Source organism: Amycolatopsis sp. NPDC051128, assembly GCF_040682715.1.
Taxonomy (GTDB): Bacteria; Actinomycetota; Actinomycetes; order Mycobacteriales; family Pseudonocardiaceae; genus Amycolatopsis.
This window is the reverse complement of the sequence record NZ_JBFBBN010000040.1, coordinates 55,075-99,670: the sequence shown is the minus strand read 5'-3', so window position 1 is coordinate 99,670 and position 44,596 is coordinate 55,075. Positions and strand designations below refer to the sequence as shown.

Below are 44,596 nucleotides of genomic sequence, written 5' to 3'. Positions count from 1 at the left end.
CGCTTCGTGTTCGGTGAAGCGATGAGTCCTGGACGTCGGCCACCAAGACGCGGCGGTGCAGGGTGACGGATATGCAGATGCCCGCCGTCCCAGCTCGTCCGAGCGCGGCCCGCGTGCGCGCCCTGGCCCGGAGTCACTATGTTGATGGCCCGTGACCATGCTGGTGATGACGGGGACCGGGACCGGGGTCGGCAAGACGATCACCACGGCGGCGATCGCGGCCGTGGCGGTGGCCGGGGGGCAGCGGGTGGCCGTGCTGAAGCCGGCCCAGACCGGGGTGCGCCCCGACGAGCCCGGCGACCTCCAGGACGTCGTCCGCCTCGCCGGGCCCGACGTCACCACCCGTGAGCTGCGCCGCTACCCGGACCCGTTGTCGCCGGAGGCCGCGGCCCGCCGCAGCGGCCTTCCGGCGCTCGACCCCGGGGAAATCGCCCAGGCGGCGGCAGACCTGGACACCGGGCACGACCTCACCCTGATCGAAGGCGCGGGCGGGCTGCTGGTGCGCTTCGACGGCGCCGGCGCCAGCCTCGCCGACGTCGCCTGGTCGCTCGGCTCGCTGGTGATCATCGTGGCCGAGGCGGGCCTCGGCACGCTCAACACGACCGCGCTCACCGCCGAGGTCGCCTTGAAACGCGGGCTCACGGTCGCCGGGGTGATCATCGGCGCCTGGCCGGCCGAGCCGGACCTCGCGGCGCTGTCCAACCTCGAAGACCTGCCGGTCGCGGCGGGCGCGCCGCTGCTCGGCGTGCTGCCCGCCGGGCTCGGCACGGCGTCCCGCGAGGAGTTCCTGGCCGCGGCGCGGGCGGGGCTCTCGCCGTGGTTCGGCGGCGAATTCGACCCCGAGCATTTCGCCGGGTGCGCTTCCGCGGAGAAGTGACCTGCGTCGCTGTCGCCCCGAGGTGCCTTCGTGCACGATGAGGGACGCTTCCCCCACGACCAAGGAGACACCTTGACCGCAGCCCCGGACACCGATGTGCTCGCCTTCGCGCGCGAGCAGGTCCTCGAAAACGGCGTCGGCCTCGGTGAACAGCAGGTCCTCGACGTGCTCCGGCTGCCGGACGACCGGCAGCCCGACCTCCTCGCCCTGGCGCACGAGGTGCGGATGCGCTGGTGCGGGCCCGAGGTCGAGGTCGAGGGCATCATCAGCCTCAAGACCGGCGGCTGCCCGGAGGACTGCCACTTCTGCTCCCAGTCCGGCCGCTTCCCGACTCCGGTGCGGTCGGCGTGGCTCGACATCCCGAACCTGGTCAAGGCCGCCCGGCAGACCGCCGAGACCGGCGCGACGGAGTTCTGCATCGTCGCCGCCGTCCGCGGCCCGGACCAGCGGCTCCTCACGCAGGTCCGCGAAGGTGTTCGCGCCATCCGCGAGGACGGCAACGACATCCAGATCGCGTGTTCCCTCGGCATGCTGACGCAGGAGCAGGTCGACGAGCTGGTCGACATGGGCGTGCACCGCTACAACCACAACCTCGAGACGGCGCGCTCGCACTTCCCGTCGGTCGTCACGACGCACACCTGGGAAGAGCGCTGGGACACGCTGCGAATGGTCGCCGAGGCGGGCATGGAGGTCTGCTGCGGCGGCATCATCGGCATGGGGGAGACGGTCGAGCAGCGCGCGGAGTTCGCGGTGCAGCTGGCCGAGCTGAACCCGCACGAGGTGCCGATGAACTTCCTCATCCCGCAGCCGGGCACGCCGTACGAGCACTACGAGATCGTCGAAGGCCGCGACGCCCTGCGGACGGTCGCCGCGTTCCGGCTCGCGATGCCGCGCACGATGCTGCGCTTCGCCGGCGGCCGCGAGCTGACCCTCGGCGACCTCGGCGCGGAGCAGGGCATGCTGGGCGGGATCAACGCGATCATCGTCGGCAACTACCTGACCAACCTGGGCCGCCCGGCTTCGGCGGACCTGGAGATGCTGGACGAGCTCAAGATGCCCATCAAGGCCCTCAGTGACAGCCTCTGACGCTTCGGTTTCCGCGTCGTACTGCGTCCACTGTGGACAGGCGTCGCCGGGTGGCGCGGACCACCCGGCGTGCCACAACGCGCGGACGGCGCTGGAACCACCGCGGTACTGCGCGTTCTGCGCGCGCCGGCTGGTGGTCCAGGTCAGCCCGCTCGGCTGGACGGCCCGCTGCAGCCGCCACGGCGAGACGGCGAGCGGCTGACGGTTCACCGCCGCGGCGAAGTCCCTCGGCTTGGGGTCGCAGCCGCCCCTCGCCAGGACCGCCGATCCGGCCGGGCTTCCGCGCTCGACACGACCGTCGGCTGACGGCGTTCGCCGACCGACCGGTTACCCTCGGTCGCAACGTGTCCCAGGAGGGAGTCCGGGTGAGTGAGTCGTCGGGGCCCGCGCACCGGCCGTCGGCCGTGGCCGGGCCGTGGTCGGTGCCCGTGCTGTTCCGGGAACGGCGGCCCCGGGTGGTCGTCAAGGCCGACCTGCTGCCCGCCGTGAGCGTGCTCGGCACCCTCAGCCTGCTGAGCTTCCCGCTCGCCTTCGCGTGGTCGCGGCTCGCGCCACCGGAGCGGGTGCGCGTCATCGCCGCCGACGGCACCCAGGGCGCCCTGGAGCTGGAGAGCTGGCACCGCTTCGACGACCTGGCGATCTTCGGCTTCCTCACCCTCGGGCTCGGGATCGTCGTCGGCGTCGTCGTCTGGCTGCTGCGCGAACGGCGCGGACCGGTCGTGTTCCTCGCCGCGGTGCTCGGCGTCGCGCTCGCGAGCACGCTGGCCATGCTGCTCGGCGTCGGCTGGGCGAACAGCCACTACGCCATCTCCAGCCCACCCGCGCTCGGTTCGGTGATCGAGCTGGCGCCGCGCCTGGAGTCGTGGTGGGTGCTGCTCACCGGCCCGCTGGGCGTGTCGGTCGCCTACAGCCTGCTGGCCACCTGGAGCGGGCGCGACGACCTGGGCCGCCGCCTCGGCTAAGCGACTTCCCCTAGGCTGGTGACCTCGACCACAGGGGTCGGCTACAGGGGGGTTTCACGAGTGACCGAGGACATCGAGGTCTCGCGGCACAACGCCGTCCGCTTTCCCGGCATCAGCCCGCGCGCCTACGAGCACCCGGTGGACCGCGGCGCGCTCGCCACCCTGCGCGCGGTGCCCGGCTTCGCCCAGGTCGTCAAGGCCGTTTCGGGGTTCTACAACGAGCGCGGCGAGCGGCTGATGGCCCTCGCGTCGTCGATCCGCGTCGGTCCCAAGCAGTACCCGGAGCTCGACCGGCTCCGCCACGAATGCGCCGAGACGCTGGACCTGCCGGCGGTGCCGAACCTGTTCGTCTACCAGGATCCGCGGATCCAGGCGGAGGCGGTCGGCATGGACGAGCCGTTCCTCCGGGTCAGCACCGGGCTCGTCGAGCTGATGAGCCTCGATTCGCTGCGGTTCGTGCTCGGGCACGAGATGGGGCACGTGCTGTCCGGGCACGCGGTCTACCGCACGATCATGGTGCGCCTGATCGGCCTGCAGCTGGCGATGTCGTGGACGCCGGTCAGCGCGCTCGGCATCCGCGCGATCGTCGCGGCGCTGCGCGAGTGGATCCGCAAGGCCGAGCTGTCGTGCGACCGGGCCGGGCTGTTGTGCAGCCAGGACCCGACTGCGGCGCTGCGCGCCCAGATCCAGGTCGCGGGCGGGATCGACCCGGCGCGCATCGACGTCCCGTCGTTCCTGCAGCAGGCCGCCGAGTACGAATCGGTCGAGGACGTCCGCGACAGCTTGCTCAAGCTCAAGTTCGTCGAGACCGAGTCGCACCCGTTCGCGGTGGTCCGCGCGGCGCAGCTGCAGCGGTGGGCGGCGTCGGAGGAGTACCGCGCGATCCTGGCGGGCGACTACCCCCGCCGCGACGACGACGCGCCGACGTCGGACTGGAAGGACGACCTGAAGTCGGCGGCCAAGTCGTACAAGGACTCGTGGAACACGTCGGCGGACCCGCTGACGAAGGTGTTCAGCGACGTCGGCGAAGCGGTCTCCGGCGCGGCGGGCAAGGTGTGGAACAAGTTCGGCGGCAACGGCAACGGGGAACGCGCCTGAGCCGCGTCAGTTCAGGCTGGCCGGGCGGCTCAGATCGGTGAGCTCGCCCGGCGGCAGCGGCACCGCCCCGAGCTTGTCCAGGAACCCCGCTTCCCGCGTCAGCAGGCGGCAGGCGATGCGGAGCCGGCGCAGCGGGTTGCGTTCCTCCAGCAGCCGCTGGCGGTCTTCCAGGGGCAGCAGGCAGTCCGCGGCCAGTGCGTACGCCAGTTCGCCGATGTCGGTCGCGGCGTCCGGGGTGTTCCAGTCGTCGCTGCGCCACGCCGTCTCGCAGTACCGCTGGTGTGCCGAGCGCGCGACCGTCGCCAGGCGCTCCACCATGTCGCCCGACGGGGCGACCGGGTCGTCGTCGACCCACTCCACCGACGCGATCAGGTACGGCGCGGACACACAGTCGAGGTCGCGCAGCCGGAAGCGGCGCAGGGCCTGCGTCACGACGTCGAAACGGCCGTCCGGCAGGCGTTTCGCCTCGCGCAGCACCGTGCTGCAGCCGATCTCGTACAATTGGTCCAGACCACGGACCTCGCGGGTCAGTGACGAGCGCAGCGCGACCACGCCGAATTCGCGGCCTGGCACGGTGCCGCTGACCAGATCCGCCGTCAGCTGCCGGTACCGCGGTTCGAAGATGTGCAGCGGGAGCCGGGTGCCGGGCAGCAGCACGGTCTGGAGCGGGAACAACGGCAGGATCGTCGTTGTCGCGTCACTTTCCGATTCCGGCTCGGTCACGCGTCAACGGTAAGGGGAGAACGGCCTTTCCGCAGCACGGTGATACTGGGGCCCCGCCACCCGAACCCCCGGAAACAGCGGTGATCACCGGTTCGGCGGCCGGAACACGGCGAACGGATCGGTGATCTGCATGCCCTTGCCGGCGAACGAGAACAACGCCGCGGGACGGCCGCCCGCGCGGCCCGGCGGCGCCGTGCGTCCCGTCGGGACCAGCAGGCCGCGCCGGGACAGCACCCGCTGCAGGTTCGTCGCCGACACCTTGTAGCCCAGCGCGGCCGAGTACAGCCCGCGCAGCGCCGAGACCGTGAACTCCTCCGGCGCGAGGGCGAACCCGAGGTTCGTGTAGCAGAGCTTCGACCGCAGCCGGTCGCGGGCGCGCAGCACGATCGCCTCGTGGTCGAACGCCGTGCGCGGCAGCTTCGCGACGTCGTGCCACTCGGTGTCCTCGGGCACCTCGGGGTCGACGTCGGAGGGGACCAGGCCGAGGAACGCCGTCGCGACGACGCGCGGCCCCGGCACCCGGTGCGGGTCGCTGAACACCGCGAGCTGCTCGACGTGCTTGAGCTGCCGGACGTCCACCTTCTCGGCGAGCTGGCGCCGGATCGACGTCTCGACGTCCTCGTCCGGGCGTAGCCGGCCGCCGGGCAAGGACCAGCGGCCGAGGTGCGGGTCGAGCGCGCGCCGCCACAACAGCACCCGGAGTGTGTCCGAGCGCACTTGCAGGACCGCTCCCAAAACCTCGTGGGCCAGGGGGGTCTGGGTGTTAAGATGACTTCGCACGGTTTTCGATTATAAGGCGAAAACCGGAGACAGGTCCAGGAGGGCCCGATGACCAGCACGTTGGTTCCGGAAGGTCTCACCCCGTTCGGCGGGGTCGAGGCGAACGCGGCCTGGGCGGAGGAGGTGCGGCGCCTGGCGAAGCAACGCGACGCGGTGCTGCTCGCGCACAACTACCAGGTCCCGGAGATCCAGGACATCGCCGACCACACCGGCGACTCGCTCGCGCTCAGCCGCATCGCGGCGAGCAGCGACGCGTCCACCATCGTCTTCTGCGGCGTGCACTTCATGGCCGAGACCGCGAAGATCCTCGCGCCGGAGAAGACCGTCCTGATCCCGGACGCGCGGGCCGGCTGCTCGCTCGCCGACTCCATCACCGGCGAGCAGCTGCGTGCCTGGAAGGCCGAGCACCCGGGCGCGGTGGTCGTCTCCTACGTCAACACCACGGCCGAGGTGAAGGCCGAGACCGACATCTGCTGCACATCGTCGAACGCGGTCGACGTCGTCGCCTCCATCCCCGCTGACCAGGAAGTTCTCTTCCTGCCGGACCAGTTCCTGGGCGCGCACGTCAAGCGCGTCACCGGCCGGGAGAACATCCACATCTGGGCCGGGGAGTGCCACGTCCACGCCGGGATCAACGGCGCCGAGCTGGCCGAGCGCGCGGCCGAGAACCCGGACGCCGACCTGTTCATCCACCCCGAGTGCGGCTGTGCGACGTCGGCGCTCTACCTGGCGGGCGAAGGCGCCGTGGCGCCGGAGCGGGTCAAGATCCTCTCGACCGGCGACATGGTCCACGAGGCCCGCGACACCAAGGCCAAGACCGTCCTGGTGGCCACCGAGATCGGCATGATCCACCAGCTGCGCAAGGCCGCGCCGGACATCGACTTCCGCGCGGTGAACGACCGCGCGTCCTGCCGGTACATGAAGATGATCACGCCCGCCGCCCTGCTGCGGTGCCTGCGCGAGGGTCTCGACGAGGTCCACGTCGACGTCGAAACGGCCGCCCGTGCCCGCGCCTCGGTGCGGCGGATGATCGAGATCGGGCAGCCTGGCGGCGGCGAATGACCGCGCCGGTTAATGACCCACAGGCGAAAACCCCGGTTTGGGAAGCCCGCGCGGACCTGGTCGTGATCGGCAGCGGCGTCGCGGGCCTGACCGCGGCGCTGCGGGCGCAGGCCCTCGGGCTGCACGTCCTGGTGGTCACCAAGGCGGCCGTCGCGGACGGCAACACCCGCTGGGCCCAGGGCGGCGTCGCCGTGGTCCTGGAAAACGAGCACGACCTCGACGACTCGGTGGCCAAGCACGCGGAGGACACCATCACCGCGGGCGCCGGGCTGTGCGACGAGGTCGCGGCGCGATCGATCCTCGACGGCGGGCCCGCCGCGGTCGCCCGGCTCCGCGCGGACGGGGCGACGTTCGACTCTTCCGGGGACGGTGTGCTCGCGCGGACCCGCGAGGGCGGGCACAGCGCGTTCCGCGTCATCCACGCGGGCGGCGACGCGACCGGCGCCGAGGTCGAGCGCGCCCTGGTCGCGCAGGCCGGGCAGGCACGGGTGCCGGTGCTGGAGCACCACCTCGCCGTCGACGCGCTGCGCACGCCCGGCGGCCGCGTCGCCGGAGTCACGGTGCTCGACCGCCACGGCGTGCCCGGCGTCGTCCGGGCCTCGGCCGTGCTGCTGGCCAGCGGCGGGATCGGGCAGCTCTACCAGGCGACGTCGAACCCGGAGATCGCCACCGGCGACGGGCTCGCGCTCGCGCTGCGCGCCGGGGCGACCGTCGCGGACATCGAGTTCGTCCAGTTCCACCCGACCGTGCTCTACACGCCGGGGGCGCGCGGCCGCTGCCCGCTGGTCACCGAGGCGGTGCGCGGCGAGGGCGCGACCCTGGTCGACGGCGCCGGCCTGCCGGTGATGCGCGGCGTGCACCCGCTCGGCGACCTCGCCCCGCGTGACGTCGTCTCGGCGGCGATCACCCGCCGGATGGCGACGGCGCCGGGTGGCGTCGACGACCACGTCTTCCTCGACGCGACCGGGATCGCCGGGTTCGCCCAGCGGTTCCCGACGGTGTTCGCCGCCTGCGGGGTGCTGGGCCTCGACCCCGCGTCGGACCCGATCCCGGTGACCCCGGCGGCGCACTTCTCCTGCGGTGGCGTGGTGACCACTGTGGACGGACGCTCGTCGGTGCCGGGACTGTACGCCGCCGGCGAGGTCGCGCGGACCGGCCTGCACGGCGCGAACCGGCTGGCCTCCAACAGCTTGCTCGAAGGGCTGGTCGTCGGGCAGCGCGTCGCGGAGGCCGTCGCGGCGGATCTGGCGGCGGGGCTGCTGGCCGACCCGGCACGCGGGAGGCTGCCGTCGTGGACCACCGCGCGCGCCGCCGAGCGTGACTCGCTGCAGCGGGTGATGAGCCGGTACGCGGCGATCGGCCGCGACGCCGACGGGCTCGCGGCGGCCGGTTCGGCGCTCGACCTGTCCGTCGAGGACAGTACTTTGTGGACACACGCGGCGGTGGAGGACGCGGCGCTGACCGTGGTGGCGCAGGCGTTGCTCGCCGCGGCCGTCCGGCGCACCGAGTCGCGCGGGTGCCACGTGCGGACCGACTTCCCGTCGCCGTCCGAAAGCTGGCGGCGCAGCCAGCACATCCGGCTCAGCCCGTCCGGTCAGCCGGTGCTGGCCGACCCGATCCCCCTGGAGGGCGTGGCATGACGTTCCCGATCTCCGAGCCGGTCCGCCGCCTGATCGCGGCTTCGGGCCTCGACGTCGACGACGTCACGCGCGTGGTCACGACGGCGCTGGGCGAGGACCTGCGGTACGGGCCCGACGCGACGACGGCGTCGACCGTGCCTGCTTCCGCCGTCGCGGTCGCCGAGCTGACCCCGCGCGTCGGCGGCGTGGTCGCCGGGCTGCCGGTGGCGCTCGCGGTGTTCGACATGGTGCTGGGCCAGGAATACGAAGTCCTGGCCGGGCGCGAGGACGGCGACCGGCTCGTCGCGGGGGAGCCCGCGCTGGTGCTGCGCGGCCCGGTCCGCGGGCTGCTCACCGCCGAGCGCACGGCGCTGAACCTGCTCTGCCACCTCTCCGGCGTCGCCACCGCGACCGCCGCCTGGGTGTCCGAAGTGGACGGTACCGGCTGCGCGATCCGGGACTCCCGCAAGACGTTGCCGGGCCTGCGGCTGCTCCAGAAGTACGCCGTCCGCTGCGGCGGCGGGACCAACCACCGGCTCGGGCTGGGCGACGCGGTGCTGATCAAGGACAACCACGTCGTCGCCGCGGGTTCGGTCACCGCGGCGCTGGCCGCGGCCCGGGCGCACGCGCCGGAACTGCCCTGCGAAGTGGAGGTCGACTCGCTGGCGCAGCTGGAGGAGGCGCTGGCCGCCGCGGCCGACGAGGTGCTGCTGGACAACTTCACGCCGGAGGAGTGCCGCCGCGCGGTCGCGCGCCGCGACGAGGTTTCCCCGAAGACGCGGCTGGAATCCTCTGGTGGGCTCACCCTCGACCGTGGTAGGGCCTACGCCGAGTCCGGTGTGGACTATCTGTCGGTCGGCGGGCTGACTCACTCTTCGCCCGCGCTGGATCTCGGCATGGACCTTCGCTGAACGGCCGTTCCCGGCTAGACTGACGGTGGCGGAAGTCCTTTTCCGCCACCGGCTTTCGGGTTTCGGCGTTCGGGAGGATCGGGTGCGGTTTCCGGCGGCGCTCGCGGTCGCGGGCCTGGTGGCGCTCGGCCTGCCTGTGTCCGCTGCCGCCGCCCCGCAGGCGCAGTGCGCGAACCCGTCCGGCACCTACAGCGGCGCCGTCCCGTGGGGGCAGCGGCTGGTCGACCCGGCGCGGCTCTGGCCGCTGACCAGGGGCGACGGCCAGCTGGTGGCCGTGCTCGGCACCGGCGTCGACGGGCGGAACAGCCAGTTCGCGCCCGGGCAGCTCGAAGGCGGCGCCGGCACCGAGCGGACCGACTGCGACGGCCGCGGCACGATCGCGGCCGGGATTGTCGGCGCGCAACCGGATCCGTCGACGACGTTCGCCGGCGTCGCGCCCGGCGCGCACCTGCTGCCGATCCGCTACCTGAACGGCTCGTCGTCCGACGGCGGCGATCCCGGCGCGCTGGCCGGGGCGATCGACACGGCGGTGAACCGGCACGCGGGCGTCATCCTCGTCGCCGTCCCCGCGGCGTTCGACAGCCCGGCGCTGTCCGAAGCGGTGACGCGGGCGCGTTCGGCGGGCGCGGTCGTCGTCTCGGCGGCGTCGGCGACCCAGCAGGGCGCGCGGACGTATCCGACGGCGACGTCCGGCGTCCTGGCCGTCGGCTCGGTGAACCCCGCGGGCGAGCCGGTGCAGACCGAAGCGGGGGACCACGTCGGCGTCGCCGCTCCGGGTGCGGAGCTGGTCAGCACGTCGGCCGGGGCGAACGGCGCGGTCGCGCACCGCTGGCCGGTCACCGACCCCGGGCTCGCGGCGGCGTACGTCGCCGGGGTCGCGGCGCTGGTCCGCGCGTACCACCCGGGGCTGACCGGCGACCAGGTCGTCACCCGGCTGACGCTCACCGCGCACCGCCCGCCCTCCGGCGGCCACGACCCGCGGCTGGGCTGGGGAGTCCTGGACGCCTACGCGGCGGTGTCCTCGACCCTGCCGGCGGACGTCTCGCCACCGGGCGCCGTTCCTGCCGCGGTCCCGGTGCCCGCGGTGGTCCCGGCGGCGGCCCCGGCCCGCCGTCCGTCCGACGTCACGGCCGGCACGATCGCCCTGGCCGGCGTCGCCCTGGCGGCGGCCGCCGGCGTGACGGTCGCCGCGGTCCGCCGGGCCCGCCGCCGTCACTGGCGCCCCTCCCGCTTCACCGCCTAAGCCGTGATGCCCCTTCAATCACGTGAGTTACGCGCCCAATCACGCGAGTTACGGGCCTGATCACGCGAGTTCGGCGTACCGGAACGGCGAACTCGCGTACCTGGACGGACGACTCGCGTACCCAGACGGACGACTCGCGTACCTGGAGGGTCGGTTCACGTGATCAGAGCCGTGACTCGCGTGATCAGAGCCGTGACTCGCGTGATTGGAGCCGGATCTCGTGTGATTGAACGCGGATCTCGCGTGATTGGCGGGGACGCGGTCAGGCGGGGAGGGGGCGGGTGGAGCCGATGATCGCCACCGCCTGGCCTGACCGGGCCACGTGGACCGTGAAGTCCGCGCCCTCCCGGGTGAAGCGGGTGATCTGTTCGCGGGAGGTGCTGCGGTCGTGGGGCTGCCAGCCCTGGCCGGTCAGGGCCGGCAGGATCTCGGTCAGGCGGCGGTCCGGCTCGTCCGGGTGCTCCAGGCGGACGCCGTACTGGTGGCACCGCAGGTGGCCGGGCCGGGTGGGGTCGCAGTCGAGCTCGCCGTTCACCGTCCGGTCCGCCGGCACGCCGAACGCCGCCGCGACGGTGTCGATCACGTCCGTCAGCTCGCCCGCCAGGCGATCCAGCTCGGGGCTCATCGCAGCACACCCCCGTCCGTGAGCACGCGGTAGATGTTCGTCCAGGACTCCGAACCCGGCTTCAGCACGTCATTGTGCGACGACAAGCCCCACTGGAGATCCCCGGAAGCGTCCCGGCCGGTCGGCAGCTCGGCGACGCCCGGGAAGGTGTCCGGGTCCGCGCCGTGCCCGATGCCGGTCCACTCCAGGCCCCACGCGTTGCCCTGCGCGACGACGATCGGGTCGAGCGGCGCCGTCATCGAGAACCGCTGGACGCCGGCCTGGCTGGCCGGCAGGTCGGCCGGCGACCACACGCCGTGGCCCATGCCGGCCGACTCGACGTGCAGGACGCGGTCGACGTCGAGGCCGTGCGCCTCGGCGAGCCCGACCGTCGCGCCGCCGTAGCTGTGCCCGACCGCGGTGAGCGTGACGTCCGGGCCCGCGTGGCTCGCGATCTCGCCGCGCAGGTCGTCGGCGAAGGTCTTCAGGTCCGGCGCCATCGCCCGCGCGTAGCTCGCGTCCGGCCCCTGCGCCACCGGGTTCTGCGGGAAGACGCCGTCGGCCCAGACGACCATCGCGGTGCGCCCGGCCGGGTCCGCGGCGACTAGGCTGCGCCCGAGACCGGCGTAGGCGTCGAAGTTCGCCATCTGCGTGTTGACGCCGGGCACGAACAGCCCGACGTTCCGCGTCCCCGGCTCGATGTGCCCGACCAGCTCGGCGATCCGGCCGTTGCCCGCCGGGTCGAACCGCAGGATCTGCCGGTCGTTCGCGAGGATGTCTTCGTACAGCTTGATCCGCGCGTGCGATCGCGCGATCTCGTCGGCGTCGGTCAACGCAGCCAGCCGTAAACGCTCGGCGGTCAGCGCGTCGGCGACCTTCACGCGGTTGTCCGCGATCGCGTGCGCCCACGCGCCGGTGTCGGCCGCGCCGCCGACACCGGCCGGGTTTCCCGCGCGGGGCAAGGGATCCTCGGGCAGCAACGCCCGGTACATCGCGGCAACCTGCGCGTCGGCCCGGCGATAGCCCGCCGCCGACGCGGTCAGACCGTTTTGGATCGTCCGCAGCCGGGACACGTGCGACTCGAGCTTCGCACCCAGCTCCGTCATGGTCTTCTCGAACGTCTTCGCCGCGGCGGCGGACTCACTCACCTGGCCGAAAGCCGCGGCCGGCACCTTCTCGCCCGCCACCGCGGACCGCGCGGCGCCCAACGCATCGGCCCGGGAGCCGGATTCCCCGGCCACCGCGTCGAGGCGGGCCGGGGCCACGCGATATCCGGCAGCCGTCACGGCCCGCCTCCGTTCCTCGAGTTGATCAGTAGGCGTCCGGCTCTTCGCCGATCACCGGGGGCGCGACCGGCGCCGACTGGCCCCAGACGTTCTCCGTCTCCACCAGCCATGCCGGGATCCGCCGCCCCGAGCCCATGTCGCCACCGCCGCCCATGCCCATCGGCATCATGGGCATCATCGGCATCGCGCCCTTGGCCGCCGCCGCGCCCGCGGCTCCGGCCGCACCGCCGGCGAGCCCGCTCAGCGCGTTGCCCGCGCCGCCGTCGCCGGCCAGGCCGGAGTGCGCCGCCGGGACCTCGCCGGGACCGGTCAGGCCGCCGCCTATCGGGACACCGCCACCGCCACCGCCGAGCGAAGGGGCGTCACCGCCGCCGATCGGGATGCCGCCCCCGGCCCCGCCTTCGACGCCGGCGCCGCCACCGCCGAGCTTCGTGCCCGGCGGCTCTTCCTTCTTCTCCTTGGGGTCCTTGCCGGTGGCCCACGACGGCACCTTCGGCATGATCGAGCCGAACCGGCCGAACGCGGCGGCCGAGGCCGCGGCGAGCCCGGCGGTGAACATGTCGCCGAACAGCGGGTTCGACGTCGGCACGGTCGTCCCCGGCTGCTGCGTCGAGCCGCCACCGGGAAGCGGGTGCCCGTCGACCGGGGTGACGACCACGCCGGGCTCGGTCAGGCCGTTGCCGACCAGCCCGGGCGAGCCCGAGCTTCCCGCGCCGCCGCCACCGCCGGCGGGCGGGGCCGGCGGCGGCTGGACGGCGTTGGGCGACGCCGGGATCGACTCTTCCGCGGTGGTGTACTCGCCCGCCAGCTCGGTCATCACCACGATCGCCCGCCCGTGCGCGGACCCGGCGGCGTTCGCGGCGGACTGCTGCGCCTCGACGTTCGCGATGGCCTGCTGACGCTGCTGCGCCGCGGCCTGGACGACGGCGGGCGAAGCGTCCGGCGGCAGCAGCGGCGGGTTCACCGCGAGCGCGACGTCGGCGGGGGAGACGTCCGGCACCGAGACGGGCGGCGGCATCTCCTTCTTGGCCTTCACCAGCGCGTCGGCGGCGTCGCCGAGCAGCACGTTCATCGCCTCGGCGGTCTGCGCCACCTTCGAGATGCCGTTCGCCAGGTCGATGATCATCCGCTGGTACATGTCGGCCGCGCCGCCGGTCCACTCGTCCTTGAACTCGATCAGCTCCGCGTTCAGGTCGTGGGCCTGGTCGTGCAGGTGCAGCGCGGCGGACTTCCACTTGTCGGCGGCGTGCCGCGCGCTGTTCGGGTCGCCCGCCTGAAGCATCGCGTACAGCTGCGGGTGGCTGTACGCGGCGAAGTTCGTGTGCGCGGTGTTGGTCATCCCTTGCGGCTCCCGTTCGTGTCACCGGGCCCCAGCAGGCCGAGCACCGGGTCGAGCAGGCCGGTGAGGGCCCCCGAGCTGTGCAGGTCACCGGCCACCGACTGGTCGGCGTTCTGGTAGCCGTCGGCGACCGTGGTGGTGACGTCCTGCGCGAACCCGATCGCGCCGCGGACCTGGTCGAGCAGGCCCTGCATCTCCGAGACGGCGGCGCGGTGGGCGTCCGCCAGCGACCCGGCCTCGCCGAACTCGCCGAACAACAGCGGCTCCTCGCCGAGGGTGAGCAGGAAGTCGTTCGGTTTCGACATCGCGTGGATCTGGGTCTCCAGCTCCCGCACGAAGTCCTTCAGCGATTCCAGGTGGACGTAGTACGACTGGTCGTGCATCGGGTCCCGGCTCTCTGGTCGCGAGGCGGACGGGGGAAAGCCGGTCGGCCGGTGCGAGCGGGGGGTTCCCGCACCGGCCGACCGACGTCTTGACGCGGATCAGCCCGCGAACAGCCCCTGGTTGCGGTTTTCCAGCGACTGCTGGAGGTCGTGGGCCTCGCCGACCTTGCCGCCGAACTGCGCGATGATCGCGACGATGTCCGCGGTGGCCTGGCGGAGCCGAGTCTCGGCCTGGCGGGCCGCGTCACCGGCGGAGCTGCCGGAGGCGTACCAGGTCGCGGTGATGGGCTGCAGGTTCTGGTGCAGCTGCTCCAGCTGCGAGGTGAGCGCCTTGGCCTTCGCGGCCAGGGATGCCGAGCTGTGCTGCAGCGCGGCGAAGTTGATTTCGACGACGTCGGCCATGGTGGGCGTCCTCTCGGGTCAGGGGTTGAGGCGGGGGAGCACGCCCGAGCCCTCGAGGGTGTTGCCGACCCCCTGGAAGCTCTGGTGGACGTCGGCGTCGCCGCGGCCGTAGTTCGCGTGGCTGGTGTGCACGAGCTGCGACATGGTGTCGAGCTCCTTGACCGCCGCGGTCATCTTCTCCTGGAGCCGCCGCTGGAGGTCCCAGAACGCCACGGCCTGGTCACCCTTGTAGTTGCGCAGCGCCTCGGTCAGCTCGGACTCCAAGCTGGCCATCGTGGACTTGGCGTTCGTCGCGGTTTCCTCGAAACCCTGGACGGCGCGCGTCATGGCAGCGGAATCTGCCTGGAATCCCGGACTGGACATCGACGGGCCACCTCCTTCCTGAAGCGAAATTCCCCTGGCGCGGTGGTCCGCGCGTGTGAAAGTCACGCTAGGAAAGAGGCCTGTTCGGTCAAACGGCACAACTGCCGGTCGCACTGACGGCACTATTACCCACAGTGGATCGGTAGGGACCGCCCCACCTCCGGACGGGGGCGTGCTCCAGTGCCGGCGCACGGCTCCCGCGCCAGGCTGTATGCCATGGCAGACAAGGGAAATCCGCTGGTCGCGCTCCGCGCGTGGCACCGCCCGCTGGTGGTGCTCGCCGGGGTGATGGGGCTGCTGTGCGCGGCGTCGCTGCTCGGGCTCGTCCTCGATGATCGCACGCTCGTCAACGCGCCGATCTGGCTCAAGCCGTTCAAGTTCTCGGTTTCGGTCGGCACCTACGCGCTGACGCTGGCCTGGCTGCTGACGCTCGTGCGCCGCGGCCGCCGGGCGGGCTGGTGGTTCGGGACGGCCTTCGCCGCCGGCATCGGCGTCGACGTCGCGCTGATCGTGGCGCAGATGATCTTCCGCGGCCACACCCTGCACTTCAACAAGGCGACGCCGGCGGACGTCGCGATCAACAACGTCGTCGCCGGTGGCGCGTACGCGGCGTGGCTGATGACTGCCGCGGTGGTGGTTTTGCTGCTGTTCCAGCGCCTGCCGGACCGCGCGCTGAACTCGGCGTTGCGCTGGGGCACGACGCTGGCGCTCGCCGGGATGGCCGTCGCGATGCTGATGTTCTCACCGAGCCCGGCGCAGCAGGCGGTGCGCGACGCGGGTGGCAAGCCGCCGACGTTCGGCGCGCACTCCGTCGGCGTCGAGGATGGCGGTCCCGGGCTGCCGGTGCTCGGCTGGAGCACCGTCGGCGGGGACCTGCGGATCCCGCACTTCGCCGGCATCCACGGCCTGCAGGTGCTCCCGCTGGTCGCGTTCGGGCTCCTCCTGCTCGCCCGCCGGTACCCGGTGCTCGGCTCCGACGTCGTCCGCCGCCGGCTGGTCCGGACCACGGGCGCGGGCTACGCCGGGCTGATCGTGCTGCTCACCTGGCAGGCCCAGCGTGGTCAGCCGCTCGTGCACCCGGACTTCTGGACGCTGACGGCCGCCGCCGCGCTGGTCGCGGCGGTCGTGGTCGCGGGCACCCTGTCCGTGCGGCCGGTGGCTTCTGCCGAAATTCTGAGATCCGCCCGGTAGACCGGGAGGCCCCGGGCGAAAGGCGGTCGAGAGATGGTCTACCCGCAGGCACTGCTGGAAGAGCTGGAACGCGCCCCGGGCGTGCCCGCCTTCGAGCACGGTTCGCGGCGCACCACCCGCGGCGAGCTGGCGGAACTGATCGGCCGGTTCGTCGCCGGCCTGCGGGCGGCCGGGCTGGGGCCGGGCGACGGCGTCGCGGTCGCCACCGGCGTCACGCCGGAAGGGTTCGCCGCGATCATCGCCGCGCAGGTGCTCGGCTGCCGGGTCGTCGGGGTGCGGCCGGGGCTGCCGGTGCCGCAGCTGCGGCACGTCGTCGGCGACGTCGCCGCGCTGGTCGTCGACGAGGCGTCCGAATCACCGGAGCTGCTCGGCACGGTCGCCGGCTCGCCGATCCTGCGGATCGGGCCGGAACTGCTGGCCAGGTACGAAGAACCGGTCCCGTGCGGACGCCCCGGCGACATCGCGACGGTCGTGTTCACCAGCGGCAGCACCGGCGTCCCGAAGGGCGTCGCCTTCAGCTACCGCGCCCTGACCGAGGGCCGGGTGTGGCGGCCGCCGGTCCCCGGCTCGGCCCACGAGCGGCTCGGCGCGGGGTTCGGGCGGTTCCTGCTGTTCGGCACGCTCGCCAGCGCGGTGATGCTCGAAGAACTGGCGCTGTGCCTGTTCGCGGGCGGCACCGCGGTGATCCCGGAAGAACTGCCGGACTTCCCGTGGGTGCTGCCGAAGCTGCGGATCACCGCGGCGCTGATGACGGTGCCCCGGCTGCACCAGGTCCTGGACGTGCTGCGCACCGAGGACGTCGACCTGAGCGGGCTGCGGACGCTGATCGTGGCCGGCTCGCCGGTCCCGCCGCACAAGCTGGCCGAGGCGTTCGAGCGGATCGGGCCGGCGATGCACCACGCGTACGGGCAGACCGAGACCGGGATGCTGACGGTGTGCGGCGCGGGCGAGGGCATCGGATCCGTCGGAAAGGCCTGCGACACGGTCGAAATCGAGGTCCGTGACCCCTCGGGCGCGCCGCTGCCGGCCGGCTCGGAAGGCGAGATCTGGGTCCGCACGCCGTCGGCGCTGGCCGGGTACTGGCGCGACGAATCCACTACGGCGGCTGTCCTGCGCGACGGCTGGGTGCGCACGCAGGACCTCGGGCACCTCGACGACGCCGGGTACCTGCACCTGTCCGGGCGCGCGCGTGACGTCGTGATCGTCAACGCGATCATCCACTACACCGGCCCGATCGAGCGGGCCATCGCGGCCTGCGCGGACGTCGACCAGGCGTACGTCGTGGCGGTGCCGGACGAGCGGACGGGCGAGGCGGCGCACGCCTTCGTCGTCCCGGTGCCGGGACGCGAACCGGACCTCGCCGCGGTGCGCAAGGCGGTGGCGGCGGAGCTGGGGGAGACGGCGGTGCCGGCGCGGTTCAGCTTCGTGGGCGCGGTCCCCGTCGCCCCTTCGGGAAAGCCGGACAAGGCGGCGCTGCGGAAGTCCATTGTGGACCAGGAGCGGGGTCGTGAGTGAGCTGACCCTGTTTCTCACTCACGACCCCGGCACCGCGGTTCAGACGCCGGTGGTGGTGCGGATCCAGCTGCGGCTCGACGCGATGCTCGCGTAGTTCTGCGTGCCCTGCGGGTTCGAACCGGAGTTGCTCCCCGTCGAGCACACCCCGACCTGGACGCCGTTGTAGAGCTGCGGACCGCCCGAGTCGCCGTGCCACGCGGAGCCGTCGACACCCCGGCTGGCGATCGCCGTGCCGCCGTAGGCGTCCGAGCTGAGGCCCGTCACGCGCACGTTGGCGGTCTTGAGGGTGCTCGACGGCGGGCTGGTGCCCTGCGTGCGGCCCCAGCCGTAGATCTGGTTGGTCGACCCGGTGGGCGGGTTGCCGGTGCCGAGCTTCATGTACGTCGTGTTCACCGCCGTCGTCAGGTGCAGCAGCGCGATGTCGCCGTTGGGCGACGCCTTCTGCTGGTCGACGTTGGCGTTCGTGCCCTGCTGCAGCGTCACGTTGCCGACCTTGACGTGCATGCCCGGCGAGTTCAGGCAGTGCCGGGCGGTGAGCACCCACTGCGGGGCGATGATCGTCCCCGAGCACTCGAAGCCGCCGTATGTGGTCACGTTGTTCCAGTAGATCTGGGCGCCCCACGGCGCGGACGAGACGGTGGTCCCGCCGATGATGTCCTGCTGAGCGTCCGCGACTCCCGCTGAGACCATGCTCAGCGCCGCGGCGACGCCCACCGCGGCCACAGCCCTCGACATTCGCATGAAAATGCCCTTCGGCCAAGGTGATCCGGATATCCGTCCCAAACGGGACGACGAGCCCACGCTAGGAGCCGTGAAGGATTTTCGGAACCTACCGAAGTCGGTAACCCTCAGCTGCAGACCTGGGCGGCGCGCGGGTCGTGGTCGTAGCGGAGCCCGGTCCGGCCGACGGCGTGGACGAGGTTGTGCCAGAACCGCTCGACGGTCAGTGGTGCTCGGACCGATTCGAGCATTTCCCGGTTGTGCGGGCACGCCAAGGTGCGGCGGATCGCGTCGAGGCTCCCGACCGTGAAGTCGCCCTGCGCGATCAGCTCGGCCGACGAACCCCGGGCGAATTGGGCCGCTTCCCAGACGGCGCCCGCGTACTTGGTGTGGCCGGTCCGGCGGCCTGGGTACGGAGTGGAGTGCGCGGCGACCGGGTTGGCCAGGCCGATCGGGTCGTGGACCCACATGTCGAGGGGCAGGAGCATGCCTGGGCCACCGATGTTGAAGAACGTGGCGATGGTGTGGCCGTTGGTTGTGGGGTAGCGGTGCCAGTCGCCTTGTTTGTTCTGGTGGAGGATCGCGGGTTCCCGGTCGGTGGCGAGCATGGCGTTGATCGGGTCGGCGATGGCGGTGAATTCGTCGAAGTCCTCGGCGAGGATCGGGTGTTCGTGGTGGCTGGCGGCGACGTAGGCGGCTCGTTCGTCGGCGATGATCACGGTGTCGTCGACGGGCTTGCCCGAGGTCGCGAAGTCGGTGCGCAGCCACCCCGCGGCGACGATCGCCCAGACGCCGAGGGCGATGACGGGTATCGCGGTGGCCCGGGTCAGCCGGATCGCCAGGACCGGCAGCATGAGGCTGAACAGGGCGGGCAACAGCATCCGGCCGTGCATGAAGTCACCGCCGACGCGGATCACATAGAGCGCCAACGCGATCCCGCCGAGCAGGGGCACGGCCACGACGATCGCCACCGCCCGGTCGATGCGAGTCCGCCACAGGCACAACCCGCCGAGGATGGCGCACAGGACGAGGGGTATCCACAGGAAGTAGGGGCCGGTGAAGTCGGCCAGGTAGTCCCACCCGCGGTCCCACAGGGCGTCCGAAGCTTCCTTGACCAGCGCGGTGTTGGGGGTGAGCAGGCCGTAGTAGCCCATGCGGAAGATCTGGTAGGCGACCGGCAGGCCCGTCGCGGCGGCGACCCACAGCAGAGCCCGCCGCCAGCCTCGCCATTCCAGTACCAGTAGGCCGATGCCGGCGAACACGCTGAACAGCGCCAGGTCCGGCCGGACGAGCACGCCCAAGCCGATCACCAGCGCAGTGACCGCCACCGGGCAGGCAGGCGTGCGCCGCGCGTGCCGCACGAGCAGCCACCAGGTCGTGCCCAGCCACAGGGTGACCAGGCCGGTCTCGAGGCCGGAGGTGGCGAAATCCCGGAACGGGGACAGGGCGACGAGCACGAGCGCGCCGGCGGGAGCTATGAGCGTGGGACGTGGTGAGCTGACGAGTCGCCGGGTGCCGTCAAGGGCGAGCAGCAGTCCGCCGGTGGCGCAGAGCAGACCCAGGACGACCGCGAGCCATTCGAGGCGCAGGCCGGGGATCCAGCCGAACGCGACCAGCAGATAGGTCCACAGCGTGCTGGTGTTGGACTCGACCCGTTCGCCGACGTTGAACACCGGTCCGTTGCCCGCAAGGATCTGGCGGACCGTCCGCAGGACGATCAGCCCGTCGTCGCTCATCCAGCGCCGGTTCCAGGCGAGCACGGCGAATACCGCCACGGTGAGTCCCAGCGGGAACCAGGTTCCGAGCAACGCGCGGCGCCCGGACGTGGGCTGTTCGACGGGCTGGGTGGGTGATGTGTCGGTGACGACCGTGCTCATCTGCGGAGGCTCCTCGTGCCGACGGGGAGCGGAGTCCCTGGCATGTCGTGGGATTCGCGGCTCCGGGATGATCATGCGCCGCTCGGCAGAGCTTACCAACGGGCGAAACGGGCCCGGCCGAGAGTCCCGGCCGGGCCCGTTTCGCCGTTGTGATCAGAGGACTGTGATCGCCCTCGGGGCTGGGACTTCGTTGTTGTAGTCGAAGTTGTCGTGCCACTTGATGCTGTCCCCGACGAATTTGGTGCCGTCGGAGGTGGCGGCGTAGACGTCGCCGGTGGTGCCGCGGGTGAAGGTGGCGATGTCGTCTTTGCCGTCGCCGGTGAAGTCGCCGACCGCGGGGATTTCGCTGCCCGCCGCGAAGTGGTCGTGCCACTTGGTGCTGGTGCCGACGAACTTGGTCCCGTCGGAGGTGGCGACGAAGACGTCGGAGGTGCTGCCGCGGGTGAAGACGGCGAGGTCGTCTTTGCCGTCCCCGTTGAAGTCCCCGATCGCCGGGGTCTCGCTGTTGAAGGCGAAGTTGTCGTGCCACTTCACACCGCTGCCAGCGAACTTGGTGCCGTCGGACAGCGCGACGTAGACGTCGCCGGCAGTGCCGCGGGTGAAGACGGAGATGTCGTCCTTGCCGTCCCCGTTGAAGTCCCCGACGTAGGGCAGCTCGGTGTTGTACCCGAAGTCGCCGTGCCACACCGCGCTCGCCCCGAACTTGGTGCCGTCGGAAAGTGCGACGTAGACGTCGCCGGTCGTGCCCAGGGTGAAGGTGGCGATGTCGTCTTTGCCGTCGCCGTTGAAGTCCCCGACCGCGGGGATCTCGTTGTTGGCGGCGAAGTAGTCGTCCCACAGCACGCCGTTGCCGGCGAACTTCGTCCCGTCGGACAGGGCCACGTAGACGTCGGCGGCGCTGCCGCGGCTGAAGGTCGCCACGTCGGCTTTGCCGTCGCCGTTGAAGTCGCCGGACAGCGGGATTTCAGTGCCGATGGAGAACCGGTCGTGCCACAGCGCGCTGTCGCCGGTGAACTTCGTCCCGTCCGAGTTCGCGACGTAGACGTCGCCGGCGGTGCCGCGGGTGAAGGTCGCGATGTCGGCTTTGCCGTCGCCGGTGAAGTCGGTCAGCGAACGGGCGCCGGTGGTGGCGGTGAACTGCGGGCTGGCGGCGCCGGTCGAGGCGATCACGAGGTACGACCACGTCTTGCGGGAGGTGGCCGAATGGACGAATGTGCTCGCCTTCGTGGTGCCGATCAGCTGTGTCGCGCTGTTGGTCGCCGGGCCGGCGGAGCTGGCGTAGATGGAGTAGGTCGCGTCGTCGGAAGCGGCCAGCGGGGTCCAGGACAGCGTGACGCCGTGGCCGACCGCTTTCGCCGTGCCGATGATCGCCTGGCCGCGGATCCAGTTGCTCAGGTCGTCGACCCTGGCGCCGGTCGTGCCTTGCCGGGTTTCGGTCTCGGCGAGGCAGCCGTGCTGCCACGACGTGCTGGACACGGCCGCGATGCTCAGGTTGCCTGCGCTGTCGGTGCGCATGATCGGCGCCCCGGCGTCGCCTTTACAGGCGTCGGCGCCGTCCGCGCCGGTCAGCGACAGGGTCGTCGCGGTGTTCGCGGTCGTGGTGAACTGGGCGCGGCGGACCTTGTCCGGTACCCATTCGTCGCCGGTGCGGCCCCAGCCGATGAGGTTCACGGTTTCCGCGGAGCCCGGCACGCCCGGCGCGGCGGCCAGTGGCAGCGGGGTTGTGCCCGTGGCGATGGTGTCGATCCTGGCCAGGGCGACGTCGCGGTCGGTACGGACGTAGAGTTGAGTGACCTTCGCGACCGTCCCGGTGGTGGTCGTCAGGTCCGGGCGGCCGAGGATGACGGTGGTCGCTTTCGCTGGGACACCGCCTTGTGGGTTTTCGGGGAAGCAGCTCGCCGCGGTGAGCACGAGCGTGGGTTCGACGAGCGCGCCGCTGCAGGCCCGCCCGTCCATGGAGATCTTCGCGGCGAAGCCGTAGTTTGTGACGGTTCCCCCGGAAACGGCCGCCGCAGGTACGACAGCTATAAGGCTGCCGGTGAGGAGGACCGCGGCTAGGGTGGGAACGCGATGAGGACGTAAGAACATTGTGTGGTTCCCCGCTCGTTGATCGGTCGCCTGGTGATGATGCTACGGATTTCGTGCCGCACGATACAATCGCCGACACTTTCCGCATCGGTGCCGCACGCTGCTCAAACCGAGCAGCAAGGCCGGAACTGCGGATTCCGGGCTTCCTGTTGATTGTGACGTGATTGCCGCTATTTCTCCACAATGCCGAATATCATGGCGCGGACTTCGCCATGAATTCAGCGCGACGGGATCACTGGCCAGACTTTGGGTCAGGAGGAAGTGATGAGTTCGATCAGGATCGTGGGGTCCGCGCCGGGGTCGGCGCCGACCCCGGCCTGCGTCGTGCCGTAGCCCGGCATGTCGACGCTCGAGCGGACCCCAGCCATCGTCGTCAGATTCGACAGGCCGTGTACAGGATGTGACCGTCGCCGCTGATTCAACAGCTGCGCCTCGTCGTCCGGACAACGGCCGGGCTGGTGGGCGGGCTCAGGGAGTGGCGACGAGGGTGACCAGGGTGCTGCCCTTGTCTCCAGGGATGGGCGTCCACTCGTTCTTCGAGATGTCGATCTCGGTGCTCTGGCCCGCAAGCGTCGCCTTCACGGTGTGGTCGTCGCCCTTGACGAAGGTCACCTCGGGGATCTCCATGGTCAGCCTGCCGGACTGGCCGGCCGGGACCTTGAAGCAGGCAATCGGCTTGAGGTTGCGGCGCACCCGGATGAACCCGTCGTTGCCGGGCGTCGACGGGCAGTCGGCCAGCAGCATGTGGCCGTCACCGGTGATCAGTTTGAAGCCCTGCTCGGCCAGGATCTTGTCCGCGCCGGGGTAGCTGTAGTCCTCGACGAGCGGCGGTTGTTCGTCGGCGGCCTGCGTGGCCTGCGTGGTCTGTGCGGTCCCGGCGACCGCCGAGCCGGTCGCCAGAAGGGTCGCGATGAGTACACCGGTGGCAGCAGCCAGCACGAGGAACGGCTTGGCCATTCGAATCTCCCCTTTGTGAAACCCCCAGGGCAGGCTGACGGCCTGCGGATCGCACAATAAACGTCGGGGTCGTCGCCGTCAACGAGTGATCGCCCGGACCAAGGGGCAGACCGGTGAATGGGAACGTGCCATAGGCGACACCTCTTCCGTGCCGCACGTGTTTGCCGCTACGGTGCGAACAGTCTTTCTTGGCATGCGGCTTACATCAGTTGAGCTTCTAGGGGGAATTGGCCAATGAGGGTCTGGGGGAAGCGGCGACTTTCGCGCGCGCTCGGAACACCCGTCGCAGCAACACTTGCCGTGGCTCTGGTCGCTGGGCTGGCCCCGGGGCTGGCAGCGTCGCCGGCGGCGGCCGCACCGGCGGCAGCGGCCGCGGACCAGCCCAGCGAGCGCGCCCGGGCGGTGCAGCTGTGGAAGACCGGCGGAGCGGGCGTGGAGGCAGCGGCCGAGGCCGCGCTCACCGGGACCGATGAGGACGTTCACCGGTTCCTCACCACCGACTTGGCCGCCGTACAGGACAACGATCTCTGGAACGAGATCGGCCGGTTTATGTTGCTGGGCGGCGCGAACACGCGCACCGCGGCGACTGCGACGCTGGACGGCAACACCGACGCCAAACGGCAGTTCCTCGCCAGTGGCTGGCAGGCGCCGTGGAAGGAAGACATCCGCGGCAAGGTCGGCCAGGTGATGGCCGCGGCCCCGGTCGGCAGCAACGTCCGGACCGAGGGCAGTAAGGCGCTCGACAGCGACAACGTCGACACCATGCTGAAGTTCCTCAGCACCGGCAAGGACGAGGCGCAGGACGCCGACGACACCATCCAGGTCGGCAGGCTGATGTCCGCCGCCGGCCGGGGCACCCGGGTGTGGGAGGCCGCCCAGCGCGCGCTCGACGGCACCATCGAGGACATCCACGAGTTCCTCCGGCAGGGCTACCAGGTCGCGGTCCAGCGCGACCAGGAGGTGTTGTCGGTCAAGTCGCTGGCCGAGCTGGCCAAGCAGGCCGGTGACCAAGCCGCGCTGCAGATGCAGGCCGCCAAGGACGCCGCCGATGCCGCCGTCGCGGCCGCCGCCAAGGCCAAGGAGGCGGCGGAGCGTGCCAAACGGGAAACCGATGCGGCACAAGGCGATGCCGACCGCGCCGCGCAGGCGGCCGAACGGGCCGCCGCGGGCGCGCGCCGGGCCGCGGAGGCCGCGCAGGCCGCGATCAGCGCGGCCGCCACGGCCAACGAGGCGGCCCGCATCGCGGCCAACGCGGCGAGCAAGGCCGCGGCCGCGGCAGTCGCCGCCGGGCAGGCCGCCGCGCGGGCCCGGGACGCCGCTGTCCAGGCGGGCCTGGATCACGGCAAGGCGGATGCCGCGCGGGACGCGGCCCGCACCGCGCGCCAGGTCGCAGAAGCGGCGGATACGGCTGCGAAGGCCTCCGAGGCGGCCGGCAACGCCGCGACCGCCGCCGGGAACGCGGCGACGGCGGCCGGCAGCGCCGGTGCGAACGCCGATGCCGCCGCTTTCGCCGCCGGGCAGGCGTACCAGGCCGCGCTCGCGGCCGGTGCGAACGTGGCCGAGGCCAAGGCTGCCGCGGACCGCGCTCGTCGGGCCGCCGCCGAGGCCAACAGGGCCTCGGCCGCGGCGAGGAACATCGCCGCCGGGGCGGCCCAGGCCGCCCGCGAAGCCCATGACGCCGCCACATCCGCCGCCGCACACGCGAGGGCCGCCGCCGACGCCGCCGACGAGGCCGCGAACGCCGCGTGGCAGGCCGACCAGGCCGCGGGCGAGGCGGAGGCCGCCGCCAAAGCGGCCGACCAGTCGGCCAAGGAGGCTCAGGACGCGGTCGACACGGCGACCAGGATTGCCGACACCGCGCGCAACGCCGACGCCGAACGGCTCGCCCAGGAGAAGGCGGCCGCGATCGCCGAGGCCCAGGACGCCAAGTCCGAGGAGGACGAGGCCAAGGCCAAGGCCGAGTGGAAGGCAGGCCAGGCGGTCGACTTGGACGCCGAGGCGCAGCGGCTGCTGACCGAGGCCCGCGACCCGGCCACCCCGTCGGCCAAGGTGATCGAGAACGGCCGCAAGGCCGCCGCCCGGCTGGGCAAGTCCGGTGGCCCGTGGACCCGTGCCGCCGCCGAGGCGGCACTGTCCGGTGGCGAACCGGACGTCGAGATCTTCGTCGCGACCGGCCAGCGGCTCGCGGCCGCGAACGACGACCGGGCCAGCGTCGGCGCCATCGCGGACACCACCGCGAAGATCCCGCAGCGGCAGGCCGCGATCACCGCACTGGGTGGTGACGACGCGCTCGTCAAGGAGTTCCTGCGCACCCGCGCCTACCCAGGCCAGTTCGACGACCTGCTGGGCGAGGTCCGCCAGATCATGCTGGCGGCCAAGGAGGGCTCGAACGTCCGCACCCAGGCCAGCCGGGCCATCGACACCAACCAGGTGGACGCGTTGCGCGCGTTCCTGGACACCGGCCAGTACGTGGCCCGTGACGAGGACAACCGTAACGAGTTCCGCGCGGTGATGGCCTGCGGCGACAAGTGTCCCGAGGTCAACGCGGTCGCGCAGGCCGCGCTGGAGGGCCCGGCGTCCAGGTTCCGGCGCATCCTCGACGTGGAGATCCCGCGGGCCCGTCAGCGTGACGCGGACACCGCGGTGCATGTCGCGGAGATCGACGGCTACCTGTGGAACGCCAAGCAGTCGGCGGCGACTGCCCGGTCCAACGCGGCCACGGCGCACGAGTTCGCCGCACGGGCCCGGTCCGCGGCCGACGAGGCGCAGCGGTACGCCGACGAGGCCGGGAGGCAAGCCACCAAGGCCGGCGAGTTCGCCCAGCAGGCCGAGGACTCGGCGGACGCGGCGCAGCGGTCGGCCGACCAGGCGGCCGAGTCGGCCCGTCAGGCCGCGGCCGCCGCGGCGCAGGCCAACCAGGCCGCCAACTCGGCCGCGAAGTCGGTCGCGCAGGCGCAGGTCTCGGCCAGCAAGGCCAACGACTACGCCGCGGACGCGGCCGCGTCCGCGGAGAAGGCCAGGTCCGAGGCGCTGGCCGCGAACAAGTCGGCGGGCGAGGCGGCTGACGAGGCAGCCAAGGCGCAGAAGATCGCCGCGGACAAGAAGCTGGCCGAGGACCAGCAGAAACGCACCGCGGACGAGCAGCGCAGGCAGGACCAGGCCAACAACCCGAACGTCGGCCAGCCGGGCTCGGCGACCGACGACGACAACGAGGTTCTCTCCGGCAGCGACGAGGACGTGCTGCGGCTCGAGGGCGGCCAGGCGGCGGTCGACGAGTACCGCAAGGCGATGAGCGACGCCGACAAGGGGGTCCTGGACTGGATCCTGGAGAACGGCGGCAAGGTCATCCTCGACATCGTCGGCTGGGAGGACGCCCGCAAGTGCTTCACCGAGGGTGACATCGGCGGCTGCATCTTCACGGCGCTCAACGCGATCGGCCCGATCCGCGCGCTGAAGGTCGCGTTCAAGCTGCCTGAGGCGTTCTCCGCCGGTGTCAAGCTGGTCACCGGGTTCCACCGGTTCCGCGAGGCGGTCGCGGCCGGGCGCGCAGTGGTCGACAGGCTCGGCGGCAAGCTGCGGGACGTCTACCAGTGGCTGAAGAACCCGTGTGGCCCCAACAGTTTCACACCGGACACGCCAGTGCTGCTGGCCGACGGCTCGGTCAAGGCGATCAAGGCCATCCGCCTCGGCGACGTGGTACTGGCGACCAACCCGGTGACCGGGCAGACCGCGGGCCGGCCGGTGACCCAGCTCATCCCCGGTTCGGGTGAGAAGAACCTGGTCGACGTCACGGTCACCGGCGGCGGCACGGTTACGGCCACCGAAGGCCACCCGTTCTGGGTGGACGGCAACGTGTGGCGTGAGGCCAAGGACCTCGGGGTCGGCGACAAGCTGCGGCAACCCGACGGCCATTGGGTCACGGTCACCGCGACCCACCACTGGACCGCGCAGCAGGACGTCAACAACCTCACTGTCGACGACATCCACACGTTCTACGTGCTGGTCGGCGGTATCCCGGTGCTGGTGCACAACTCCGGCGCCAAGGTCTGTGCCATCGGCGCGGCAGGTGAGGCGAAGATCGCCGCGATCACGGGGCTGCCCAAGAACACAAAGACAATCACGATCAACACACGGCGCCGGATCCCGGACTTCCTGACCCTCGACCGGGCCGGCATGGCGACTTACCTCGGCGAGTCCAAGAACGTCGCCTACCAGTACCTGTCGACGCAGCTGAAGGACTACCTGGCCGAGGCCGCGAGGAGCGGGGTCAAACTGCAGCTGTTCGTTCGTCAGCGAGTGAACGGCAAGCCGGGTACCGTTCTGTCCGGTCCGCTGGAAAAACTGGTCAACCAGGGCGATATCATCCTGCACGAAGTCATCTGACGCGGGGAGGCAAGTCGGTGTGTCCGTCTCGGGATGAGGTCGCCCGGGCGATCCTGGACTACTACGAGCTGCCCGCGGATCCTCCGGCGCCGTTCGAGGGCTTTCCCGGCGCCGCGGGGCTGTCCCACAGCGAGGTGGTCGACCGCATCGCCGCCGACCCGGGGTTCCAGGCCGAGCGGATCGCCGAGCTCAAGAACGACCCGGCCCTGCCGCAGTACCGTGAGGAGGCGAGCGGCCTGCTCGCCTCCCTCGCGGAGGCCGGGTTGCCCGTCCTGGTGGTCGAGCACCTGCACGAGCTGCAGGTCAACGGGGAGAAGCTCGACTACAAGGCCCAGGTGCCGCTGCTGGTGGAGTGGCTGGACCGAACGGACTACTTCCCGCTGATGGGTGAGCTGGTGCGGACGTTGTCCTTCGCCTTCGCCAAGAAGCAGGCCCGGCCGGTGTTCCTCAGACTGTTCCGCGATCTGCCCGAGCTGCGCACTGCGGCTGGGCATGAGGTCACCGAGTACGACCGGGAAAATCTGCGTTGGACGATCGGCCTGGGCCTGGCCAAATTCGCCGAGCCCGCGGTCGCCGATGAGTACCTGGATCTCATTACGGACCCGAAGTACGGCTTCGCCCGGATGGAACTGGTCAGCGCGTTGCCGAAGCTGAAGGACGACCGTGCGGCGGAGGTGGCCATGGGCCTGTTGGACGATCCTTCGGTCGCGCACATGGCCGTCCGGGCCCTGGCCAAACTGAACCACACCGAGGCGAAGCCCCGGATCCAGGCCCTGCTGGACGATCCTCCGTCCACTTGGGACGACAATGACGTCTACAACGTCAGGACCGAGGCCCGCAAGGCGCTCAAGAAGCTAGGCTGAACTCCCGCCACGTGATCCAGAAGCCGCGTTCCTCGGTGCGGACCGCTCCGCGGCAGCGCCGAGCTGCCTGACCCGCCGCCCTCTTCGCGGCAGCCTCGAGCATGAAACCCCGAATACGGAGACGACGGCGGCCTTGTCATGTCCGACCTGACCGACGGGGTCATGAAGATGACCATCGAGAAGGGGCCGTTGTCGCCGAGCCGACTCAGCCATGTTCGCCCAGGTTATGAGGCACTTCGGCCCGGAGTATGTCCGAGTGTTCCGTGGGAAGTGGGAGTTTTCGCGCCTGTAGGAGAACGCCATGCCGAGTGAAGAGTCCGAACTACGTGCCATGGTCGTCGCGGGTACTCGTTTCCTCGACTTCCTCGAACACCTGAAGAGATGCGCCCGGAGGAAAGCTCTCACCCGGCCGGTTCCTGCTGATCCTGCAGGAGGAAGCCGGGATCTCCTTCACCAAGACCCAGGACATCCTCGAGTACTTCGACCCCGACTTGAATCCGATCGCGGAGCGTGAGGTGATCAACGAACGGTGGAGCGCGCTGCTGGCCGGCTGGGAGCTGGACGGGCGGTGACCCGGGAAGCCGGTTACTGCGGCGCCGGTTCGGCATGCGTCGCTTCAGGCGGGAGCGAGTGGTGCAGCGTGGTGCTGTTGAAGCTCTGGAGCGGCGTTCCGCTCGAATAGACACTGGTGACCGTGGTCGCTTTGGCAGGGACGCCGCCTTGCGGGTTCTCGGGGAAGCAGCTGGCGGCGGTCAGGACCAGTGCGGGCTCGACGAGCGCGCCGCTGCAGGCGCGGCCGTCAGCGGAGATCTGCCATCGTTTTCGTGGCCGCGAGGGAGCATCTGTGTCGAGTAAAGGATCCGAGCTGCGCGCACTCGTGGCGAGGAAGACTCCGTTTCTGGAACTCCTTGACCACCTGAAGGTGATAAAGCGACATCTTTGTCGCCGCTGCGCGGCGTGGTCGGCGCCCGGGTTGTTGGTTGTTCGCTACCTCCGGCCCAGGACTCGATTCCGCGCGGAAGGCTAGAGTTGCCGCGGGCCGATGCCACGAGGGGGAACCATGTCAGCACCACAGCACGATCCTGAACTCTTCGACGAGCTGATGCGCGCGGAAATCCGCCGTCAGCCGATCAGTCGCTACGCGATCGCGACCCTCGTGACGGGCTTGCTCGGCGGGCTGATCGCTCCGGTGTTCGCCGCCGTCGCCGTGGTGCGGATCAGGAAGCACCGGCAGCGGGGATGGATCCTGGTGATCGCCGGCCTGGTGGCCTTCGCCGGGTGGATGGGCGTCATCGGGTACAAGATCGGCACCGGGACGGCGTGGTGGCAGCAGCAAGCACGTCAGGAACAGCTACCCGAAGGGATGGCCCACGGGCTCGACCTCGCCGCGGGCGAGTGCTTCTGGTCCCCGGCGGCTTCGGGTAACACCGACGTGCTGCGGGCGTCGTGCACCACGTCGCACAACGCCGAGGCGTTCGAGGTGCTCCCGCTGGGCGGGGGCCCGGTGCCCGACATCATCGAGGTGTACCAACGCACGCTGGCCCGGTGCGAGGCCGACGCCCGCCGGATCCCCGGTGTTCGCGTCCAGGTCGTGACGCCGACGGAGCCGAGCTGGAACGAAGGCAAGCACCGTGCGGTCTGCTACTACCGCTTCGCCGAAGAGAGGACCGAGCCCGCGCGGTGAATTCTCTGGTGACAGATCGCCGTCGACCTCGACGAGCTTTTGAACAGTTTCGGGCGGCTGCCACCCATCGGTCAGGTCATATGTCGCAAGCGGACCTCCGGCGCCGAGCAACCTCGAGCGGGAGCCGGGGGACGCCGCTCGCGTCAGCGCGATGCCGAGAGGACGGCAGCCTTGTCGTGATGGCGGACATTGTCGAAGAGGTGGAGATCTCGCACGCTGTTCTCAGCGACGGGCAGCCGGTCCACGCGGCCGGCGAGGCGATCATCGCGGACTCGGCCGAAACCGGGTATTTCGGCATCGAGATCTCCAGTCGTGGCGGGCATTTCGTCGGTGACAACCAGGAACTCCGGGAGCCGATCCGGCGGCTGGGGATCCCTTTCTGATGGTCGTCGAAGACGTCGCGGATCTGGACCCGTTGTCGTTGCGGGAACGCTTCGGCTGGTGGGAGGCCGGCGGCCGGTTGCCCGACGGCGCTGGGGAGAGCGCGTGGCTGGGCGTGGTGCAGGCGCTGACCATGTCATTGGCACGGGAGCTCCGGTATCCGGAAGAGGCCGTGGAGGATCTGTCCACCGCCGAATTCGACCGGTTTCTCCGGCTGGCCGACGAAGTGCTCTCGTTCCTCGGCGAACGGGAGCTGATGGGCGGGCACGAAGTGCTGACTCGCCGGCTCGGCCTGACCTTCGCGCTGGCCGCGTCCGCCCTGCAGTTGCCGGAGTCCCCGCTCGCCGCCGACCGGGTCGTGCGGCAGGTGATCGCCGTGGTCACCCCGGAACGGCTGGCGGAGGCAGAACGGCTGAGCCCTGGCTGGACGAGGCTGGACCGGGCCGAGATCCTGCGTCTGCGCCACCTGAAACACCTCATCCGGCTCGCGCTCGACCTGCGTGGGCACCTCACCGATCGGGACGCCGCGGCCATCGTGTCGAGTTGGCACTCGATCTTGTCCCTGCTGCCTTGAGCGGTCCGCCGGACTGTTCGCATCTGCCGGCATCCGTTTTCCGGAAAGGCGGAAACAAGAGGCACGTTCGGTGGGCCCGGAGCTCGCCGCGTACCGTGATGCTCCGATCGGGTTGCGGATCTGGAGTCCTCATAGTGAGCTATGTGTTCGACGTCGACGGCGAGGTCGTCTGGAGCCCGGCGCTCCGGATCGGCCAGTTGTTCATGAGCATGGCCGGGACGCTGGCGGACAACGCCGGTGTCGACCTCCCGGCGGCCGGGTTCACGATGATGGCGAGTGACTACTACTACGTGGATCCGCCGGCGCTGGCCGGGTTCGTCCGGACGCTGCTTGCGGGTTCGGTGGTCACCCACTCGGTGTACAAGGAACTGGCCCGCGGGTTCGTCGTGGCCTGCCTGGTGCTCCTCGAACGGGCGGGCGTTTCGATGGAGCCGTCGGACGAGGCCCAGCGGGACCTGTTCGACGCCCGGGCCGCGCTCGCGGCGTCGATGTCGATGTAGTGATCGACTCGTTCATGTCGCCGGACCGGTCGCCGCGACCCGGTTGACGTCGTCGGTGCTTTCGGTGCGGTGGGCTGGCTGCAAGCTTCGCGTGAACGATGCCATTATCGCCGCGACGGAAGGGGAGCGGTGTCGGGCGTCTACTACTGGGTCGTTGACTACCTGGCCGGGGCACCTTCGACCTCGGCGACCTGACCGCGGCCCAGCGGCAGGAGGTGCTGGACCTGATCCGAGGACCCCTGGTGCCGGCCGTGGCGGCGCGGTTCCCGGGTCCGGACGGTGAGACGGTCCGCAAGTTCGTCGGTGAGCTCAGGAACATCGCGGAGTCCTGGGCCTAATTAGGACTCCGCAGGTTTCGTCCACGCCACCTGAACGAGACCCGTCCCGTGCCGTCGTGAGACCAGGGTTCCCCGGCCCGGCGGCTGCGGGGACGGCTTCACGTCCGCCAGCAGCGCCCCTTCGTCCTTGGTCCCCGACATGACCAACCCCGGCGACCCGAGCTCCCGCAGCCGCTGCAGCACCGGCTCGAACAACGCCCGCCCGGCACCACCGGACCCGCGGACGATGATCACGTGCAGGCCGATGTCCCGCGCCTGAGGCAGGAACTCCAGCAGCGGCTGCAGCGGGTTGCGGCCGACCGTCGCCACCAGTTCGTAGTCGTCGACCAGGACGAACAGCTCTGGCCCGCGCCACCACGAGCGGTTGCGCAACTGCTCCGGCGTCACCGACGGTCCCGGCAGGCGATTTCGCATGGCGGTAGCGCATTCGCCGATCAAATCCGTCAGCTTGCCCTCCGCCCCGGCGTAGCCCAGCAGGTGCGGCTCCGGCACCGCGCCGAGCAGGCCGCGGCGGTAGTCCGCGACGATGATCGCCGCTTCTTCCGGCGTGTACGCCGATGTAATGCCATGGGCCAGCGCACGCAGCAGCGATGACTTGCCGGACTCGACGTCGCCGAAGGCCACGAAGTGCGGGTCGGCCGCGAAGTCCAGGTGCACCGGGCGCAACGTCGATTCGGCGATCCCCAAAGTCACCTGACGAGAAGGCGCCGCGGGCAACCCATCCAGGGGCACCTCGGGCGGCAGCAGCCGGACCTGCGGTGCGCGCGGTCCCTTCCACGCCTCCGAGATCCGGCGGGTCAGGTCGACGCCGCCCGCGCCGATCGTCTCCGGGCGCTGGTCGCCGTCGACGCGCGGGAGCGCCGCCAGGAAATGGAGCTTCTCCGCGGTGATGCCGCGGCCGGGCCGGTCGGCGGGGACGTTCACCGCGACCTTGCGGTCGATCGACGAGTCCATCGGGTCGCCCAGCCGCAGCTCGAACCTCGTCCCGATGGCGTCGCGCAGCTGCGCGCGGACGCCGATCCACTGGTTCAGCGAGACGATCACGTGGATGCCGAAGCCGAGCCCGCGCGCGGCCAGCCCGGTGATCTGCTCCTCCAGCTGCTCATATTCCTGGCGGATCGTGGTCCAGTTGTCGACGAACAGGAACACGTCGCCGAACTCGCGTTCATCGGTGCTTTCCCGCAACGAGGAACGCCGGGCACGGAACGAGGCCATCGACTCGATCCCATGCGCGGCGAAGAACTCCTCGCGCTGTTCGAGCAGCGTCGTCAGCTCGGCGACGACCCGGCGGCAGCGCTGGGCGTCGCGGCGGGTGGCGTAGCCCGACACGTGCGGCAGCCCGGCGATCGGGGCCAGCGCGCCGCCGCCCATGTCCAGCACGAACAGCTGGACTTCCGCCGGGGTGTGCGTCAACGCGAGCATCCCCGCGATGTCCTTCATCAGCGTCGACTTGCCGCTCTGCGGGGCCCCGACGATCAGCGCGTGCCCGCCCGCGCCGGAGAAGTCGGCCCACAGCAGGTCACGCCGTTGCTCGAACGGCTTGTCCACCAGCGCCACCGGGATCGTGAGCTTGCCGTTGCCGCCCCAGCCGAGCGGGCACAGGCCGCGCGCGGCGTCCTCGCCGAGCGGCGGCAGCAGCTGGTCCAGCGTCGGCGGTTCGGCCAGCGGCGGCAGCCAGATCTGGTGTGCGGCCGGGCCCTGGCCCTCCAGGCGCGACAGCATCGCGCCGATGATCGTCTCGCCGGTGCCCTCGGCCGAAGGAGCTTCCGAAACTTCGGTGGTCACCGGGATCTCCACTGGCGCCAGGGAAAACGGCAGCACGCCGAGCTTCTGCCCGTCTTCGCGCACGACCGTGCTGCGCGGCGGCAGCTCGCCGGAGACGTAGGCCGCCTTGAGCCGGATCAGTGTTTCGGTGTCGGACTTCAGGTACGCCGACCCCGGCACCGGCGGCAGGTGGTAGGCGTCGGCGACCCCCAGCACGGCCCGGCTCTCCGCGGCGGAGAACGTCCGCAGCCCGATCCGGTACGACAGGTGGGAATCCAGCCCGCGCAGCCGGCCCTCCTCCAGCCGCTGTGACGCCAGCAGCAGGTGGATCCCGAGCGACCGCCCGAGCCGGCCGATCGCGACGAACAGGTCGATGAACTCGGGACGCGAAGACAGCAGCTCGCTGAACTCGTCGATGATCACCAGCAGTGACGGCAGCGGTTCGAGTGGCACACCGTCCGCGCGGGCCTTTTCGTAGTCTCGCACCGACGCGTAGTTCCCGGCCGCGTGCAGCAGTTCCTGCCGCCGCAGCAGCTCGCCGTTGAGCGCGTCGGCCATCCGGTCGACCAGCGCGAGGTCGTCGGACAGGTTCGTGATCACCGCGCACGTGTGCGGCAGCCCGGTCATCCCGGCGAAGGTGGCGCCGCCCTTGAAGTCGATCAGCGCCAGGTTGAGCGTCTCCGACGAGTGCGTCACGGCCAGCGCCGTCACCAGCGTCCGCAGCAGCTCGCTCTTGCCGGACCCGGTCGCGCCGATGACCAGGCCGTGCGGGCCCATGCCGCCCTCGGCGGACTCCTTGAGGTCCAGCTCCACCGGACGGCCCTCCGGGTTGACGCCCAGCGGGATCCGCAGCCGGTCCCGTGCCGCGCGCGGCGCCCACGTGAGGGCGGTGTCGGTGTCGCGCGGGTCGCCGATGCCGAGCAGCCCGGCCAGCCCGAAGGTCGCCGACATCGGCTTCTCGCCGACGACCGCCGCGGACGTGTGCAACGGCGTCAGCATCCTGGCCAGCGCTTCGGCGGCGCCGCGGTCGAGGGTGTCCGGGCGGCCGAGGAACCCGAGCCGCTGCTCGGAGGCGTCGCCGACGACCATGCCGAGCGAGTCCGGCGCGGTGTGCAGGCTCAGCAGCTTCTCGGTCGAGTACGTCCGCGGGTGCTCCTGCCCGATTTCGAGCACCGTGACGCCGAGGCGGCCGTCCTCGCCGATCAGCCGGGGCTCGCCGTGGGCGTTGCCGCCGTCGACGACCACGACGAGGTGCGGGAGGTCGAGCTCGCCCGCCGCGCGGCGGCTGAACACGGGCCGTTCGCCGAGGTCCGCGCCGAGCAGCTCGGCCAGCGGGCCCGCCGCTTCGGCGGCCAGGCGCCGGGCGCCCACGGCGTCGCCGGCGCCGGCCGCGGTCGCGTGCGGCAGCCACTTCGCCCATTCCCAGTCGTGCTGCCGGTCCGGCGGCAGGCACAGCGCGATCCGGAGGTCCGTGGGGGAGTGGAAGGTGACCAGCTGGCACAGCAGCGCCCGCACCAGGCCGAGCACGTCGGGCCGCCGCCCGGCGACGGTGACCGCGGCGAACGACCGCAGCGACAACGCCACTGGCAGGCCGTCCACGGTCGAATACGTGCGGATGAAGTGCTTGAGGCTGGTGGAGGACACCGGATCCAGGTCCTCCAGTGGCACGGTCTGCGGCGCCTTCAGCGGCGTCGCCAGCCGCTGCGGCCCGGTGCCCGCGCGCACCTGCGCGAACTGCGAACCGGTGCGCCGCCGGTCCCACAGCTTCCCGGTTTCGACGTAGGCCCACAGGTCGGCGGGGTCGGGCTGGACGGCGATCATCGCCGCGCGCTGGCCGTCGGCGATGTCACGGACCTGGGCGCGCAGCCCGGAAAGGTACCGCTGGTAGTCCCGGCGTTCGTCGTTGATCTGCGCCTTCTTCGCCATCCCGCCGCGGCCCAGCGACATCACCACCATGCCGCCCATGGCGCAGACGAACAACGCCCCGAAGATCCAGGTCATCACGCCGCCGTCGCGTCCGATGTAGACGAACGACATCGCGCCCATGCCGAGCATCATCGGCAGGAACATCATCAGCTGCATCATCCCGCCGGACGAGCTCTTCGGGAGCATCGGCGGCGACTGCAGCACGATCTCGGCGGGGCGCTCGGGCGTGAGACTCATGCGGCAAGGCTCCAGCAGATCGGGGTGGGTCTGACCGGTATTTTGGCCACTCACCGCCTCGCCGCGGTGGGTACTTTTGCCGTCCGCCCGCTTCCGGGGACGAACTTACGCTCTGCCGAGCAAGCCACCCCGGAAGGAGAGCCATGGCTGGCGAGTACCGGGCTGAGCCCGAGGCGATGCGCTCCGCCGTGGGCAACGTCGGGGGCATCATCGCCCACGGCATCAACGCCGTTGCCGACCTCGAACGGCTCGTCGTGCAGCCGATGTCGTTCGCGGGCTTCGGCAGCGCGGTCGCCGCCGCGAACGCCGCACTGCACTCCGGCCAGGTCGCCGCCGTCCGCACGCTCCTGCAGCTGCTGCAGCAGATCAACGGGCTCGTCAAGGCCAGCGCCGACGCCTACCAGGCGGCGGACTCCGACGCCGCGGCCGGCTACGGCGGCGGCCACTCCGGCGGCGCGCCGTCCGCGTCGTCGATCTGGGGGAGTTCGCACGCTTCCGAGCTCGCCACCTTGGCGGTCAACGACAGCGCGGGCGCCCACGGCGAGCCGTCGTCGGTCGGGAACGTGCTGCGCTACCTCGGCGACGCGCGGCTCGGCAGGCTCGGCGACCACCCGATCACCGACGCCCGCTTCCACGGCGTCGCCGACTTCAACGACTGGCTCGCCGGTGACACAGACAACCAGGCGCGGGTCGGGCTGATCGAGGTCTACGCGGGCACCGCGCGCACCTTCTCCGACGTGCCCGGCGGCGTGCACAGCGGTGACGTCGTGGTCGTCGAGCCGCTGCTGTTCTCCGACCGCCAGCCGGTCATCGGCGTCGCCGGTGACGGCGGCCGCCTCTACAACCACGGGTTGCTCGACGCCCGCATCAGCGGGCTGGCGAAGGTCAGCGTGTACCGGCCCGCCTCCGTCGTCTGATGCTGCCTGATTCCGCCTGCTCCGCCGTGCCAATCGAAATCTGTGAGGTCAGATGCTGACTTTCCCGAACTCCAGCGCGATGGACGCGACCGCGTCCTCGGGCGGGCCGATCACCATCCTGCCGCAGATCGTCACCGGGCAGCCGGAGCAGATCGCGCGGCACGTGCTCGACCTGGTCAAGAAGGCCGAGCAGTTCCTGAGCATGTACACCGAGCTGACCAAGGCCGCCGACCAGCTCGGCAAGATCTGGTCGGGCGCGGCGAGCGAGTCCGCGCTGAAGAAGATCAACGACTCGCTCGGCCAGCTCACGAAGATCATCGACGTCGTGCAGAAGGGCGCCGAGCTGCTCGGCGTCTCCGGCACCCTGATCAAGACCGCGCAGGAGGCCTACCGCGCGGTGGTTTCCGCGGTGAACCCGACGGTCGCCGCGCTGATGTCGAACTGGTGGACCTACGGCGCGGCGGTCGCTTTGTCGACCGCGACCAGCGCGTCGCTGCGGGCCTTCATCACCGCGATCGGCGCGCTGCTCAAGGCGCTCGGCGCGGTCGACCTCGCGCAGCAGGTCACCACGCTCGCGCAGGTCATCGGCGAGATCGAGAAGCTCTTTCACCACGGCTCCGGCAGCTCGGGCGCGACGACGCCGTCGATCGGGAACACCCCGGTCACGGCGCCGCAGACCCCGCCGCCGGTGGCGAGCCCGTCGGGGCAGCAGGCGGTGGCGGGCGGGAGCGGCGGGGGGATCCCGCAGCAACCTTCGTTCACCGACTACACCCCGCCCGCGCTCGCCACTGGCGGCGGTTCCAGCGGTTCCGGCGGCGCCGCGAACCCGGCGAACAGCTGGATCCCGGTCGACCACCCGGTGACGCCGCCTTCGGTGCCCGCGCCCGCGCCCGCGCCCGCGCCCGCGCCCGCGCCCGCGCCTTCGGTGCCCGCCCCGGCGACCGGGCACGCCGACGAGGTCGTCATCCACACCAACCTCACCACGGGTGAGTCCACTGTGGAGGCTCCGGGCGGCCAGGACTTCGACATCGACATCGCCATGGACTACAACGGCAAGCACTTCAGCCAGCACGTCGGCTACGACGCGGCCGGGAACTAGCCGATGGCGGGCTCGGGGGTGGTCGACGCGTCCGGGGTGGTCAGCTCGGTGCTGTCCGGCTACCGGCGCGTCCTCGTCGAGTGCCGGCGGCGCGTCACCGGGGACCCGGGCGCGCTGGTGGCCGCGTCCCGGCGAGTCGCGACCCAGGCCTCGGCGGTTTCGGGCAAGGCGAAGGAGATCGACGAGTCCGCGAAGACCCTGCACGCGGACTGGGACGGCGACGCCTACACCGCGTTCGCCGCGGCGGCGGGCGAACTCGGCAAGGAACTCGCCGACGCGGCCGCGAAACTCGGCGACCAGGCGAACCGGCTCTCGACCGCGGCCCAGCTGGTCCGGTCGGCGCAGGCCGCCGTCGACTCGGTGCTCGCGCAGTTCGACCAGTACGCCGCCCAGCTGACCGCGCAGGCCCGCGCGGTGAGCTCCGGCTCGGTCGGCGCCTTCATCCAGGCCGCGCGGCAGCTCGGCGAGCAGAGCGTCGCAGCCGCCCGTCAGGTCGTCGACGAGTTCGCCGACGCCCTCGCCGCGCTGTTCCCGCCCGAGGGCGTCGGACGGCTCGAACACGAGCTGGGCAAGTGGGCCCGCGGTCCGCTGCACTGGCTCAACGGCGAGCCCCTCGACGGCCGGAAGCGGCCGCGGACCGTGCCGTCGTGGTTCGGCAACTCCGGCTGGAAGAAGCTCACCTGGGACGGCCTCGAAGGCACCCGGGCGCCGAAGAAGGCGGACACGCCGTTCGGGCGGCCGGAGGCCGAGGGCCTGAAGGACAAGATCGGCCGCAACACCGAGATCACGTACTACAAGTTCCAGCACGAGCAGGACGGGTTCTCCCCGGAGTACGACGGCAAGATCACGTCGAAGGGCTGGGACGCCGGCGCGTCCGGGCACGCCGAACTCGCGGCGGTGCACGGGGAGCTCGAAGGCAAGAGGGAGTGGGGCGTCGCCGAAGCCCACGCCAAGGGCACGGTGTTCGCCGGCGGCGAGGTCAGCGCGTCCGGCACCATCGGCGCGCACGGCGTCGGCGCGCACGCCAACGTGTTCGCGGGCGGGAAGGTCGAGGGCGAGGTCGCCGCGGACGTCGCGGGCATCGGCGTCGGCGCGAACGGCACCCTGCAGTACGGCCTCGGCGCGCAGCTCGACGCCCAGGCCGTCTACGACGCCGGGCACCTCAAGGTCAACTTCAAGGTGGGCGCGGCGCTCGGCCTCGGCGCGGGCGTCGGCGCGAAGATCGACATCGACCTGCCGAAGCTCGGGCACACGATCAGCGAGTACGGCGGCGCGGCGGTCGACGCGGTCAGCCACGCCGCCAGTGACGCCGCCGACGCCGTCGGATCCGCTTGGGACGACGCCGTTTCGTATGTGGGGCTGTGATGACGCTTCCCTTGGACTTCGTCATCCCGGACGGCTGGACCGCCGTCGACCCCGGCGACTCGGGCGCGGTGTTCGTCGCCGTGCACCCGGTGCCGGGGGAGGAGTTCACGCCGAACATCACCGTGAGCGTGCGGCAGCGGCCCGATCCCGCCTCGATCGACGCCATCGCCGACGAAGCCGTCGAACGGCTTTCGCGGACGCTGGCCGGGCTCGACGTGCTGAGCCGCCGTGACGTCGGCGAACCGGCCGCGCCCGGCGTCATGCAGCTGCTGCGGCTGCGCACCGGCGAAGGCGCCGAGCTGATCCAGACCCAGGTGCACCTGACGGTCCCCGGCGCCACGCCGGAAGACCGGCTGGTGCTCGAGCTCGCCTGCACGGCCGCGCCCGCGGCCGCCCGGCGGCTCGCACCCGGTTTCCAGCGGTTCGTGGGCAGCCTCCACGTCCGCCAGCACGAAGGGACACCACAGTGACCGATCCGTACGCGATGCCGGACATGGACGAACTCCTGTCGCAGGTGCGCAGGCAGACCGAAGAGGTCCAGCGGATCCAGCGCACGGTCGAGGCGATGGAGGTCAAGGCGCACTCGCGGCAGAACGAGGTCACCGTCACCCTCCGCGGCGACGGCCGGTTCACCGCGATCGACATCGACCCCCGCGCGATCCGCGAGTTCGACGCTCGCAACCTCTCGGAGATCGTCCTGGAGGCGGTGAACGCGGGGCTGCAGAAGCTCGCCGAGGCTTCGAGCGCCAAGTTCGCGCCGGTGATCGCGGCCGCGAAAGACGTGTGATGACGACCGCGTCTCTCACGGGGACGACGCGGCGGGTCACGGTGGTCACGCCGCGGGCCCGCGTCGACGTCGCCCTGCCGCAGCAGTCGACGTTCGCCGAGCTGGTGCCCCAGCTCGTCCGGCTGGCCGGCGCGTCCGGGCAGGCGTCGGCCGAGCACCCCGGCTGGGTGCTCTCCCGGCTCGGCGGCGCGCCACTCGCACTGGGCCTGAGCGTCGCGGCGGCCCAGATCCGCGACGGCGAAGTGCTGCACCTGACCCCGCGGGAGCGCCCGCGGGGTCCGCTGCTGTTCGACGACGTCGTCGACTCGATCGCCGGCGTCGCCGGCACGACCGGCGGCTGGGGGCCGTCGGTCGCCCGGCGGTCCGGGCTGGTGGCCGCGGTCGTGCTGCTGCTCGCCGGGGGCCTTTTGGTGCAGGCGGCGGCGTCCGGCAGTGTGCTCGCCCCGGTCGGGACGGGGTTGCTGGCCCTGGTGCTGCTGCTCGGCGGCGGCGCGCTGAGCCGCGCTTACGGAGACGCCGAGGCGGGCGCGGCCGGTGCTCTGGCCGGCGTCGGCGTCGCGCTGCTGGCGGGGATGTCGGTGCTGCCGCCGCACCCGTTGTTCTCCCTGTCGGCGGGTCCGCTCGCCGCCGGGTTCGCCGCGGTGACGGTGTACGGCGTGCTCGCGGCGGTGACGGTGGCCGACCGGCTGCCGTGGTTCGTGGCGATCACCGGCGCGGCCGGGTTCGGCGCGGTCACGACGGGCGTGGTGCTGCTGGCCGGGGTGTCCGCGCTGTCGGCCGCGGCGGTCGTCGCGGTGCTGGGCACGGCGCTGGCGGCGGTGGCGCCGATGCTGGCGCTGCGCCTGGCCCGGCTGCCGCTGCCGCGGGTGCCGGACGACATGGCGGCCTTCCGCGCGGACGAACAGCCGTCGCTGGGCCACGAGATGATCGGCCGGACGTCCCGGGCCCAGGCGGTGCTGACGGGGCTGCTGGTGGCACTGGGCCTGGTGGTCTTTTTCGCCTCCGCCGTGCTTTCTTCGGGCGGGCCGTGGGAAGCGGGCCTGGTGGGCCTGCTGGGCGTGGCGTGGATCCTGCGATCCCGTTCGTACGCGGGGAAAGCGCAGCGGCTGGTACTGGTCGGGTTCGGTGTTCTCGGCCTGGTGTGGGCCGGAGTGTGGCTGGTGGCCTCGGGCGACCGGACGCTGCTGTTCGCGGCGGGCTGCGTGGTCGTCCTGGCGGCGGTGGTGTGCCTGGTGTACGCGACGCGGGTGGCGCGCGGGCTGCGTTCGCCTTACTGGTCACGGCTTCTGGACGTTTCGGAGTTCCTGGTGCTGTTGTCACTGGTGCCGTTCGTGGCGATGATCGCCGGGGTGTACGAAGCCGTCCGGGGTTGACTGCGACACGCGCGCACTGTTAAGACTGTTTTGGGAGCGCTCCCAGGATGTTCGTCCGCAGTCGACATCAGGGAGATGCCATGACACCACGTCGAGACCGGTCCGAGATCGCGGGTTGGCCGCTCCTGCGCCGGCGGACAGTGCTGGCGGCGGGCGCCGCACTGCCGGTGCTGGCGGCCGGGACACCGGCCGCGGCGGCCACCGCGGTGGTCGTGGAGCCGTCGAACGTACAGCAGACGATCCTGGGCTTCGGCGGGATGAACCACACCGTCTGGATCAGCGATCTCACCGCCGCCCAGCGCGAGACGGCGTTCGGCAACGAGACCGGCCAGCTGGGATTCACCGTGCTGCGCATTCCCGTCCACGAGGACCGCAACAACTGGAGCCGCGAGGTCGCCACGGCCAAGCGGGCGAGCCAGCTCGGGGCCAAGGTCATCGCCTCGCCGTGGAACCCGCCGGCGTCGATGACTGAAAGTTTCTCCGGCGGCAAGCGGCTGCGGTACAACTCCTACGGCGCCTATGCGCAGCACCTGAACGACTTCACGCGTTCATGGCGAACAACGGCGTGAACCTCTACGGGATCTCGGTCCAGAACGAGCCGGACTACGCGCAGCAATGGACGGCGTGGACCGCGAGCGAGATCGTCCGGTTCCTGCGCGAGAACGCCGGCGTGATCAACACCAAGGTCATCGCGCCCGAGTCGTTCCAGTACCGCAAGAACATGTCCGACCCGATCCTCAACGATGCCACCGCGCTGGCGAACGTGGACATCATCGGTGCGCACCTCTACGGCACCCGGCCCGCGGACCTGCCCTACCCGCTCTTCCAGCAGAAGGGCGGCGGTAAAGAGCTGTGGATGACCGAGGTCTACCACCCCAACAGCACCGACTCGGCCGACCTGTGGCCGCAGGCGCTCGACGTGGGCGAACACATCCATCGCGCGCTGGTGGACGGCCGGTTCCAGACCTATGTGTGGTGGTACATCCGCCGCTCGTACGGTCCGATGCGCGAGGACGGGCAGATCAGCAAGCGCGGCGCCACCATGGCGCACTTCGCGAAGTGGGTCCGCCCCGGCTACTCGCGGATCACCGCGACCGCGAACCCGCAGCCGAACGTCTACGTCTCGGCGTTCAAGAGCGGCGCCAGGATCGTCGTCGTCACCGTCAACAAGAACGCCTCGGCGGTCGACCTCGCGTTCACCATCCGGGACACCGGTTCCGTGACCGCCCCGACCTGGCTGACGAGCCAAAGCGCGACCCTCGCGCGCGCTACCGACGTCACCATCTCGAACGGAGCGTTCAACGCTCAGTTGCCTGCCCGCAGCATCAGGACATTCGTCGTGAACTGAGCCGTATTCAGCTGTCCAGCGCGAGGGGGAGGGTACGGCGCACGCCGGCGCCGTGCCGGCCGTGCAGCGGAACCACCGGAAGGCCCGGCGCCGGCACCGCAGCACCCGGCCGCGCCCCGACCCGGACCGTCACCTCGGCCTTCTCGCGCCCACCCGGCGTGCGGGTCAGCGTGTACGACGTCGCCGTGAACGCCGCCTCCGGCACCGAGACGTCCAGCACCCGCGGCGACCGCGGCGTGAAGCACGTCTGGGCCGCGCCGCCCCATGCCCACGAGCGCCAGCGGTCGGGCGGAGCGTCGGGAGCGCCCTGCACGCCCAGCGCCACCCGCAGCTCCTTCGCCAGCTCGCCCGCCTCCAGCACCGTGCTCTGGTACCCGGCTTCGGCCAACGACCCCATCAGGCTCAGCGCGGCCGACGCCGTGCTCCGCAACGCCCCCAGATCACCCCCGCCGCGGGCCAGCGCCGCGATCGGCGCCAGGTCCGGCCGGTAGCGCACCGCCAGCCAGTGCACCCGCAGCACCTGCTCGCCGCGCGGGATCGCCCACGTCAGCAGCTGCGCCGAGGCCAGCGGGACGTCGGTGCGGCGGTAGGCCGCGCCCAGGATGTCCACCAGGGCCGCGGGCGAAGGCGAACCCGCGCCGGGCGTAAGGCGCACCAGGGCGCTCCACCCGCCGTCGACCTCGGCGACGCCGAAGCGGTTGCCCGCGCGGTCGACGTGCTGGCGCACCTTCACCGGCCCGGCCACGCACAGCAGCGGGTCCGGGCTGTCGCGGCGCGTGTCGTGGCGCCGCAGCCGGAACGCCGTCCAGGTCAGCGCCCAGCCCGCGAGGTGCCGCCCGGCGAACCGCACCGACGTCAGCAGCACGACCAGCCCGGCGAAAACGCTTACGCCGACGCGCACGGGCTGCGTGACGCCGTCGACCAGCCAGGCGAGCAGGACGGCGATCGCGGCGAGCTCCCACCCCGCGGCCTGCAGCGGCCGGATCGGCAGCAGCCAGGGCAGCGGCGTGGCGGCGGGCCGGGACGGTGCCGGGCGGACGGCGCCGGCGGTTTCGACGGACACGGGTTCCCCTTTCCCCGGCCTGCGACGCTACTGCCTCCCCGGATGTGGCGTGGGCGTAAAAATTACCCTCGCCACCCCCGACCCCGGTGCCTAGCATCAGGCGCTCGGGAGGACGACGCACACAGCCGGGGGCACAGGAGCGTGTGGACGCAGCGGGACCAGATCCAGGCGTACCAGTTCCTCCGCCGCAGGCTCGTCTCCGCGCTCGTCGCCGCCGACGCGAACCACCCCGTCTCGCCCAGCCGCCGCCTCGTGCTGGCCACCGTGCTGGGGCTCGTGGCCGCCCTGCTCGTCACGGCCGTCTTCGGCATCATCGGCCTGCTGAACCCCTCCGGCGGCAAGGACTGGCTGGCCGGCGGCAAGGTGATCGTAGAGGAGGGCACCGGCGCGCGGTTCGTCCTCGGCGCCGACGGCGTGCTGCACCCGGTGCTCAACTACGCGTCCGCGCGGCTGCTGGCCGGCGGCAACGGCGACGCGACGGTGTCCGTGTCGCCGGAGAACCTCGGCAAGGCGGGCCGCGGCACCCAGATCGGCATCCCCGGCGCGCCCGACTCCCTGCCCGCGTCGAGCGCTCTCGTGAACACCCCCTGGACGAGCTGCAGCCGCACCACCCAGGACGCGCCCGCGTCCGAAGAGCCGCGCACCGCCGTCCTGCTGGCCGCGCCCGCGTCCGGTGTCGAGCTGCCCCGCGACCAGGGGGTGATCGTCCGGCTGCCGGAGGGCGGGAAGTTCCTGCTGGCCGGCGGGCGGCGCTACAAGCTGAGCGACGAAGCCGCGACCGCGCTGCAGTTCGACAGCTACCCGACGATCGCGGTGTCCGCGCGCTGGATCGACACCGTCCCGGCCGGGCGCGACCTCACCGCGCTGCCGATCGACGGCGCCGGTGACCGGGGTCCCGAGGTGGGCGG

42 protein-coding genes (1 of these 42 cut by a window edge) are annotated in these 44,596 nt (G+C 71.6%); 27 read left to right on the top strand and 15 right to left on the bottom strand.

Annotated elements, in window-relative coordinates; all coding sequences use genetic code 11:
* Positions 1-151: 151 nt before the first annotated feature.
* The 5 genes from bioD (at position 152) to AB0M82_RS32640 (ending at position 4,023) form a co-directional block, all read left to right on the top strand.
* Positions 152-877 carry a dethiobiotin synthase gene (gene bioD / locus AB0M82_RS32660; RefSeq protein WP_364730217.1) on the top strand — a complete coding sequence of 242 codons (726 nt, stop codon included), beginning with the start codon at positions 152-154 and terminating at the stop codon, positions 875-877.
* A gap of 72 nt (positions 878-949) precedes the next feature.
* Positions 950-1,963, top strand: a complete 1,014-nt coding sequence (gene bioB / locus AB0M82_RS32655; RefSeq protein ID WP_364730215.1) for a biotin synthase BioB — start codon at positions 950-952, stop codon at positions 1,961-1,963.
* Positions 1,950-2,165, top strand: a complete 216-nt coding sequence (locus AB0M82_RS32650; protein ID WP_364730212.1) for a hypothetical protein — start codon at positions 1,950-1,952, stop codon at positions 2,163-2,165. Before bioB ends, AB0M82_RS32650 begins: the two co-directional genes overlap by 14 nt.
* Before the next feature lie 163 nt (positions 2,166-2,328).
* Positions 2,329-2,925 (top strand): DUF2567 domain-containing protein, encoded by a 597-nt coding sequence (locus AB0M82_RS32645; protein WP_364730209.1) that lies wholly within the window; start codon positions 2,329-2,331, stop codon positions 2,923-2,925.
* Positions 2,926-2,985: 60 nt separating this feature from the next.
* Positions 2,986-4,023: a M48 family metallopeptidase gene (locus AB0M82_RS32640; RefSeq protein WP_364730206.1), complete on the top strand. Its 1,038-nt coding sequence runs from the start codon at positions 2,986-2,988 to the stop codon at positions 4,021-4,023.
* Between the two features lie 6 nt (positions 4,024-4,029).
* On the opposite strand, the gene AB0M82_RS32635 is transcribed toward AB0M82_RS32640, so the two are convergent.
* Both AB0M82_RS32635 and AB0M82_RS32630 read right to left on the bottom strand, forming a co-directional pair.
* Positions 4,030-4,746, bottom strand: coding sequence for an LON peptidase substrate-binding domain-containing protein (locus AB0M82_RS32635; RefSeq protein ID WP_364730203.1), 717 nt, complete (start codon positions 4,744-4,746; stop codon positions 4,030-4,032).
* Between the two features lie 84 nt (positions 4,747-4,830).
* On the bottom strand, positions 4,831-5,463 hold the full coding sequence (locus AB0M82_RS32630) for an NUDIX domain-containing protein (protein WP_364730201.1): 633 nt from the start codon (positions 5,461-5,463) through the stop codon (positions 4,831-4,833).
* A 111-nt stretch (positions 5,464-5,574) separates the two neighbouring features.
* On the opposite strand from AB0M82_RS32630, the gene nadA reads away from it, so the two are divergent.
* From nadA to AB0M82_RS32610, 4 genes are all read left to right on the top strand, one after another.
* A complete protein-coding gene (gene nadA / locus AB0M82_RS32625) occupies positions 5,575-6,588 on the top strand; it encodes a quinolinate synthase NadA (protein WP_364730199.1) in 1,014 nt (337 codons plus the stop codon).
* Positions 6,585-8,228 (top strand): L-aspartate oxidase, encoded by a 1,644-nt coding sequence (locus tag AB0M82_RS32620; protein WP_364730196.1) that lies wholly within the window; start codon positions 6,585-6,587, stop codon positions 8,226-8,228. The genes nadA and AB0M82_RS32620 overlap by 4 nt, the downstream gene beginning before the upstream one ends.
* Positions 8,225-9,118, top strand: a complete 894-nt coding sequence (nadC, locus tag AB0M82_RS32615; protein ID WP_364730193.1) for a carboxylating nicotinate-nucleotide diphosphorylase — start codon at positions 8,225-8,227, stop codon at positions 9,116-9,118. Before AB0M82_RS32620 ends, nadC begins: the two co-directional genes overlap by 4 nt.
* A gap of 82 nt (positions 9,119-9,200) precedes the next feature.
* Positions 9,201-10,361 (top strand): S8 family serine peptidase, encoded by a 1,161-nt coding sequence (locus AB0M82_RS32610; RefSeq protein WP_364730190.1) that lies wholly within the window; start codon positions 9,201-9,203, stop codon positions 10,359-10,361.
* 262 nt (positions 10,362-10,623) lie between these two features.
* Here the strand turns inward: AB0M82_RS32610 and AB0M82_RS32605 are convergent, their stop codons facing one another.
* The 6 genes from AB0M82_RS32605 to AB0M82_RS32580 form a co-directional block, all read right to left on the bottom strand.
* Positions 10,624-10,986, bottom strand: a complete 363-nt coding sequence (locus AB0M82_RS32605) for a hypothetical protein (RefSeq protein WP_364730187.1) — start codon at positions 10,984-10,986, stop codon at positions 10,624-10,626.
* On the bottom strand, positions 10,983-12,251 hold the full coding sequence (locus AB0M82_RS32600; RefSeq protein WP_364730184.1) for an alpha/beta hydrolase: 1,269 nt from the start codon (positions 12,249-12,251) through the stop codon (positions 10,983-10,985). Before AB0M82_RS32600 ends, AB0M82_RS32605 begins: the two co-directional genes overlap by 4 nt.
* A 25-nt stretch (positions 12,252-12,276) precedes the next feature.
* The gene (locus AB0M82_RS32595; protein ID WP_364730181.1) at positions 12,277-13,590 is read right to left on the bottom strand and encodes a WXG100 family type VII secretion target; all 1,314 of its coding nucleotides are present in this window, start codon (positions 13,588-13,590) and stop codon (positions 12,277-12,279) included.
* Positions 13,587-13,973, bottom strand: a complete 387-nt coding sequence (locus AB0M82_RS32590; protein ID WP_364730179.1) for a hypothetical protein — start codon at positions 13,971-13,973, stop codon at positions 13,587-13,589. The genes AB0M82_RS32595 and AB0M82_RS32590 overlap by 4 nt, the downstream gene beginning before the upstream one ends.
* Before the next feature lie 99 nt (positions 13,974-14,072).
* A complete protein-coding gene (locus tag AB0M82_RS32585) occupies positions 14,073-14,375 on the bottom strand; it encodes a hypothetical protein (RefSeq protein ID WP_003057455.1) in 303 nt (100 codons plus the stop codon).
* 18 nt (positions 14,376-14,393) lie between these two features.
* A complete protein-coding gene (locus AB0M82_RS32580) occupies positions 14,394-14,738 on the bottom strand; it encodes a WXG100 family type VII secretion target (protein ID WP_143264192.1) in 345 nt (114 codons plus the stop codon).
* 216 nt (positions 14,739-14,954) lie between these two features.
* On the opposite strand from AB0M82_RS32580, the gene AB0M82_RS32575 reads away from it, so the two are divergent.
* On the top strand, positions 14,955-15,929 hold the full coding sequence (locus tag AB0M82_RS32575) for a hypothetical protein (RefSeq protein WP_364730176.1): 975 nt from the start codon (positions 14,955-14,957) through the stop codon (positions 15,927-15,929).
* A gap of 33 nt (positions 15,930-15,962) precedes the next feature.
* Complete coding sequence (locus tag AB0M82_RS32570) at positions 15,963-17,444, top strand: long-chain fatty acid--CoA ligase (RefSeq protein WP_364730173.1); 1,482 nt, start codon at positions 15,963-15,965, stop codon at positions 17,442-17,444.
* A 39-nt stretch (positions 17,445-17,483) separates the two neighbouring features.
* Here AB0M82_RS32570 and AB0M82_RS32565 read toward each other — a convergent pair whose 3' ends face one another.
* The 4 genes from AB0M82_RS32565 to AB0M82_RS32550 all read right to left on the bottom strand — a co-directional run bounded on the left by AB0M82_RS32565 (position 17,484) and on the right by AB0M82_RS32550 (position 23,086).
* The gene (locus tag AB0M82_RS32565) at positions 17,484-18,179 is read right to left on the bottom strand and encodes a trypsin-like serine protease (protein ID WP_364730170.1); all 696 of its coding nucleotides are present in this window, start codon (positions 18,177-18,179) and stop codon (positions 17,484-17,486) included.
* Positions 18,180-18,292: 113 nt separating this feature from the next.
* Entirely contained in the window at positions 18,293-20,041 is a 1,749-nt protein-coding gene (locus tag AB0M82_RS32560) for an arabinofuranosyltransferase (RefSeq protein WP_364730167.1), read from the bottom strand.
* A gap of 153 nt (positions 20,042-20,194) precedes the next feature.
* On the bottom strand, positions 20,195-22,129 hold the full coding sequence (locus tag AB0M82_RS32555; protein ID WP_364730165.1) for an FG-GAP-like repeat-containing protein: 1,935 nt from the start codon (positions 22,127-22,129) through the stop codon (positions 20,195-20,197).
* A 468-nt stretch (positions 22,130-22,597) separates the two neighbouring features.
* The gene (locus AB0M82_RS32550) at positions 22,598-23,086 is read right to left on the bottom strand and encodes a hypothetical protein (RefSeq protein WP_364730163.1); all 489 of its coding nucleotides are present in this window, start codon (positions 23,084-23,086) and stop codon (positions 22,598-22,600) included.
* Between the two features lie 300 nt (positions 23,087-23,386).
* On the opposite strand from AB0M82_RS32550, the gene AB0M82_RS32545 reads away from it, so the two are divergent.
* Entirely contained in the window at positions 23,387-27,469 is a 4,083-nt protein-coding gene (locus tag AB0M82_RS32545) for a polymorphic toxin-type HINT domain-containing protein (protein ID WP_364730160.1), read from the top strand.
* Positions 27,470-27,486: 17 nt separating this feature from the next.
* Positions 27,487-28,332, top strand: a complete 846-nt coding sequence (locus AB0M82_RS32540) for a hypothetical protein (RefSeq protein WP_364730157.1) — start codon at positions 27,487-27,489, stop codon at positions 28,330-28,332.
* A gap of 585 nt (positions 28,333-28,917) precedes the next feature.
* On the opposite strand, the gene AB0M82_RS32535 is transcribed toward AB0M82_RS32540, so the two are convergent.
* The gene (locus tag AB0M82_RS32535; protein ID WP_364730228.1) at positions 28,918-29,259 is read right to left on the bottom strand and encodes a trypsin-like serine protease; all 342 of its coding nucleotides are present in this window, start codon (positions 29,257-29,259) and stop codon (positions 28,918-28,920) included.
* A 133-nt stretch (positions 29,260-29,392) separates the two neighbouring features.
* On the opposite strand from AB0M82_RS32535, the gene AB0M82_RS32530 reads away from it, so the two are divergent.
* The 5 genes from AB0M82_RS32530 (at position 29,393) to AB0M82_RS32510 (ending at position 31,809) form a co-directional block, all read left to right on the top strand.
* Positions 29,393-30,016 carry a hypothetical protein gene (locus AB0M82_RS32530; RefSeq protein ID WP_364730154.1) on the top strand — a complete coding sequence of 208 codons (624 nt, stop codon included), beginning with the start codon at positions 29,393-29,395 and terminating at the stop codon, positions 30,014-30,016.
* Between the two features lie 179 nt (positions 30,017-30,195).
* Complete coding sequence (locus AB0M82_RS32525; protein ID WP_364730152.1) at positions 30,196-30,399, top strand: hypothetical protein; 204 nt, start codon at positions 30,196-30,198, stop codon at positions 30,397-30,399.
* On the top strand, positions 30,399-30,971 hold the full coding sequence (locus AB0M82_RS32520) for a hypothetical protein (RefSeq protein WP_364730150.1): 573 nt from the start codon (positions 30,399-30,401) through the stop codon (positions 30,969-30,971). Before AB0M82_RS32525 ends, AB0M82_RS32520 begins: the two co-directional genes overlap by 1 nt.
* Before the next feature lie 143 nt (positions 30,972-31,114).
* A complete protein-coding gene (locus AB0M82_RS32515) occupies positions 31,115-31,471 on the top strand; it encodes a DUF6086 family protein (RefSeq protein ID WP_364730147.1) in 357 nt (118 codons plus the stop codon).
* Between the two features lie 215 nt (positions 31,472-31,686).
* Positions 31,687-31,809: a hypothetical protein gene (locus tag AB0M82_RS32510; protein WP_364730144.1), complete on the top strand. Its 123-nt coding sequence runs from the start codon at positions 31,687-31,689 to the stop codon at positions 31,807-31,809.
* Here AB0M82_RS32510 and eccCa read toward each other — a convergent pair whose 3' ends face one another.
* Positions 31,810-35,736, bottom strand: coding sequence for a type VII secretion protein EccCa (gene eccCa / locus AB0M82_RS32505; protein ID WP_364730141.1), 3,927 nt, complete (start codon positions 35,734-35,736; stop codon positions 31,810-31,812).
* A 143-nt stretch (positions 35,737-35,879) separates the two neighbouring features.
* On the opposite strand from eccCa, the gene AB0M82_RS32500 reads away from it, so the two are divergent.
* The 8 genes from AB0M82_RS32500 (at position 35,880) to AB0M82_RS32465 (ending at position 42,625) form a co-directional block, all read left to right on the top strand.
* A complete protein-coding gene (locus AB0M82_RS32500) occupies positions 35,880-36,653 on the top strand; it encodes a WXG100 family type VII secretion target (protein ID WP_364730139.1) in 774 nt (257 codons plus the stop codon).
* A gap of 52 nt (positions 36,654-36,705) precedes the next feature.
* Entirely contained in the window at positions 36,706-37,752 is a 1,047-nt protein-coding gene (locus AB0M82_RS32495; RefSeq protein WP_364730137.1) for a hypothetical protein, read from the top strand.
* Between the two features lie 3 nt (positions 37,753-37,755).
* A complete protein-coding gene (locus AB0M82_RS32490; RefSeq protein ID WP_364730134.1) occupies positions 37,756-39,117 on the top strand; it encodes a WXG100 family type VII secretion target in 1,362 nt (453 codons plus the stop codon).
* Positions 39,117-39,587, top strand: coding sequence for a hypothetical protein (locus AB0M82_RS32485; protein WP_364730131.1), 471 nt, complete (start codon positions 39,117-39,119; stop codon positions 39,585-39,587). Before AB0M82_RS32490 ends, AB0M82_RS32485 begins: the two co-directional genes overlap by 1 nt.
* On the top strand, positions 39,584-39,904 hold the full coding sequence (locus AB0M82_RS32480; protein ID WP_364730128.1) for a YbaB/EbfC family nucleoid-associated protein: 321 nt from the start codon (positions 39,584-39,586) through the stop codon (positions 39,902-39,904). Before AB0M82_RS32485 ends, AB0M82_RS32480 begins: the two co-directional genes overlap by 4 nt.
* Complete coding sequence (eccD, locus tag AB0M82_RS32475) at positions 39,904-41,277, top strand: type VII secretion integral membrane protein EccD (protein WP_364730125.1); 1,374 nt, start codon at positions 39,904-39,906, stop codon at positions 41,275-41,277. Before AB0M82_RS32480 ends, eccD begins: the two co-directional genes overlap by 1 nt.
* Positions 41,278-41,357: 80 nt before the next feature.
* Positions 41,358-41,846, top strand: a complete 489-nt coding sequence (locus tag AB0M82_RS32470; RefSeq protein ID WP_364730122.1) for a hypothetical protein — start codon at positions 41,358-41,360, stop codon at positions 41,844-41,846.
* Positions 41,828-42,625 (top strand): hypothetical protein, encoded by a 798-nt coding sequence (locus AB0M82_RS32465; RefSeq protein WP_364730119.1) that lies wholly within the window; start codon positions 41,828-41,830, stop codon positions 42,623-42,625. The genes AB0M82_RS32470 and AB0M82_RS32465 overlap by 19 nt, the downstream gene beginning before the upstream one ends.
* Positions 42,626-42,632: 7 nt before the next feature.
* On the opposite strand, the gene AB0M82_RS32460 is transcribed toward AB0M82_RS32465, so the two are convergent.
* Positions 42,633-43,688, bottom strand: coding sequence for a type VII secretion protein EccE (locus tag AB0M82_RS32460; RefSeq protein ID WP_364730116.1), 1,056 nt, complete (start codon positions 43,686-43,688; stop codon positions 42,633-42,635).
* Between the two features lie 141 nt (positions 43,689-43,829).
* Here AB0M82_RS32460 and eccB point away from each other — a divergent pair, with 141 nt between their 5' ends.
* Positions 43,830-44,596, top strand: partial view of a type VII secretion protein EccB gene (eccB, locus tag AB0M82_RS32455; RefSeq protein WP_364730113.1) — the 5' portion only. 655 nt of this gene lie beyond the right edge of the window; only the first 767 of its 1,422 coding nucleotides appear in the window; its start codon is at positions 43,830-43,832; the stop codon falls past the right edge of the window.

Coding starts and splice junctions, on each gene's coding strand:
- AB0M82_RS32520 (WP_364730150.1), top strand. CDS start 30,399: ATGGTCGTCGAAGACGTCGCGGATCTGGACCCGTTGTCGTTGCGGGAA.
- AB0M82_RS32530 (WP_364730154.1), top strand. CDS start 29,393: ATGTCAGCACCACAGCACGATCCTGAACTCTTCGACGAGCTGATGCGC.
- AB0M82_RS32490 (WP_364730134.1), top strand. CDS start 37,756: ATGGCGGGCTCGGGGGTGGTCGACGCGTCCGGGGTGGTCAGCTCGGTG.
- AB0M82_RS32605 (WP_364730187.1), bottom strand. CDS start 10,986: ATGAGCCCCGAGCTGGATCGCCTGGCGGGCGAGCTGACGGACGTGATC.
- AB0M82_RS32565 (WP_364730170.1), bottom strand. CDS start 18,179: ATGTCGAGGGCTGTGGCCGCGGTGGGCGTCGCCGCGGCGCTGAGCATG.
- AB0M82_RS32500 (WP_364730139.1), top strand. CDS start 35,880: ATGGCTGGCGAGTACCGGGCTGAGCCCGAGGCGATGCGCTCCGCCGTG.
- AB0M82_RS32595 (WP_364730181.1), bottom strand. CDS start 13,590: ATGACCAACACCGCGCACACGAACTTCGCCGCGTACAGCCACCCGCAG.
- AB0M82_RS32555 (WP_364730165.1), bottom strand. CDS start 22,129: ATGTTCTTACGTCCTCATCGCGTTCCCACCCTAGCCGCGGTCCTCCTC.
- AB0M82_RS32465 (WP_364730119.1), top strand. CDS start 41,828: ATGGCGAACAACGGCGTGAACCTCTACGGGATCTCGGTCCAGAACGAG.
- AB0M82_RS32585 (WP_003057455.1), bottom strand. CDS start 14,375: ATGGCCGACGTCGTCGAAATCAACTTCGCCGCGCTGCAGCACAGCTCG.
- AB0M82_RS32550 (WP_364730163.1), bottom strand. CDS start 23,086: ATGGCCAAGCCGTTCCTCGTGCTGGCTGCTGCCACCGGTGTACTCATC.
- AB0M82_RS32575 (WP_364730176.1), top strand. CDS start 14,955: ATGGCAGACAAGGGAAATCCGCTGGTCGCGCTCCGCGCGTGGCACCGC.
- nadC (WP_364730193.1), top strand. CDS start 8,225: ATGACGTTCCCGATCTCCGAGCCGGTCCGCCGCCTGATCGCGGCTTCG.
- AB0M82_RS32485 (WP_364730131.1), top strand. CDS start 39,117: ATGACGCTTCCCTTGGACTTCGTCATCCCGGACGGCTGGACCGCCGTC.
- AB0M82_RS32570 (WP_364730173.1), top strand. CDS start 15,963: ATGGTCTACCCGCAGGCACTGCTGGAAGAGCTGGAACGCGCCCCGGGC.
- AB0M82_RS32590 (WP_364730179.1), bottom strand. CDS start 13,973: ATGCACGACCAGTCGTACTACGTCCACCTGGAATCGCTGAAGGACTTC.
- nadA (WP_364730199.1), top strand. CDS start 5,575: ATGACCAGCACGTTGGTTCCGGAAGGTCTCACCCCGTTCGGCGGGGTC.
- AB0M82_RS32560 (WP_364730167.1), bottom strand. CDS start 20,041: ATGAGCACGGTCGTCACCGACACATCACCCACCCAGCCCGTCGAACAG.
- eccD (WP_364730125.1), top strand. CDS start 39,904: ATGACGACCGCGTCTCTCACGGGGACGACGCGGCGGGTCACGGTGGTC.
- AB0M82_RS32495 (WP_364730137.1), top strand. CDS start 36,706: ATGCTGACTTTCCCGAACTCCAGCGCGATGGACGCGACCGCGTCCTCG.
- AB0M82_RS32525 (WP_364730152.1), top strand. CDS start 30,196: ATGGCGGACATTGTCGAAGAGGTGGAGATCTCGCACGCTGTTCTCAGC.
- eccCa (WP_364730141.1), bottom strand. CDS start 35,736: ATGAGTCTCACGCCCGAGCGCCCCGCCGAGATCGTGCTGCAGTCGCCG.
- AB0M82_RS32470 (WP_364730122.1), top strand. CDS start 41,358: ATGACACCACGTCGAGACCGGTCCGAGATCGCGGGTTGGCCGCTCCTG.
- AB0M82_RS32580 (WP_143264192.1), bottom strand. CDS start 14,738: ATGTCCAGTCCGGGATTCCAGGCAGATTCCGCTGCCATGACGCGCGCC.
- AB0M82_RS32620 (WP_364730196.1), top strand. CDS start 6,585: ATGACCGCGCCGGTTAATGACCCACAGGCGAAAACCCCGGTTTGGGAA.